The organism is Halochromatium glycolicum (genome assembly GCF_016584085.1).
In the GTDB taxonomy this organism is placed as follows: Bacteria; Pseudomonadota; Gammaproteobacteria; order Chromatiales; family Chromatiaceae; genus Lamprobacter; species Lamprobacter glycolicus.
The window spans coordinates 115,343-173,013 of the sequence record NZ_NRSJ01000006.1 but is presented as its reverse complement, the minus strand read 5'-3'; the positions used below and the strand labels follow the sequence as shown (position 1 = coordinate 173,013).

Annotated in this window: 42 protein-coding genes (2 of these 42 running past the window's edge); 14 read left to right on the top strand and 28 right to left on the bottom strand. The window is 65.8% G+C overall.

The window, feature by feature from the left end:
• From CKO40_RS05640 to CKO40_RS05600, 9 genes are all read left to right on the top strand, one after another.
• Positions 1 to 793, top strand: the 3' portion of a protein-coding gene (locus CKO40_RS05640) for an RnfABCDGE type electron transport complex subunit D (RefSeq protein ID WP_200345214.1). It extends 332 nt beyond the left edge of the window; only the last 793 of its 1,125 coding nucleotides appear in the window; the start codon falls outside the window, past its left edge; the stop codon is at positions 791 to 793.
• Positions 790 to 1,464 carry an RnfABCDGE type electron transport complex subunit G gene (locus tag CKO40_RS05635; RefSeq protein WP_200345213.1) on the top strand — a complete coding sequence of 225 codons (675 nt, stop codon included), beginning with the start codon at positions 790 to 792 and terminating at the stop codon, positions 1,462 to 1,464. The genes CKO40_RS05640 and CKO40_RS05635 overlap by 4 nt, the downstream gene beginning before the upstream one ends.
• Positions 1,461 to 2,198, top strand: coding sequence for an electron transport complex subunit E (locus CKO40_RS05630; protein ID WP_200345212.1), 738 nt, complete (start codon positions 1,461 to 1,463; stop codon positions 2,196 to 2,198). The genes CKO40_RS05635 and CKO40_RS05630 overlap by 4 nt, the downstream gene beginning before the upstream one ends.
• Before the next feature lie 13 nt (positions 2,199 to 2,211).
• Positions 2,212 to 2,472 carry an RnfH family protein gene (locus CKO40_RS05625; protein ID WP_200345211.1) on the top strand — a complete coding sequence of 87 codons (261 nt, stop codon included), beginning with the start codon at positions 2,212 to 2,214 and terminating at the stop codon, positions 2,470 to 2,472.
• A gap of 304 nt (positions 2,473 to 2,776) precedes the next feature.
• Positions 2,777 to 3,502, top strand: coding sequence for a hypothetical protein (locus CKO40_RS05620; RefSeq protein WP_200345210.1), 726 nt, complete (start codon positions 2,777 to 2,779; stop codon positions 3,500 to 3,502).
• Positions 3,499 to 4,086 (top strand): peroxiredoxin family protein, encoded by a 588-nt coding sequence (locus tag CKO40_RS05615; protein ID WP_200345209.1) that lies wholly within the window; start codon positions 3,499 to 3,501, stop codon positions 4,084 to 4,086. The genes CKO40_RS05620 and CKO40_RS05615 overlap by 4 nt, the downstream gene beginning before the upstream one ends.
• Before the next feature lie 38 nt (positions 4,087 to 4,124).
• Positions 4,125 to 5,063 carry a hypothetical protein gene (locus CKO40_RS05610; RefSeq protein ID WP_200345208.1) on the top strand — a complete coding sequence of 313 codons (939 nt, stop codon included), beginning with the start codon at positions 4,125 to 4,127 and terminating at the stop codon, positions 5,061 to 5,063.
• A 104-nt stretch (positions 5,064 to 5,167) separates the two neighbouring features.
• On the top strand, positions 5,168 to 7,819 hold the full coding sequence (locus tag CKO40_RS05605; protein WP_200345207.1) for a hybrid sensor histidine kinase/response regulator: 2,652 nt from the start codon (positions 5,168 to 5,170) through the stop codon (positions 7,817 to 7,819).
• A complete protein-coding gene (locus CKO40_RS05600) occupies positions 7,816 to 8,727 on the top strand; it encodes a diguanylate cyclase domain-containing protein (protein WP_200345206.1) in 912 nt (303 codons plus the stop codon). Before CKO40_RS05605 ends, CKO40_RS05600 begins: the two co-directional genes overlap by 4 nt.
• A 91-nt stretch (positions 8,728 to 8,818) precedes the next feature.
• Here CKO40_RS05600 and nifM read toward each other — a convergent pair whose 3' ends face one another.
• From nifM to nifV, 5 genes are all read right to left on the bottom strand, one after another.
• Positions 8,819 to 9,736: a nitrogen fixation protein NifM gene (gene nifM, locus CKO40_RS05595; RefSeq protein ID WP_200345205.1), complete on the bottom strand. Its 918-nt coding sequence runs from the start codon at positions 9,734 to 9,736 to the stop codon at positions 8,819 to 8,821.
• The gene (locus CKO40_RS05590) at positions 9,733 to 10,335 is read right to left on the bottom strand and encodes a nitrogen fixation protein NifZ (RefSeq protein WP_200345204.1); all 603 of its coding nucleotides are present in this window, start codon (positions 10,333 to 10,335) and stop codon (positions 9,733 to 9,735) included. Before CKO40_RS05590 ends, nifM begins: the two co-directional genes overlap by 4 nt.
• Positions 10,319 to 10,723 (bottom strand): nitrogenase-stabilizing/protective protein NifW, encoded by a 405-nt coding sequence (nifW, locus tag CKO40_RS05585; protein WP_200345203.1) that lies wholly within the window; start codon positions 10,721 to 10,723, stop codon positions 10,319 to 10,321. The genes CKO40_RS05590 and nifW overlap by 17 nt, the downstream gene beginning before the upstream one ends.
• Before the next feature lie 80 nt (positions 10,724 to 10,803).
• Entirely contained in the window at positions 10,804 to 11,394 is a 591-nt protein-coding gene (locus CKO40_RS05580; RefSeq protein WP_200345202.1) for a hypothetical protein, read from the bottom strand.
• Between the two features lie 2 nt (positions 11,395 to 11,396).
• Positions 11,397 to 12,569, bottom strand: a complete 1,173-nt coding sequence (gene nifV, locus CKO40_RS05575; protein ID WP_200345201.1) for a homocitrate synthase — start codon at positions 12,567 to 12,569, stop codon at positions 11,397 to 11,399.
• 540 nt (positions 12,570 to 13,109) lie between these two features.
• Here nifV and CKO40_RS05570 point away from each other — a divergent pair.
• Entirely contained in the window at positions 13,110 to 15,299 is a 2,190-nt protein-coding gene (locus tag CKO40_RS05570; protein WP_200345200.1) for a methyl-accepting chemotaxis protein, read from the top strand.
• A 51-nt stretch (positions 15,300 to 15,350) separates the two neighbouring features.
• Here CKO40_RS05570 and CKO40_RS05565 read toward each other — a convergent pair whose 3' ends face one another.
• From CKO40_RS05565 to nifU, 12 genes are all read right to left on the bottom strand, one after another.
• Positions 15,351 to 15,635 carry a hypothetical protein gene (locus tag CKO40_RS05565; RefSeq protein WP_200345199.1) on the bottom strand — a complete coding sequence of 95 codons (285 nt, stop codon included), beginning with the start codon at positions 15,633 to 15,635 and terminating at the stop codon, positions 15,351 to 15,353.
• Positions 15,636 to 15,713: 78 nt separating this feature from the next.
• Positions 15,714 to 20,966 carry a PAS domain S-box protein gene (locus CKO40_RS05560; protein WP_200345198.1) on the bottom strand — a complete coding sequence of 1,751 codons (5,253 nt, stop codon included), beginning with the start codon at positions 20,964 to 20,966 and terminating at the stop codon, positions 15,714 to 15,716.
• Positions 20,967 to 21,197: 231 nt separating this feature from the next.
• Positions 21,198 to 22,349 carry a protein-glutamate methylesterase/protein-glutamine glutaminase gene (locus tag CKO40_RS05555; RefSeq protein ID WP_338074126.1) on the bottom strand — a complete coding sequence of 384 codons (1,152 nt, stop codon included), beginning with the start codon at positions 22,347 to 22,349 and terminating at the stop codon, positions 21,198 to 21,200.
• Positions 22,350 to 22,489: 140 nt separating this feature from the next.
• A complete protein-coding gene (locus CKO40_RS05550) occupies positions 22,490 to 23,743 on the bottom strand; it encodes an EAL domain-containing response regulator (protein WP_200345196.1) in 1,254 nt (417 codons plus the stop codon).
• 286 nt (positions 23,744 to 24,029) lie between these two features.
• Positions 24,030 to 29,696: a PAS domain S-box protein gene (locus tag CKO40_RS05545; protein WP_200345195.1), complete on the bottom strand. Its 5,667-nt coding sequence runs from the start codon at positions 29,694 to 29,696 to the stop codon at positions 24,030 to 24,032.
• 89 nt (positions 29,697 to 29,785) lie between these two features.
• Positions 29,786 to 32,056, bottom strand: a complete 2,271-nt coding sequence (locus CKO40_RS24855) for a methyl-accepting chemotaxis protein (RefSeq protein ID WP_276570784.1) — start codon at positions 32,054 to 32,056, stop codon at positions 29,786 to 29,788.
• A gap of 350 nt (positions 32,057 to 32,406) precedes the next feature.
• Positions 32,407 to 33,132 (bottom strand): response regulator transcription factor, encoded by a 726-nt coding sequence (locus CKO40_RS05535; RefSeq protein WP_338074125.1) that lies wholly within the window; start codon positions 33,130 to 33,132, stop codon positions 32,407 to 32,409.
• 424 nt (positions 33,133 to 33,556) lie between these two features.
• The gene (locus CKO40_RS05530) at positions 33,557 to 35,473 is read right to left on the bottom strand and encodes an EAL domain-containing protein (protein ID WP_200345193.1); all 1,917 of its coding nucleotides are present in this window, start codon (positions 35,471 to 35,473) and stop codon (positions 33,557 to 33,559) included.
• Between the two features lie 32 nt (positions 35,474 to 35,505).
• Positions 35,506 to 36,351 carry an HDOD domain-containing protein gene (locus CKO40_RS05525; protein WP_200345192.1) on the bottom strand — a complete coding sequence of 282 codons (846 nt, stop codon included), beginning with the start codon at positions 36,349 to 36,351 and terminating at the stop codon, positions 35,506 to 35,508.
• Positions 36,352 to 36,360: 9 nt separating this feature from the next.
• Complete coding sequence (locus CKO40_RS05520) at positions 36,361 to 36,684, bottom strand: hypothetical protein (RefSeq protein ID WP_200345191.1); 324 nt, start codon at positions 36,682 to 36,684, stop codon at positions 36,361 to 36,363.
• Positions 36,685 to 36,907: 223 nt separating this feature from the next.
• A complete protein-coding gene (nifS, locus tag CKO40_RS05515; RefSeq protein ID WP_420827361.1) occupies positions 36,908 to 38,143 on the bottom strand; it encodes a cysteine desulfurase NifS in 1,236 nt (411 codons plus the stop codon).
• 396 nt (positions 38,144 to 38,539) lie between these two features.
• Complete coding sequence (nifU, locus tag CKO40_RS24175; RefSeq protein WP_242476844.1) at positions 38,540 to 39,646, bottom strand: Fe-S cluster assembly protein NifU; 1,107 nt, start codon at positions 39,644 to 39,646, stop codon at positions 38,540 to 38,542.
• Between the two features lie 355 nt (positions 39,647 to 40,001).
• Between nifU and CKO40_RS05500 the strand changes: the two genes are divergently transcribed.
• Both CKO40_RS05500 and CKO40_RS05495 read left to right on the top strand, forming a co-directional pair.
• Positions 40,002 to 40,523 (top strand): PAS domain-containing protein, encoded by a 522-nt coding sequence (locus CKO40_RS05500; protein WP_200345189.1) that lies wholly within the window; start codon positions 40,002 to 40,004, stop codon positions 40,521 to 40,523.
• Positions 40,498 to 42,060, top strand: coding sequence for a methyl-accepting chemotaxis protein (locus CKO40_RS05495; protein ID WP_200345188.1), 1,563 nt, complete (start codon positions 40,498 to 40,500; stop codon positions 42,058 to 42,060). The genes CKO40_RS05500 and CKO40_RS05495 overlap by 26 nt, the downstream gene beginning before the upstream one ends.
• 14 nt (positions 42,061 to 42,074) lie before the next feature.
• Here the strand turns inward: CKO40_RS05495 and CKO40_RS05490 are convergent, their stop codons facing one another.
• The 9 genes from CKO40_RS05490 to nifH all read right to left on the bottom strand — a co-directional run bounded on the left by CKO40_RS05490 (position 42,075) and on the right by nifH (position 53,867).
• A complete protein-coding gene (locus CKO40_RS05490; protein ID WP_200345187.1) occupies positions 42,075 to 43,037 on the bottom strand; it encodes a diguanylate cyclase in 963 nt (320 codons plus the stop codon).
• Positions 43,038 to 47,141, bottom strand: coding sequence for a PAS domain S-box protein (locus tag CKO40_RS05485; protein WP_200345186.1), 4,104 nt, complete (start codon positions 47,139 to 47,141; stop codon positions 43,038 to 43,040). It lies immediately after the preceding gene.
• A 108-nt stretch (positions 47,142 to 47,249) separates the two neighbouring features.
• Positions 47,250 to 47,519, bottom strand: a complete 270-nt coding sequence (locus tag CKO40_RS05480) for a DUF6129 family protein (protein WP_242476843.1) — start codon at positions 47,517 to 47,519, stop codon at positions 47,250 to 47,252.
• 41 nt (positions 47,520 to 47,560) lie between these two features.
• Complete coding sequence (locus tag CKO40_RS05475; protein ID WP_200345184.1) at positions 47,561 to 48,274, bottom strand: dinitrogenase iron-molybdenum cofactor biosynthesis protein; 714 nt, start codon at positions 48,272 to 48,274, stop codon at positions 47,561 to 47,563.
• Between the two features lie 348 nt (positions 48,275 to 48,622).
• On the bottom strand, positions 48,623 to 48,811 hold the full coding sequence (locus CKO40_RS05470) for a DUF362 domain-containing protein (RefSeq protein ID WP_200345183.1): 189 nt from the start codon (positions 48,809 to 48,811) through the stop codon (positions 48,623 to 48,625).
• A gap of 85 nt (positions 48,812 to 48,896) precedes the next feature.
• Positions 48,897 to 49,115 carry a putative nitrogen fixation protein NifT gene (gene nifT / locus CKO40_RS05465; protein WP_200345182.1) on the bottom strand — a complete coding sequence of 73 codons (219 nt, stop codon included), beginning with the start codon at positions 49,113 to 49,115 and terminating at the stop codon, positions 48,897 to 48,899.
• A gap of 427 nt (positions 49,116 to 49,542) precedes the next feature.
• Complete coding sequence (nifK, locus tag CKO40_RS05460) at positions 49,543 to 51,114, bottom strand: nitrogenase molybdenum-iron protein subunit beta (RefSeq protein WP_200345181.1); 1,572 nt, start codon at positions 51,112 to 51,114, stop codon at positions 49,543 to 49,545.
• A 221-nt stretch (positions 51,115 to 51,335) separates the two neighbouring features.
• Positions 51,336 to 52,814: a nitrogenase molybdenum-iron protein alpha chain gene (nifD, locus tag CKO40_RS05455; protein WP_420827360.1), complete on the bottom strand. Its 1,479-nt coding sequence runs from the start codon at positions 52,812 to 52,814 to the stop codon at positions 51,336 to 51,338.
• A gap of 165 nt (positions 52,815 to 52,979) precedes the next feature.
• On the bottom strand, positions 52,980 to 53,867 hold the full coding sequence (nifH, locus tag CKO40_RS05450) for a nitrogenase iron protein (RefSeq protein WP_200345179.1): 888 nt from the start codon (positions 53,865 to 53,867) through the stop codon (positions 52,980 to 52,982).
• Between the two features lie 212 nt (positions 53,868 to 54,079).
• Between nifH and CKO40_RS05445 the strand changes: the two genes are divergently transcribed.
• Both CKO40_RS05445 and CKO40_RS05440 read left to right on the top strand, forming a co-directional pair.
• A complete protein-coding gene (locus tag CKO40_RS05445; protein WP_200345178.1) occupies positions 54,080 to 54,931 on the top strand; it encodes an NAD(+)--dinitrogen-reductase ADP-D-ribosyltransferase in 852 nt (283 codons plus the stop codon).
• Positions 54,932 to 55,422: 491 nt separating this feature from the next.
• Positions 55,423 to 55,875 (top strand): DUF1640 domain-containing protein, encoded by a 453-nt coding sequence (locus CKO40_RS05440; RefSeq protein ID WP_200345177.1) that lies wholly within the window; start codon positions 55,423 to 55,425, stop codon positions 55,873 to 55,875.
• 58 nt (positions 55,876 to 55,933) lie between these two features.
• On the opposite strand, the gene CKO40_RS05435 is transcribed toward CKO40_RS05440, so the two are convergent.
• Positions 55,934 to 56,497, bottom strand: a complete 564-nt coding sequence (locus CKO40_RS05435; RefSeq protein WP_200345176.1) for a class I SAM-dependent methyltransferase — start codon at positions 56,495 to 56,497, stop codon at positions 55,934 to 55,936.
• An 84-nt stretch (positions 56,498 to 56,581) separates the two neighbouring features.
• On the bottom strand, positions 56,582 to 57,671 hold the 3' portion of the coding sequence (locus CKO40_RS05430; protein ID WP_200345175.1) for a hypothetical protein. The gene runs 86 nt beyond the window's last position; the window shows 1,090 of its 1,176 coding nt (coding positions 87-1,176); the start codon falls outside the window, past its right edge — the gene reads right to left on this strand; the stop codon is at positions 56,582 to 56,584.

Here is a 57,671-nt window from a genome sequence, read left to right as displayed (position 1 = left end):
GCAGGTCTTCGGCGGTATCGGCCAGAACCTGTTCAATCCGGCGATGGTCGCCCGCGTCGCGTTGCTGGTGTCCTTCCCGCTCGAGATGACGCAATGGGTGGCGCCGCAGCCCCTGTTCTCGGCGCAGACGCCCGGACTCTTCGAGGCGGTCGGGCTCAGTCTGGCCGGGCTCGCGCCGCCCTGGGATGCGATGACCGGGGCCTCGATCCTCGGCGAGCTTGGCACCGAGCTGCAGCGCGGCGGCGATCTGACCGCGGTCGAGACCGGCTCGTTCACCAGCGTCGAGGCGATGGTCGGCACCATCCCGGGCAGCCTGGGGGAGACCTCGGCGCTGCTGTTGCTGCTCGGCGGGCTGTTCCTGATCCGCAAGGGCGTGATCGGCTGGGTGATCCCGACCGCGGTGCTGCTCGGGGTGCTGGTCCCGGCCAGCCTGCTGCATCTGCTCGATGCGACCCGTTTCGCCGCCCCGCTGGTCCATCTGACGGCCGGTGCGACGCTGTTGACGGCCTTCTTCATCGCGACCGATCCGGTGACCTCGCCGGTCTCGCGCGCCGGGCAGGCCGTCTTCGGCGTCGGGATCGGGCTGCTGATCTACCTGATCCGGACCTTCGGCGCCTATCCCGAGGGCGCCGCGTTCGCGGTGCTGCTGATGAATGCGGCCACACCGATGATCGACCACTATCTGAAGCCACGCATCTTCGGCCGCGATCGGCGCGGCAAGCCGTTGCCGGTGCCCGAGGATGCGCTACCCGCGGATGCGGCCGGCGAGCGAGCCAGCGGGAGCCGCCGATGAATCTACCGTTGTTCATGCGCGATCGTGACGGGATCGGCTATCAGGCGGGGTTGCTCGGCGCCTTCACACTGGTTGCGGCCGCGCTGTTGGTGAGTGGCGATCGGATCACGCGCGGCCCGATCGCCGAGCGCGAAGCCGAGGACCTGCTCGCCTCGCTCTCCGAGGTGATCCCGGCCACGCTCCACGACAACGCGCTGCTGGCCAACAGCATGACCCTGCCGACGGCCGACGCGCCGCTCATCGTCTACCGGGCGTTGGAGGGGCTCGAGGTCACCGGGGTCGCCTTCGAGGTCGTCGGGCAGGGCTACGCCGGACCGATTCGGGTCTTGCTCGGCATCGATGCGAACGGCCGGGTGCTCGGCGCGCGGGTGCTTGCGCATGCCGAGACGCCGGGGCTCGGCGACAAGATCGAGCTCGCGCGTGACGACTGGATCCTGGACTTCGACGGGCGCAGCCTGGCCGATCCGGAGCCCGCACGCTGGGCGGTCAAGAAGGACGGCGGCCTGTTCGATCAGTTCAGCGGCGCGACCATCACGCCGCGGGCCGTGGTCGGCGCGATCAAGGGCGGCCTCGAGACCTTCGCCGCGCATCGCGATACCTTGACCGCCTCGGCGGTGCTCCAGACACAGATAGACGAACAGGTTACAGACGGGCGGGGGACAGCACGATGACAGCCGAGACCGGATCGACGCCCGCGGCTCAAGGCGGCGCCGAGCGCACCGCTGGGGCAAGAACTGATTGGGCGCGCATCGCCCGCGACGGGCTCTGGGACAACAACGTGGTCCTGGCGCAGTCGCTCGCGCTCTGTCCATTGCTGGCGGTCACCGGCACCGCGACCAACGGGCTCGGGCTCGGCCTGGCGTCATTGGTGGTGATGGTCCTGTCCGGGGTCCTGGTCTCGGCCGCGCGCGGGATCATCACGCCGCAGGTGCGCATCCCGGTCTTCGTGCTCATCATCGCGACCCTGGTGACCCTGGTCGATCTGGCGATGAACGCCTGGCTGCATGACCTGCATAAGGTCCTCGGGCTGTTCATCCCGCTGATCGTGACCAACTGCGCGATCCTCGGTCGCGCCGAGGCCTTCGCCTCGCGCAACCGGATCGCCCCGGCGGCCTTCGACGGGCTGATGATGGGGGTCGGCTTCACGCTGGTGCTGGTGGCCCTCGGCGCGGTGCGCGAGGCGATCGGCTCCGGCACCCTGTTCGCGAACGCCTCGCTGCTGCTCGGCGATGCGATGGCCTTCCTCGAAATGACGCTGATCCCTGATTACCGCGGCTTCCTGCTGATGATCCTGCCGCCGGGCGGCTTCCTGGCGCTTGGGTTCTTGCTTGCCGGCCAGCGCCTGCTGAAGCGCCTGCCACTGCCCAAGCGCCGCGCGGGCGCGGCCGCTACGATGTCCAATTAGAGGAGAGCGATCCATGCACATCGGCGTCGCCTATGCAGACAAGTTCAAGCGCACCTGGCTGACCCTCGATGTCCCCGACGGCAGCACCGTGCGCGAGGCGATCGAGCACTCCGGCATCCTGCGTCAGTATCCGGACATCGATCTCGAGACGCAGCGCGTCGGGATCTTCGGCAAGCTCACCAAGCTCGATGCGGCGATCAGCGATGGCGATCGGGTCGAGATCTATCGGCCGATCACGGTCGACCCGGAGACCGTCGAGCGCCGCGACCAGTGAGGTCGCTTTGCTGTTCATTTTCTTCGGCTTCTTTAGTCACGCCGCCGGTGAACGAGATCATCGGTGCTCGGGATGGCATTCCTGAGGATGCACGAAAACCCTGGTCGATCCAGTACCAGCTTTTCCGGCAATCGCCATGAAGCCGCATAGCGGTTAAAGTTGGGGACAATTCCGACCGTGCTTGGCTTGCTCAGGCGGTGCCAATTCCGAGGGACTCAACATCCGGGTGGGTTCGTAAGCCCTGCAATCTCGCATCGGGTCGGCGTTGGTAAGTCGTCAGAGCCTGTGGGTCGCCGTGTCGTCAATGCCCAACAAACGCCCACGCAGCGGTCGAAAACCTCCGTTGCGCGGGGCGCTTGGCGTGCTGCTCTCGCTTGCCGCGATGATCGCCCTGGTGGCTGAGGGGCGCACCGCTGACGAGCTGCTTTGTGAACTCGAGATCGCTGCTGCCCAGGCCGAGCTGCCGGTGGCGCTCGAGACCATTGCGACCGAGCTCGCCGGCCGCTGCCTGTTCCTGGTCAAGCAGCGCGAGGCTGGGAAGGAGCGAGGGGCTGCGTCCAACCTGCGCGTCAATGGCCTCGATCCGCAGGGCGTCGATCTCGCCGATCCCCAATGGCGCTCGCAGCTCGACCGAGCCCTTGCCGATGCCCGCGCCGATCCGGGATGGAGCCTCGATCCTTATTTGGCAAAGACCGCGGCCCGCGATGGCCGTCCGACGGTGGATTTCACGCTCTGCAACATGGAACGGGTACGCCCATTCAAAGGCTCATTTCGGCTCCTGCTCGCTGAGCGCCATGCACTGCCCCTGGGGAGCGGCCAATATTGGCGTGTGCGCAAAGAAGTCGCGCGGGAGCCGATCGCCCGGCTGGCGCCAGCTGCGACGGTAGGCTGCGCGTTGCCCGAGCGGTTTGCCTTGCCGAGCGACAGACTGTTCCTGTCCACGGCGATCATCGCCGTCGTCTACGATGCCATTGGCCATGTCCAGGCCCTGCTGTACGAGACACTGACGCCCGAGGTGGCGCATCCATGAGACGCTGGCTGGGTGGCTGCTTGTTGCTCTGCCTTTCAGTCATGGCGCTGCCGGCCTCAAGTTCTGATCCAAGCAATTTGGTCGGCGCACCGGCACCCGAGATTGAACTGCCCGATGTCAATGGCAAGCCCTTTCGGCTGGCCGATCATAGCGGCGATGAGCAGGCGATTCTGCTCGTCTTTTGGGGGATTTGGTGTCCCTATTGCCGAGAGATCATGGTTAGATTGAGCGATGAATACGCGCAGCTCAAGCAGCATGGGCTCGATGTGATCGCGATCAGCATGCGCGAGAGCAGCAGGAAGGTGGCACTGTTCATCGACAAGCTCGATCCGCCGTTCCCGGTGCTGATCGACGAATGGGCCAGCCTCAAGGATCGCTATCGGATTCATGATGTGCCGCTCGCGGTGATCTTGGATCGGGAGCAGGTGGTTCAGGCCGCCGTGATCACGACCTCGGCCGAAAAGATCGAAGTGATGATCGAGCAAGCGCTTGGGGCCGAGTTGTTCGAGCGCGACCCAGTTCGCGACGAGGCCGGTGGCATCCCTTCCTCGGCTAGCGCCGGAATCAGACGGAGGCAACCATGAGAGCGATGATAAGACGCCCGACCGTGATGCGATGCGTAATGCTGCTGCTGACGCTGATGGGACTCAGCAGCCAGATGGCCCGAGCGGACGGAAGCAACGAGATGGGCTGCCTGCCGAATGGCGAACTCTTCGATCTCTTTGAGCCGGATGCAGTGGGGCTGCGCACGACGGCCTATATGACCCCATTCGGCACCCTGAACACCAACCTGGTGCTGGGGGATCAGCCGAGCGCAGCGGTGGCGGTGGCGGCTATCGACCTGGCCGAGCGCATCGGCGAGTTCCTGCCGGCCTTGGGCTCGACCTCGCCCATTCCGCTGGCGATGCCGGCCGCCGATGCGCCGCAGAAGTATCTGGAGCAGAAGACCACCTTGCTCTGCGGCGGCGCGGATGAGAACGCGCTGGTCCAGCGTCTGGTCGCGACCGGCAAGTCGACTGTCGATTGGGAAGCTGCCGAGGTCGGCTACATCGAGGTGGTCGAGAACGCGTTCGGCGGACCGGGCACCGCGGTGATCCTCGGCGGCGCGACCCCGCAGGCTAGCGCCTATGCGATCAATGCGTTCAGCGAGTTCTTCAAGCACCTCGCCGGTGCAACCCTGGCGCAGGCCAGGATGCTCGAGGCCGACCGGCAGTTGCGACACGGCGAGATCAACGCCGCCGCCGACAGCTTCGCGACTTTGCTGAATGGGCTGCGGGTGGACGGTTCAGCGAACTTCTTCGTTCCAATCGAGAACCCCTCGCCCAAGTTCGAGGAGCAACTGCGCGACGAGGTGCGCCTAGCCCAAGCGTTCGCCCGGCTGCTGCGCACCGATCCCGATCTCGAGCAGGCCGAGGCGCAATTCCAAGAGCTGGCGAGCCGCTGCATGTACTGCCATGAGCGTTATCTGGCGTTCGACTACATGGGCACGAACCGGATGCAATACCTGTTTAGCCAGTATCCCGAGACGCGCCTGCAGACCGAGTGGGCGAAAACGGACTGAGCGCGCATTTGGCCGCAGTGGATGCAGACCCGCCTGCCCCTCATCCGCCCCCGGCACGCCGGAAACTGCTCGGTTCCCTGTACCGCAAGCTGCTGCTTGCGGTCATGCTGTTGTTCATGTTCGGGCTCGTCGTCAGCACCCTGCTGAACGTCCGCGTCACCCGGCAGATCCTCAGTAACGAGCTGGCCAAGCGCGCCGAGACGCTGCTGCGCTCCGTTCAGCAGAAGTGCCAATATGCGGTCACGGTCATCGATCGCGGTAGCGGCGAGGTCTATGTCGACCGCCGCTCGCTCGACGATATTGTGCGTGACATCCGCGAAGACGAGCCGGATGTGGTGCAAGTCCTGATCGTCGATCGCGACGAGCGGGTGCTTAGCAGCCTGGACCCGGCGCGTCGCGATCGGCCGCTGGCGCAATCGCCCTTCATTCCCGGCTGCTGTGCGTCGGGCGGGCCGCAGCAGGTTCTGCGGGAGCGGACTGACAACCTCGAGGTCATGGGGCCGGTGCTGGTCAACGGCTATGATTGGGGCAAGGCTTTCATTAGCTTCTCGCTCGAGCCGATGCGCCATGAGATTGGGCGCCTCAGTCTGCAGTCGTTGGCCATCGGCGCGCTGTTCATGTTGGTTGGGCTCGTGCTGACGATCACGTTGGTGCATGCGCTGCTTCGCCCGATCAAACGGCTGAGCGCGCATGCGGTCGCGATCGGCGACGGCGATCTGGATCAGCACATTGAGGTCAGTGGTCACGACGAGATCGGCCAATTGGCGCTGGCCTTCCGCAGCATGATCGCGCGCTTGAAGGCGACGCTGGTCGATCTCGAGCGGGGCATGCGGGAGCTGCGTCATTCGCAGGCGTGCCTGCAGATCTCGGAGAAGAAGTATCGCGACATCGTCGAGCATGCCTTTGAGGGCATCTTCCAGGTCGCCCCAGATGGCAGCCCGATCGACGTTAACCCGGCGATGGCGAGGATGCTGGGCTACCGAGATGCCGAAGCACTCTGTCAGGCGGTTCCGGACCTGGCCGCGCAGTTCGCTAGCCCGGGCGATCGGCGCGCATTCCAGCGGGGGCTGGCCGAGGACGGGCGGGTGATCGGTTTCGAGACGCGCCTCTCGAGGCCGGATGGCACGCTCGTCGACTGCGTGCTCTCCGCGCGTGCGGTCTGCGATGAGCGGGGGCGAGTGAACCTGATCGAGGGCTCGGTGTTTGATGTGACCGAGCGCATCGAGCGTGAGCGCGCTGAGCGAGAAACTGCCGCGGCGAAGGCCTCGAGCGAGGCGAAGAGCGCCTTCCTGGCGACCATGAGCCACGAGCTGCGCACGCCGATGAACGCGATCATCGGCTTCGCCGATCTTGCGCTGCGGACCGGCCCGGGGCCCCAACAGGCGGGCTATGTGCAGCGCATCCGAGACGCGGCCGAAGCGCTTTTGCATCTGATCAACGACATCCTCGATTTCTCGAAGATCGAGGCCGGCCAGCTCGAGCTAGAGGTGAGCGATTTCGAGCTCGAGGATGTCCTGCACCGCAGCCTCGGCACGATCGCGCTGCAGGCCGAGGATAAGGGGCTCGAGGTGCTGGTGGATCTCGACCCGGCGATGCCGATGCAGTGGCGCGGCGATGCACTGCGCCTGGAGCAGGTCCTCGTCAACCTCCTGAGTAACGCGGTGAAGTTCACCTCGGCGGGTCGGATCGTGCTGCGGGTGCGTGTGCAGCCAGACGATGAAGGCCAGCTTGCGCTGGACGCCAGCGTGACCGATACCGGCATCGGCGTCAGCGATGAGCAGCGGGCGCGGCTGTTTAGCGCGTTCAGTCAGGCGGACAGCTCGACCACGCGGCGTTTCGGCGGCACGGGCCTGGGCCTGGCGATCTGTAAGGAATTGGTCCAGCTGATGCAGGGACGGATCGAGATCAGCAGCAGGCTCGGCGAAGGCAGCCGGGTCCGTTTCAGCGTGCGCTTACAGCGTCCGGCCTCGGCACAGCGCTCGGAGCCGATGGCTCGCTCGATCCAAGTGCCGGTGTCGGTCTGGCTGATCGATGCCGATCCGGACAGCCGGGCGCTGCTGCGCGGTTATCTCGAGCATGTCGGCTACCGTTGTCGTGCTGACGCGGACCTGGAGCCGTTGATGGCTGGGCCGGGTCTCAGCGAACCGGCGGCAGTGCTGATCCATTATCGCGATGATGCGAGTGCGGCACAGCTAATGTCAGAGCAGCTGCGGCGGCTGAGCGCCCGGCCGCAGCAAGACCGGGCGCCTTTGCTGCTGATCTGTGGCGAGCGGGCAAGGAGCCTGTTGTCGCAACAGGAGTTCGCTGCCGGAATCGACGCGTTCATCGCCAAACCGGTCCTGCCGGGCGCCCTCTGCGAGCAGCTTGCGGCCGTGCTCAATGGACCCGATCGGGCGCCGCAGCCAAGCGCTGCCAGGCACGCGGCGGTTGAGCCTCCGCATGAGATGCCGACTGCGATGGCGCCGCGTGGTGACAGCGATCCCGGCTACGCGCCAGCACCGCAGGTGTGCGAGATGAGTGTTTCACCGCTTGAGCGCAATGCGGTGATCCTGCTGTTGCAGCGCCTGCAGCACGAGCTCGATCAGGATCTGCGCTCAGCGTTGCGGACCCTTGATGAGTTGGAGCCTTTGTTCCGCACCAGCGCCTGGCATGGGGCCTTTCAGCGCCTGCAGAGTGCATTGAAGGTGTTCGAGGTCGACTTGGCCCGGGAGCACCTCGCGGATCTGGAAAAGCAGTTTGGAGCGCCTTTGGAATGAGCCCGTCCTTGCCTCAGAGTCGGCTGCTGATCGCCGACGACCACCCCGAGAACATCCTGCTGCTGATGGACAACCTGGACGAAGGCTGCTCGGTGATCGTTGCCAAGGACGGCCACAAGGCGGTCGAGCAGGCGTTCGCGCATCAGCCGGACCTGATCATGCTCGATGTGATGATGCCGGGGATGGACGGCTTCGAGGTCTGCGCAATCCTCAAATCCGACTCGCGCACCAAGGAGATCCCCATCATCTTCATCACCGCCATGCGGGATGCGGCCGATGAGGAGAAGGGGCTGCGGCTCGGTGCGATCGACTACATCCGCAAGCCGATCAATCCAAGCGTGACGCGCGTGCGAATTCGCAATCATCTCGCCTTGCGGCGTAAGACCGGGTTGCTCGAGGAGTTGGCACTACTCGACGGGCTCACCGAGATCAATAACCGGCGCTGGTTCGACGATGCCTTGAGCCGCGAGTGGATGCGCGCGAGGCGCACCGAGAAGCCATTGTCATTGGCGCTCTTGGATATCGATCACTTCAAGACCTACAACGATACCTACGGGCATGCGCAAGGCGATCAGTGCCTGATCCAGGTCGCCGGGGTCTTGCGGCATAGCATGAAGCGCGGTGGCGATTCGGTAGCGCGCTATGGTGGCGAGGAGTTCGTGGTGCTCGCCCCGGATACCCCGCGCGAGGCCGCGTTCAGGCTGTTGCAGGAGATCACGGCCGGTGTCGCGGCGCTGCGAATTCCGCACGCGGCCTCGCCGGTGGCCGATCATGTCACGATCAGCGCCGGTATCGCCTGTTGTCTGCCGGCTGAGCAAGACCCGGCGCTCTGCCTGCTCGAGCAAGCGGACGAGGCGCTCTACCAAGCCAAGGCCTCGGGTCGGAATCGCGTCGTCGCCTTGCCTTGAGAGAGGCTATCGCCTCGCAGGCATCAGGCATCAGGCATCAGGCATCAGGCATCAGGCATCAGGCATCAGGCACTGGCACCTGTCCTCCGTCTCAGGGCTGCAGACCCGCTAGCCATTGGCGCTGCTGTTCCTTGCGGCGGCGCCGCTCGAGGGCTTCGTGGATCTCGGCGCGTACCTGCGAGAACGCCAAGGTCTGGGCCGGCTCCACGGTCTCACAGAGGAGCAGATGGAAGCCGAGCTCGGTCTCGACGATCTCGCTGATGGCGCCAGCGGTCAGGGCGAACAGGGCGGCATCGAGCTCGGGGTAGAGCTGGCCGCGGCGGACCTTCCCGAGCCGGCCGCCCTCGAGCGCGGTCGGACATTCCGACGCGCGCTTGGCCTGCTCGGCGAATCGCTCGACCGCTTTGGCGTCGCCGCCAGCCTCGGCGTCGGCTGCATTCAGCCGGGCGGCGATGGCCTCAAGGCGGGCGCGGGCCGCCTCACGGGTGTTCTCGGCATAGTCGTCGTTGGTGGTGATCAGGATATGACGGGCGCTGCGGGTCTCCGGCGTCGCGAAGCGATCGTGATGCAGCTCGTAGAAGAGCCGCTCGTCGGCCTCGGTGATCGGCGCATGCTGCGCGCCCACCCGCTGCATCACGGCGTCGAAGAGCAATTCCCGGCGCAACGCCCGACGCAGCTGCTCGGGATCGAGGCCGTTGTGGGCGAGGTCTGACTCGAGCTCGGCGCTGTTGGCGTAGCGCTCGGCGACGGCGTCGAAGGCACCCTGGACCTGGGTCTCCGGGATCAGGACGTCGGCCGCCTCCGGGCTGTGCAGGACCAGCTCCTCGAGGGCGAAGCTGCGCTGGGCCAGGGTCTCGGCTTGTCGGTGCTCGTCATCGCTCAGGGCCGGGATGTTGCGCTGGAAGCGCTCGGTCGCGGCGCGCAGCAGGTGATAGCGGTAACCGTCGGGCTCGCGCTCGGCCGGCTGCTCCGTAGCGGTGGTGTCGGCGAGCGCGTGCGATGGGCTCATAGGCTCTGCTCCGTCTGCTCGGGATTGATCGCGTCGGGATTGATCGCGTCGGGGTTGGTCGTGTCGGGGGTGGTCGTGGTCGCGGCGGTTGCGGGATCGCTGACTGTCGGCGTCGCTGGGGCTTGAGCTGGGGCTTGAGCTGGGGCTGGCGCTGGATCGAGCGCCGATTCGGGCACCTGGAGCAGGCTGCAGCCGGGGAACTGCACCTGGTAGGCGACCTCGCCGAAGGGCTCGGTCTCGGCTGGGCTGCGCAGCACCCGGACCACATCGCCGACCCGCCCCTGCTCGACCAGGACCCGACCGCCGCGGCCGAGCGCGAGGCGTGCGGCGACCTTGTCACGGGTCTCGAAGCGGCTCGGTGTCCAGGGATCGGCGGCCGGCTGCAGCTCTTCGTCGCGGCAGCCGACCAGCCGGTCGTCGTCGAGGAAGTGGACGGTGTAGATGATCTGGTCCTGCAGGAAGGTGCCGACATCGCGCACGAAGCCGGTGCGGCCGCGACGGATCAGCAGCGCACCGGTCGGCTCGCCCGGGTAGGTGCCGTCGTTGCGCACATTGCGCAGCAGACGCACCTCGTCGCCATAGTCAAATCGTGGGCGCATCTTGGCTCGGTCCGTTCGCTGGGTTGGTGCGGCTGGCGAGGAGCTGGTCGAGCCCGACGCTCACCTGACGCGGCTGTGCCCTCTGGAAGACGCGGAAGACCTTCTCGGTGCGCGCATCCGAGGTGACGAAGTCCCGGTAGGCGCCGTGCAAGAGGTCCGCATAGAGGCGATAGCGTGTCGGCGCGCTGTCCGGCAGCTCTTCGATCTCATCGAGGTAGTCGTGGAACCGCTGCAGGATGTGCAGCCGGTTCACCTGGACCACGGCGGGCTCGAAGCCGATACCGAAGTAGTTGAGGAAATCCTCGGCGCTCTCGAGCTCGTCGAGCTCGCACTCGAAGTCGTCGAGCGACGCGGGCGGGTGCTGTGGGTCTTGGTCGAGAGGGGTCATACTGGTCTCCCTGGAGCGGGTGGCTGGTGTGTTCACTGGTTGGATCGATCGGTTGCATGGAGGCCTGCGCCGGTACCGGCTCAATCGCCGAGCAGGTGCACGTTGTCACCGGCCGCCTCGACCTGGGCGCGCGTCGCTGCCTTCTCGGCCCAGCCCAGCAGGTCGCGGGCGCCGAGCCGATCCTCGCTGTCGAACGCGACGACCGGCGATAGGCGCTCGCGGGCCGCCTCGGGCCGGTCTTGTCGCAGCAGTAGCCAGCCGGCGCCCTTGAGCGCGAGCAGCAGGAAGCGCGTCGTCGACATCGAGCGCTGCGCGGCGGCCTCGAGTTCGGCCTGGCCGAGCCGGCGCCAGTCATCGTCGAGGGCGAGCTGGCGGCAGCTCAGCACGATCGCGCGCTCGGCCATCAACAGCGCCTCGTCATAGCGATGGCGGTAGTAGAAGAACCGATACAGCGCGACGATCACCGATAGATGCTCGGGCGCGCGCAGATGGGCGCGCAGTAGCGCCCACTCGGCCGCATCGACCCGCGCCGGCTCGATCTCGTCCTCCTCGCGCGCATCGGCGGCGAGCGTCCGATAGTGCGCGCTGCTCTCGGCGATCAACGCCTGGACGTCGGCCGGGAGCGGGTGCTCGAAATAGAGCCCTTCACCGTCGAGTTCGAGTAGGTCCATGGCTAGTCGAGACGATTGACGGCAGCGGGCGCGGGCCGGCTCGGCTCGAGGAAGCGCAACAGGTCGCCGCTCGCCGGCGCGCGCTTGGTCTCGGTCACGAACCGTCGCAGCCGCGGCAGGACCTGCGCAGCCTGGCTCGCGTCGATCTCCAGCTGCAGCATCTGCGCGTAGGCCATCCGCACCGCCTGGCTGCCCGAGTGCTTGCCGAGCACCATCCGGTGGCTGCGGCCGACCTCGGCCGGGTCGATGCCCTGGTAGTTCAGCGGGTCCTTGAGCAGGCCGTCGACATGGATGCCGGCCTCATGGGTGAAGGCGCCGTCGCCGACCAGGCTCTTGTGCCAGCCGACCGGCCGGCCCGATGCCTGGGCGACCAGCTTCGACAAGGACGCGAAGCGGGTCAGGTCGACGCCGGTCGCGATCCGATGGACGTGCTTGAGCCCCATCACGACCTCCTCGAGCGCGGCGTTGCCAGCACGCTCGCCAAGGCCGTGGACGGTGGTGTTGACATGGCTCGCGCCGGCGCGCACTGCGGCCAGGGTGTTCGCGGTTGCGAGCCCGAGGTCGTCGTGCGCGTGCATCTCGATCTCGCAGTCGCAGACGCTGGCCAGATCGCGGATGCGCTCGAAGGTCGCGAACGGGTCGAGCAGGCCGACGGTATCGGCGAAGCGCAGCCGCCGGGCGCCGGCGGCCTGCGCGGTCTCGGCAACCTGCTTGAGCCAGTCCGGCTCGGCGCGCGAGGCATCCTCGCAGCCGACGCCGACCTCGAGCCCCTGGTCGCGGGCGATCCGGACCTCATGCGCGATACAATCGAGCACCCAGGCGCGGTCACGGCCGAGCTTGCGCGCGATCTGCTGATCCGAGACCGGGATCGAGAGATCGACCAGGTCGACGCCGAGTCCGTCGCAGGCGTCGATGTCGGCGCTGCACATCCGCGCCCAGACCATCAGGCGCGCATCGAGCCCGAGCGCGGCGACAGCGCGGATCGACTCGCGCTCGTCGGCGCCCATCGCCGGGATGCCGACCTCGAGCTCGGGCACGCCGAGGGCGTCGAGCCCGCGCGCGATCGCGAGCTTCTCATCGAGCGAGAAGGCAACACCGGCCGACTGCTCGCCGTCGCGCAAGGTGGTGTCGTTGATGTAGACCCGAGGGGTCGTCGCAGCGTTGGGGATCACCATCGGTCGGGACTCCGATACGACTGGTCTGGATGAACCTGCTAGGCAAGACTTGGGCCGAAAACAAAAAACGCTGCGCTTTCGGGATCTTGAACGATGCTCAGGCGATGCTCGCGCATCCGCTGGAGCAGATCCGACACGGGATTTGGCTGCACTGTCGCAACTGTGACGTGGCGGCTTGCAGGACGATGGCGCAGGTTTCAGCGTCGAAACGGGGGGTTGAACGGCCTGCACCGTCGGTCAGATCGATCAGCCGCTCGGGTGAGTCAGGCGGCCGTTTTGATAGGGCCTCTTGGCAATGCATGGCCTGGCCGCTGGGTGGCCTGGTCGCCACTTATCCTGGTCGCCACTTGTCCGGGCTGCTACGTAGCCTGAACGGCCGATCTGTCGTAGCATCCCCAGCCCCAAATCGAGGCGTTATCGGACGGAGCGGCCGTCCTCGGCGGGCGTCTGCAGCGGGGCAGAGCGGCAGCACGCCGGCTGGCCTGCTCCGGCCCACGGCTCGACCCTGTGAACTCCGACAAGAATCGAGCACGATCTGTTATGCCAAAGCCACTGCAGCACTGGATGGGATCACTGGCAATGAAGCTGACCGGGCTGGTCTTCCTCTTCATTGCCGTCCTCTTATTGGCCTTCGCCTGGGGGCTCAGTCAGATCGATGGGCTACAGCTGCAGACACGCTACCTGCTGCTCGCCGGTGCGGGCGGTCTGCTCGTTGTCTGCGGCCTCGGTTTCGCGCTGTTGACGAGCCGGATGGTGACCAGGCCGCTGCGTCGCGTCGTCGCGACGCTGGAGCGCATCGGCCAGGGCGATTTCGACAGCGCTATCGAGCACGGGCGCCGGGACGAGATCGGCTCCCTGCTCGAGACCGTCGAGCGGATGCAGCAAACGCTGGCCGACCGGGCTTCGGCGGATCAGCGGCTTGCCCGGGAGATGCAGCGCATCACCGGCGCGCTGAACCAGACCTCGACCAGCCTGATGATCGCCGACCGCAACGGCCTGCTGGTCTATGCCAATGATGCCTTCAGCCGGATGCTGCGCGAGGCCGAGGCCGATATTCGTCAGGTGCGCCCGGGGTTCAGTGCCGAGCCGCTGATCGGGCGCCACTTCGGCGAGCTCCATGAAGACCCGGACAGGCAGCAGTCGGTGCTGGACGGGCTGATCGGGACCTACGTGCACCAGATGCGGCTCGGCCCGCGCAGCTTCCGGCTGACCGCGAATCCGGTATGGGACACCGACGGAGCGCGTTTGGGCACCGTGATCGAGTGGGTCGATCGCACCGCCGAGGTGGTCGCCGAGGCCGAGCTGGACGAGCTCCTGGACGCCGTCGCGCACGGCGACTTCAGCCGTCGCATCGATCTTGCGGGCAAGGAGGGGCTCTTCCTCGATCTGTTCGAGGGGATGAACCATCTGTGTGAGATCGTCTCCAGTGCGGTCAATGACCTCGCCCGGGTGCTCAAGGCGATGGCCGGAGCCGATCTGACCCAGACCATCGATGCGCGCTACAAGGGCCAGTTCGCCGAGCTCAAGCATGACACCAACGGCACCGTGGCCCAATTGGAGCGGCTGGTCGCGCAGATCCTCGACGCGACCGATGCGATCAATTCGGCCTCGCACGAGATCGCCGCCGGCAATGCCGATCTCTCGGAGCGCACCGAGCAGCAGGCAAGCAGTCTGGAGGAGACCTCGAGCTCGATGGAGCAGTTCAACGCCTCGATCCAACACACGGCCGAGAACGCCGCCAGTGCGCAGCGGCTGGTCAGCGAGGCCAACGACAAGGCGGTCGCCGGCGGGGCACAGGTCGCACGCGCGGTTGAGACCATGAGCAGCATCCAGGCATCCAGCCACCGGATTGCCGACATCATCGGAATGATCGACAGCATCGCCTTCCAGACCAACATCCTGGCGCTCAATGCGGCTGTCGAGGCGGCCCAGGCGGGCGAGCAGGGGCGCGGCTTCGCGGTCGTGGCGACCGAGGTCAGGAAGCTGGCGCAGCGCAGCGCCGATGCAGCGAAGGAGATCAAGGCCCTGATCAGCGAATCCGTCGCTCAGGTCGATGCCGGTGCCGAGCTGGTGCGCGAGGCCGGCACCACGATCGAGGGCATGGTCGGCGGCTTCCAGCAGGTGGTCGGGCTGGTGACCGAGATCGCCGACGCGGCCCGCGAGCAGGGCACAGGCGTGGATCAGATGACGCAAGCGATCCAGCAGATGGATGATGTCGCCCAGCGCAATGCCGCGCTCGTGGAACAGGCGGCCGCGGCCGCGGCAAGCCTAGAGGAACAGGTGCAGCGGCTCCGTGAGACGATCGCGGTGTTCAACCTGATGGAGACGCAAGAACGCAGTGAGCTCGAGCTGGGTGATCGTTGCGAGGACGTCGACTTCGACGAGTTCGTCTACGTTCACAAACAATGGTCCAAGCGCCTAAGACGCGTGGTCGAGGGACGGGCCGAGCCGCAGGACCCGGAGGCGGTCTCCTGCGACGACCGCTGCACCCTCGGGCAATGGATCTATGGTGAAGGGCAGCGCTTCGAGGCGGCAGGCGCCTATCAGGTGCTGCGCGACAAGCACGCGCAATTCCATCGCTGCGCCGGCGACGTCTTGCGTCATGTCATCCAGGGTGAGCGCGAGCAGGCCCTCCATTGGCTCGCAGAAGGCTTCGCTCCACTGTCCGAAGAGACCATTGCCCAGATCCACGCGCTCGCCGAGGAATGCCGCGGCGGGCGACTCGCCTGAGGGTGACGCAAAGGCTTCGGCGCTTCCTGACGGTCAGGAAGCGCCGCCATCCTAGTCGCCGAGCTTCTCGATGACCTGCGCCACCAGCCGCTGATTGGCCGTGAGCTGGTCGCTGAGGATACGCGCCATCTCGAGACTGTTCTCCTGAAAGGTCTTCAGGTTGTCGCTTTGTATGCGTTGGGTTTCCAAGATCCGGTCAGCCATCTGGCCGATGCGATCGGCCATCTCACCGATGCGGTCGGCCATGGTTCCAATGTCCGCGGATAACCTCAGCACGGTCTCCTGGATGCCTTCGACAGAGTCGACGGCGTTTGATTGCGGTTCGCTACCCAGCATGGATTCGCCTCCGGTAGTCGGCCTGGATCAGGCTACGGGAAAAGAGGCTGATAGCCTATCCGTTCCGGGATCATGCGCCTAGGCGTGTTCTTCCAAACCGGGATCGGCCAACGGCAGCAGGAACTGGAACTCGGTGCCGGCGCCGGGCGTCGAGCGCACCGCCAGTCCGGCGCCGGAGCGCACCACGAACTCGCGCACCATGAACATCCCGAGTCCGTGCCCGCGTTGCTTGGTCTTGGTCGAGAACAGGGGCTCGAAGATGCGCGCGAGGGTCGTCTCGCTCATGCCGATGCCGCTGTCGCGCATCCTCAGAACGGCGTAGTCGCCTGCTCGAAGCTCGCCGACCATCAGCGGCGGATCGCCGGACCAGCGCTCACGCTGACCGGAGACCTGGAGCGTGCCGCCCTTGGGCATCGCGTCGCGGCCATTGAGTGCCAGATTGAGCAGCGCTGCCTGCAGGAAACCGGCATTGGTGCTCGCGCTGAGCCCGGGCTCGATCTCCAGATGCCAGTCCACCGTTTCGGGCAGCATCATGCGCAGGATGTCCGCGAGCTCCGCCAGCGGCAGCTCGAGCTCCGTCGTGCGCATGGGCACCCCGCCGGCCCGGCTCAGGGCGAGCATCCCAGAGGTGATCACCTTGGCCTGACCAAGGGCGCTGTTCATCTCGTCGATCACCTGAGCATTGTCCTCGCCGAGCGCATCGGGGCTGATGAAGCTGCGGAGGAAATAGAGGTTGGCATCGAGAACCGCGAGCACGTTGTTGAAGTCGTGGGCAACGCCGCTGGCGAGATGGCCGATGGTCTCGCGCTCCTTGGCGCTGACCAGCTCGCGCGCGAGCTGCGCCTCGTGCTCGATCGCGGCGATCCGTTGGCCGATGAAGCGCAGCAGCTCGCGCTCGGCGCCGCTGAGTCCGGAGCGCGCCTGCTTGCTGTAGAGCTGGGTCAGCAACCAGCAGGGCTGAGGGGCATCGCCTGTGCAGCGCGATGCGAGCGCGACGACGCAGGCGTAACCCTCGCTGCGCAGCGAGTCGGGCAGTGAGGCGCCGGAGATCAACTGCGGTCGGTCAAAGGCCGCAGTGGCGGCGAAGAGGGTCTCGATCGACCCGCGCGCGACCGATTCGGCCGGTCCATCCGCTGCGCTGGGAACACAGGCCAGGCGCTGGTAGGGATGGTTCGATCTGTACCAGCCGGCCTCGCCAACCGCCATCCCGAGCGCATCGGTGGCGATGTCGAGCAGCGCGGCGGTCTCCTTGGTGCTGTCCAGACCGCGGTTGCTCAGATTGACCAACTGCTCGAGCTGCTCGACGTAGCGCTGCAGCGCCTGTTCCGCGACGCGGCGCTCGGACTCGGCGCGCTGAACATCGGTGATGTCCAAGGTGTTGCCGCGATAGCCGACCAGTGCCCCGTCGTCGGCAAAGATCGGCAGGGCATCGGTGCTGGTCCACACCCGTCTGCCGCTGGCATTGAGGTAGGGGCAGACGAAGTCCCGACAGGGTTGATGATGGGCCATCAGCGCGAATGCACGCGCCTTGGTCTCGGTGCGCTCGGGCTCCGGGATGAATTCATAGAAGGCCTTGCGCCCGACCAGTTCCTCGGCCGCATAGCCGAGCAGGGTCTCGGCCACCGGGTTGACATAGGTGTAGGTGCCTTGGAGGTCGACCTCCCAGGTCATCATCCGGCTCTGCTGAGCCAGCACGTCGTAGCGCTCGGTGCTGGCGCGCAGCTCCGTGAGCACGCGCTCACGCTCCAGGGCGCCGACCAGTGCGCCGGCGAGCACGCGCAGGATATGGACATCCGGGCCGGACCAGTCGCGTTCCTCGCGCACCGCATCCAAGCCGATGAAGCCCAGCAGACGGTCCTTCTCGATCAGCGGGACCGTGATCAGGGACTGGACCTGCTGGCGCTCCAGGTCCTGACGGAGCGGGGCCCAGCGCTCGGGCAGGTCGCTGATCTGCGGGACCATCACCAGATCGCTTGCCTCGAGGGCGCTCAACAGCATCTCCAGGTCACTCGCCGGGATCTGCTGCAGGGTCGCGATCATCGGCTCGATGCCCGGCGCGGTCCACTCGTAACGATTGCTGACGCTGTTGGCGTTGCGGTCGATCTGGAACAGGTAGGCGCGGTCGGAGTCGGTCAGGTCCCCGACCTTCGCCAACGCCTCCTGCACCAGGCTGTCGAAGGGCTGGTCCGATGTGTCGACGAAGCGCGTGGTCAGTGCCACCATCTCGCGCTCGAGCCGCTCGCGGTGGATCAGGTCCAGCTCGGCCTGCTTGCGCTCGGTGATCTCCAGGTGGATGCCGATGACCCGCTGCGGCCGACCATCGGGGCTGCGCTCGACGAGCCGGCCGGTGGACTGTATCCAGACCCAATGCCCATCCTTGTGACGCATCCGAAACTCACACTCGAAGAGCGTCCGCTCATCGTTGAAGTGGGCCTCGAGCCGGTGTTCGGCAGCCTCTAGGTCATCCGGATGGACCAGTGCGCGCCAAGTCGCCCTGGTGATCGGCTCGACCTCCTCCAGCCGGTAGCCGAGCATCGCGGCCCAGCGCTCGTTGCAGTGAACGCGGTCGGTGGCGATGCGCCAGTCCCAGGTGCCGACGCGCGTGCCGGCGATGATCTGCTCGAGGCGCTGGCGCTGCTCGCGGAGCGCGAGCTCGGAGTGCTTGCGCTCGGTGATCTCGGCGGCGACACCGACCACCCGGCGCGCACGACCCTGTACGTCGCGGGCCAGGAAGCGGCGGTCGCTGATCCACTTGAGTCGTCCGTCCGGGGTCAGGATGCGGTATTCGAGTGACTTGAGGCTGCCGTCGGCGGGGACCTCGGCCTGGGCGTGGAGCATCCGTTCCCGATCCTCGGGATGCAGGCTCCGACGCCAGACCTCGCTGTCGGCGAGGATGGTCTCGACCGGGCGTTCCCAGACCCTCTCAAAGGCGGGGCTGATATAGCTCAGCCGGTCGCTGCCGATCTCCTGGACCCAGAAGACCTCCTCGATGGTGTCGGTGATCTCGCGCAGCTGCGCCTCGTTGGCGCTGAGCCGCGCCAGCGTGCGCTGACGCTCGGTGTCGTCGCGCTGCACGCCGATGAAATGGGTGATCGCCCCGTTGGAATCGGTCACCGGCGTGAGGCTGAGGGCGTTCCAGAACAGACTGCCGTCCTTGCGGTAGTTACGCAGCGTCACCTGGCAGGGACGGCCCTCATCCAGGGCCTCGCGGATCAGCGCGCGCTCCGGCTGGTCCCGATCGGTGCCTTGCAGGAACCGGCAGTCCTGACCCAGGGCCTCTTCGGCGCGATAGCCGGTCAGGCTCTCGAAGCCCTTGCTCACGAACCGCACCGGGTGATCGCCCCCTTGGGCGTGCTCAGCGACGACGATCCCGGTATCGGCCTGTGAGAGCGCCTCCATCAGGATCTGATGATCGCGCCGCAGTTGCAGATGGGTCAGCGCGATCGCCGCCAGCGAGGCGCCGTGTTCCAGCAACGCCCGCGCGAGGCGGCTCGGCACGGCCGGTTCCGCTCCGGTGAGCGAGAGCACGCCGACGGCACGGCCATCCTGGCCGCGCACCGGCTGGCACCAGCAGGTGCTCGGGGTGCTCGGCACCGGGTCGGGGCTTGGGCGCCGGGCGTCGGGACGCTGTGCCTGCCAGGCATTGGCGCTGAATGCCGCCGATTCGAAGGCCTGGTGATAGGCACAGTCGACGTTCCCCTGGGGGCAATGGTTGGGACGCTCGGCGAGCCGCTCATTGCGCTGCGCGATGCCTTGCGCATCCAGGCCCGGCGCGGCCAAGACCTCCAGGGTGCCGCTCGCGTTCGCAAGCACCAGGCTGCATTGATGGGTCGGCACGAGCTCAGCGATGCGTTGGCAGAGCCGCTCGGCGATCTCTCGTCCATCGGCATCGGTGGCGATCAGCTCGCCCAGGGTCTCGGCCTGGAGCGCGGCGATTGCGCGCTGCTCTTGCTGCAGATCCCGTTCTCTCGCCAGCGCCCCGAAGGTGGTTCGCAGGCGGTTGCCTAGGGCGATCATCGCCCGGCCCGCATCGACCTCCTCCTTGAGCGGGCTCTTGGGGGGCGGCGGCATGGGCCGGCCGGAATCGACCAGGGCCGGTAGCAGATCGGCGAGCCCGATCACTGTCTGCAGCGGCGCCGCGAGCCGGCGGCTCAGCCAGTGCGCGGTGAGGATGGCCAGCGCTGTCCAGCACAGCAGCGCGACGAGCCAGAGCCGAAGGGAGGCGCAGAGCTGCGCCCTGATGAGCCGAGCGCTGAGGTCGACCTGGATGGTGCCTTGGGCCGCCGTCGGCGGCAGGGGCACGCTCAGCCGATAGCGCATCTGGTTCCAGTCTGAACAGGTCGATGGCCGCGCGGTGCGTTCATTGACCAATAGCAACCCGTCTCGACGGGCGATGATCGCGTCGGGCGGGGCCTCGAGCTCGGCGCTTGCTGTCGGCAGGAGCCGAATCTTCGGGTCCGCCGCGGCCGGCAGGTTGTCGGTGAGCAAGGTCTCCAACCGTTGCTCCAGGGTCTTGCTCTGGCTGCTTCCTTGCCGGGGTCCTTGGCCTGCCGCTGGCGCGCCGGTTTGGCCATTGGCTTGGGCATTGGTTTGGCCGTTTGGTTGGTTGCCTCCCGCTGTCAGGGTCTCGGCGGCGAGCGCGGTATAGAGACGCAGCTCCTGCCGCAGGCTCTCCTCGAGCTGGCCCTGGAGGTCGCGGACGCCGAGGACCACGAGGCTGAAGGCCGGAAGCAGCGTTGCCGCGGTGAGCAGCACGAACAAGACATGACGATTGGACAGGCTGGCCTGATGCCGCCGGAGGCTGCCGACGGCAAGCACGATGAGTTCGGCGAGGAGCGCGGCGACCAGGTCGTTGATGGCCTTCTGCATCAGGACCGCCGCCGCGAGTCCAGGCTCGACAGCGATCCAGGAGAGGGCGTATGCGAGCGCCAGCGGGATGCCCAGCAGGAGCCAATAGGCGCTGACGCTGAGCGCGAGGCTCGGCGGACCCTGCCCGCGGCGTCGCGCCCAGGCCAGCCGTGCCCCGACGAAGAGGGTCAGGCTGCCGACCAGCAGGAAGCTGATGGGCTGCCCATAGAGCAGCCATGTCGTGCTGCACTGCACCGCGGCAACGACGAGCGCCGCCGGTAGCCCGAGCCAGACCAGCGCCAGCAAGACCGCAACCAGGCCGAACGAGAAGCGCAGGCCGAAGAACAGCGGGAGTTCGAAGTAGCTGCCGGCGGCGGCCAGGGTCGCCAACAGCAGCAGCAGGGACAGAAAGCGGAGAATCTCGGGGATCGGCTGCGGCTTCCAGCGCACGCGAGACATCAGCGTGCGAGCGGGTCGACTCATCAGGGCGCGTCCTAGGGCTCAGGCAGATCAGGCAGCAGTCAGTCGTTGGCTTCCAGTGCGGCCGAAGGCAACAATGCCTCCAGTCTGCGGGCGAAGCCAATGGTGATGCTGTCGGACGCGAATCGCAAGCCGTCGCGGCCAGCCCGGTCGTCCCGGTCTCGGCTGGCCGCTGCGGCATATTGGGCCGTCAAACGAACCGGCAATCGACCCCTCCGTCTTGATGAGCTGGTCTCAGGGTGGGCACTGGGCGCAGCGCCGCGGCTCGCCCGGGTAACGGCCCCGGATCGCCGCTGCCGGGCGCTGCCAGCCGGGTTGCGGCGGGCGCGTTGCAGCCGGGCTGGCGGTCAGTCGCGCCGGGATCGCGTCCAAGCCGAGCACCTCGGTGGCGGCGCCCAACGCGATCGCCTCGCGCGGCATCCCGAAGATCATCGAGCTGGCCTCGTCCTGAGCGATGGTCGTCGCGCCTTCGTCGCGAAGCGCCAGCATCCCGGCCGCACCGTCCTTACCCATGCCGGTCAGCAGCACGCCCGTCGCGTTGCTGCCCGCACGCTGGGCGGCCGAGCGGAACAGGACGTCCACCGATGGGCGATGGCGATTCACCTCCGGGCCGGCATCGAGTTGTATCCGATAGCCGCGGTCGCTGCAGCCCAACATCAGGTGCCGATCGCCCGGGGCGAGATAGGCATGCCCGGCCAGCAAGGGCTCGCCATCCTGTGCCTCCCGGACGCTGAGCCTGGAGCTGGCGTTGAGCCGCGCCGCGAACGACCGGGTGAACCCGGCGGGCATGTGCTGTGCGATCAGTACCGGCGGTGCCGAACTGGGCAGACGGCTGAGGATCGCGTGGATGGCCTCGGTCCCGCCGGTCGAGGCGCCGATCACGATCAGGTGGTCGCGGCATGCCACGCTCGGTGCCGGGAGCTGGATTGGCTCGGCCTTCGGACGTGGTCTTGGCAGCAGTGGCTGAGAGCGTGCTTGCGAGCGCGCCGCGGTCCGGATGCGCTCGGCGATCTCGGCCCCGCTGCGCTGCAGGCCGTCGCGCAGTCCGAGCTTGGGCTTGGCGATGACGTCGCGCGCGCCGAGCTCGAAGGCACGGCGGGTCTCCTTCGAATCCGGCTGCGTCGAGGATGAGATCATCACGACCGGCATCGGCCGCAGGCGCATCAGCCGATCGAGAAACTCCAGGCCGTCCATGCGCGGCATCTGGATATCCAGGGTCAGCACATCGGGGTCGTGGCGCTTGATCAACTCTCTCCCCTCGATCGGGTTCGCGGCGGACGCGACGAGCTCCATATCGGGCTGGGCCTGGATGATTCGGCCGAGCAGCTCGCGGACCGTGGCCGAGTCATCGATGCAGAGGACCTTTATCTTGGGACTGTTCGACACCGTCGCTCTCCTCGAAACCTGTTCAATCGATTGGTCTGACGCCATTCCGACGCCGTTCGGCGATCCGATGGCGAATAGACTAATCGAGTTCGGTTAAGAGGTTGGTAAAGACTTGTTAACCCGAGCGGCGGCGTCTTGGTCTAGTGCGGCCCGGCCGGGGAGTCGGCCATGGGATTCGGCCTTGCGCCTCGCAGATAGCCCGGCTCAGACCCCGCGCGGGCAGCGGGCTGATCCGGTTGATCGGATGAGCAGACGAGCTGATCGATCGGCATCGGGCGGCCGAACAGGTATCCCTGCAGCCGGTCGACACCCATCGCGATCAGCCGATCCCGCTGGGCCTCGGTCTCGACGCCCTCGGCGACGACGTCCAGGCTCAGGCTGTGCCCCATCCGCAGCATGGAGTCGACCAGATTGGCCGCCTTTTCGGAGTCGAACATCTCGGCGACGAAGGAGAGATCGATCTTGAGGGCGTCATAGGGCAGCTCGGCGAGGGCGCGAATACTCGAATAGCCGACGCCGAAGTCATCGATCGACAGCGAGGCACCGCCAAGCCGGAGATGGCTGGTCAGCGCGCGCATCTGCTGCAGGTCCGAGAGCATCGCGGTCTCGGTCAGCTCGATCACGATCCGGGTCCCGCCGGAGAACGCATCGACCAGCCGTTTGATCAGCACCGCCACGTCCTCGCCCTGCACGTTCGCAGCCGAGAGGTTGACCGAGAGGAAGTCGAACCCGAGCGGCCTCAACTGAGGCGCGAGCTGGATCAAGCGCTCGCTGAGCACGCGGGTCACCTCCATGATCAGGCCGGAGCGCTCCGCGAGCGGGATGAACGCACCGGCGCCGAGGATGGTGCCGTCAGGCAATCGTAACCGGGACAGGACCTCGGCGCCCACCGGCTTCAGGGTGCGCGCCGAGACGATGGGCTGAAAGTAGGGCTCAATGCGGCCCGCGGCCAGGTGGGCGCGCAGCTCATCGACATCGAGCGGGGCCTCGGCCTTCGGCGGCGGTGGTGCCTTCTTCGAGGGTTCGGGCATGCTGCGCCGCGCCAGGACGTCGGGCAGCTCGCGCACCATATTGGCCTTGTTGACGGTGCCGGAGACGGTCAGTCCATTCCCCTGCGCGATGCGGCGCGCGGTGTCCAGCAGTTCGTCACCCTGGCCGGATAGGAACACGATCGGGATCTGCGGGTGATGCTCGACGAGCCATTCCAGAATGTCGAGGCCGGTTTCAGCGCCGAGGCTGAGATCGAGCACGATCAGATCGGGCTGGTTGTGACTCAGGTCGGCCCGCAGCGCATCGCTGCTGGTCTGGAAGCGGACCTCATGACCCAAGGCGCCGGCAAAGCGCCGCAGGGTGCGCTCCATACGTGGATCATCGTCTAAGCAGCTGAGAAGCATTGTATTACTCTATAGCAGTTGCTATCGACCCTCCGCTCGATCGCCGGGCCCCCGCGCCGGAACCCGTGCGCCGGAACCCGTGCGCCCGAGCCAGAGCGTCGGCCGACACCGCCTCGGCGAGCGCTTCCTGGCAGCGGGCTCGAGTTCAGGGCGTCGGAGCGGATGGTCGTCATGGACTATCGGATAGCCTAGACCCCGTCAGCCTAGGCCGGTTGTAAAGAGTTGTTAAGACGTGACCGAGTCGAAAGTTTGGGATCATGATCGGTGGTGGCCGGCGTTGGCAGGCTCAGCTCGAGCCCCGCGCCGAGGCGGTCTCCCGCGCCGAGGCGGTCTTCTCACGTATCGCGGCCTGCAGCGTCTCGAGCTCGATCGGCTTGCGCAGGATCATCGCGGGCTCGCCGCGGCTGCTCACCGGTGGCTCCCAGTGGGTCTGCTGACCGGTCATCAGGATGACCGGCAGGTCCGGGTACTGCTCGGTGAGGCAGGCATAGAGATCGAGCCCATCCATTGCCGGCATCGCGATATCGGACAGGACCAGGTCGACCGGCTGCTCCATCGTCGCCAGCCGCTGCAGCGCATCCTGCCCGTGATCCGCGGTCTCGACCGTAAGCCCCCCGGTCTTCAGCAGTCGCGTGAGGGCGTCGCGGACCCGCCGATCGTCCTCGACGAGCAGGATACGCTGGTTCAGACGCGCGTCCGTGCCCGCCGCCGGCGGGGCCGGCATCTGCTCGGGCGCCGGTGATGTCGACCCCTGACGCGGTTTCGGGACCTGGGTCGGCAGCAGGATGCGGAAGCAGCTCCCTTCGCCGGGCTCGGATTCGACGATCAGCCCGGCTTGGGTCCGGGTGATGAACTCGCGGACCATGAAGAGCCCGAGACCGTGGCCGCGGTTCTTCGCCTTGGTCGAGAACAGCGGCTCGAAGATCTGGCCGAGCAGCCTTGCCGGGATGCCGCTGCCGTTGTCGGTCACCCGGACCTCGATACAGTCGACCGGCGGCAGCTTGCCGACGGTCAGCGGCCCGGTGCCGGTCCAGTGGACGAGCTCGGTGGTGAGGGTCAGCTGCCCCTCTTCGCGGATTGCGTCGCGGGCGTTGAGCGCCAGGTTGAGCAGGGCCGATTGCAGGAACGAGCGATTGGTGAAGGCGCGCGGCTCCCCCGGAACCCTGACATCGAGGTCGATTCTGGGCGGGAGGACCTGCTTCAGGATGCCTTGCAGCTCCCCGATCAACGCGGCCAGGTCGGTCAGCTCCAGCGGGGCAGCCCCGGATCGGCTCATCGTCAGCATCCCGGAGGTGATGACCTTGGCCTGGTTCAACGCGCTGCGGGTCTCGACGAGGACCTGCTCGACCTCCGGGTCCTTGCAGAGGGTGTCACTGAAACCCTCGGCAACGAAGAAGAGATTGGCATCGATGACGCCGAGCAGATTGTTGAAGTCGTGGGCGACGCCGCTGGCGAGATGGCCGATCGTCTCGCGCTCGCGCAGCTGCACCAGGTTCTGCTGCAGTTGATGCTGGTAGCGGACCGCGGCGATGCGCTGGGCGACCAGGCGCAGGAGCTGGCGCTGGGCGACCTCGAGGGTCCGGGCCGGCTTCGCACCGCTTTGTTGCAGCGTCAGCAGGAGCCGCTCATGCACGCGGTCCGGCGTCGTGTTCTCGAGCATCAGCCCGATGGTGGTCACCCGCGTCTCGGTACTCGGCTCGGGGCGGTCCTCCTGCGGGCTCGAGACGATGACCGGGCTGCCGGGCTGGTCTTCGGCCTCGGTGAGTAGGACATCCGGCAGGGGACCCTCGGCCGGGCCCGAGCTGTTGCCGTCAGCGCGAACGGCGAACAGGAGCCGATAGCGCGACTCGGGCTCGCTGTCGTGCCCCAACAAGCCGATTGCGCTGGCATCGGCGGAGAGGGCGCGGCGCGCGAGATGCAGCAGCGCCTGCACCTGTTCGGCATAGGTCTGCGAGGCATTGACCAGGTCGATCAGCGATTCGAGCTGCCCCGAGTATTCGACCAGCTCCTGTTCGGCGGCCCGCTGGCGCTCGAGCGCCGCGTGCAGCTCGGTGGTGTTCTCGATCATCGCGAGCGGAATGGCCTTGCCGCCAGGCGTTTCGGGCAGCAGCGAGACCCTGAGATCACACCAGATCACCTCCCCATCCGCGCGCAGGTAGCGCTTGGTCAGCCGATAGGCGGCGCGCTGGCCCGCGAGCAGTTCGTCGAACGCCTGGATGTCGGCCTGCTGATCGTTGGGGTGGGTGAACTCCTCGAAACGCATCCGGACCAGGGTATCGGCACTGCGTCCGAGGAGCTTCACCATCGCCCGGTTGACCATCAGCGGGCGCCGATCATGTCCGATCAGCGCGATGCCGATGGGGGCGTTGTTGAAGATCGCGCTCATTCGGGCCTCGCTGCGGGCAAGGCGCTTGAGGGTCAATTGCCGATCGGTCACGTCCTTGGTGATGCCGCGATAGCCGATGAACTGGCCGCTCGGTGAGAGGATCGGGGCGCCGTCGGTCGAGAGCCAGACCAGCTCACCGGTACTGGACCGATAGGGGGCCACGAAGTCCTGGAAGGGCTGGTGCTCGGCCAGCACATCGGCAGCACGGGCCGTCCGGCCCGGCTGCTCCTGCTCGACGATCAGGCTGGTGTAGTGGCGCCCCAGGATCGCGTCGGGCGGGAGACCGATCACCGAGCTGCAGACATCACTGATATAGGTGAAGCGGCCGTGGGTATCGAGCTCCCAAGCGATCGTTCGGCTCTGGCGCGCGAGGGCGTCGTAGCGGTCGTTGCTCTGCTTCAGGGCCGCGATCGACCGCGAGCGTTGCTCACTGGCGGCAAAGATGTTCGCGAACAGCTGCAGGAAGTGGGTCTCGACGGTGCTCCACTGGCGCGGCTCCCGGGTGGCCTCGATGCCGACGAACCCGGACAGCTCGTCCTCGAGCCGGACCGGCGCCAACAGCAGCGACTGCACCTGCTGCCCCTCGAGCAGCTGACGCTCTGTGGCCCAGTCGTCGTCGAGCTCGGCGACCTGCTCGATCGAGAGCGGCTCGCCAGCGGCGAGCGCCTTCATCATCATCGGGAGATCGGCGACTGGGACCTCGAGGTTTCGCTCCAACATCGGGTCGATGCCCTCGGCGGTCCATTCATGGCTGTTGGTCACCGTGACCGCCTCGGGGTCGAGGCGGAACAGGTAGGCGCGGTCGGCGTGGACGAACTGGCCGACGCGGGCGAGGGCCTGATCGATGGTCGCATCCAGGGTCTCGTCGGAGACCCGGACGAAGCCCGTGGCCAACGCGAGCAGTTCGCTGACCATGACCTCGCGCTCGGCCAGCGCGAGCTCGGCCTGTTTGCGCTCGGTGATATCGCGGCCGACACCGATCACGCCGACGATCTCGGCGCAGTCGTCCAGCACGGCAGTATTCGACCACTGGAACCAGCGCCAGCCGTGGATGGTCTGGGCGCGCTGCTCGATGGTGCAGCGATACGGGGGCGAGCGCAGGGCCTCCATGGCCGCTGCCGTCGCGGCGCGGTCGTCCGGGTGCACCTGAGGCATGAAGGCGCTACCGAGCAGCTCGTCCTCGGTCTTGCCGAAGGTCTGGCAATAGGAGGGGCTGACGAACTCGAAGCGGCCGTCGGTATCCATCCGGACGATCAGGTCGCCGACATTCTCGATCATCAGCCGATAGCGGGCCTCGGCATCGCGCAGTTGGGCCTCGCTGACGCGGAGCTGCTCCAGGGTCTCGATCGCCTCGGTGATGTCCTGCTGGACGGCGATGTAGTGGGTGAGCTCGCCGTTGCGGTCACGCATCGGCGAGATGTGCAGCGAGTTCCAGAACAGGCTGCCATCCTTGCGATAGTTGCGCAGGATGACGCTGCAGGCATCGCCCTGCTGGGTCGCGGTCCCGAGCTCCACGCGCGCCTCCTGGAACCGATCCTCGGCCTGCAGGAACCGACAATTGCGGCCGATGGCCTCGTCCGGCTGATAACCGGTCATGGCCGTGAAGCCGCTGTTGACATAGCTGATCAGATCGTCGCCGCCGTCGGTGCGCTCGGTGATGACGACGCCGGTTTGCGCTTGCGAGAGCGCCTCGATCAGTACCTGATGCCGGTGGCGCAGCTGCAGCGCTTCGAAGGCGACGCCGGCGAGCCCTGCGGCGGCCTCCAACGCCTGGCGGGCGAAGGCCCTGTCCGGCTCGCCATCGGCGCCTGGGTGCTGCTCGACGGCAATGAGCACGGCGGTATCATTGGCGATCGGCAGCACAAGCCCGAATCCCGGGGTCCTGCCGGCGCTGCCGGGCGTTCCCAAGTCCGCTGCATCCAGGGTGAGCGGTTGGAGCGCCCCGTTCCTCAGTGCCTCGCGACAGGACTGGACCAATCCAGGCTGCTCCAGCAACGACAGTAGGCTGATCCGGGCCTGGTCGGCCTGGTCGGCCTGCTCGGCCTGGCGAGCGGCTGCTCCGAGCGGCTTGAGCCCTTCGTTCGCGGTCTGTCTGACCAGCAGGCAGCCGTAGCCGGGCAGCAGGTCCTTGACCTCGTCGCAGAGGGCATCGGCGAAGGCTGCTTCATCGGTCTCTTGCGCGATGAGCACTGAGAGCAATCTGGCCTGCAGCTCGGCGATCGCCTGCTGCTGGCCCTGACGGCGCTTCTCCTGTTCGAGCTGCTCGAAGCTCGCGCACAGCGACTCCGCCATGCCGGTCATGTTCTTGGCGAGCTCATCGGTCTCGCGCACCGACATCGGCGGCAGCCGAGGCGGGATATGCGAGCCGGCGATCGCGGTCGGCAGCTGCTGGGTTGCCTGGACCAGCTGACGGATCGGTTTCGTCAGCCAGCTGCTGAGCTGGGCCGCGATCGCGAGGCCGAGCAGGGTCAGGCCAAGCAAGACCGCTAGCACGACCAGCGTATGACGTCGGAGCTCGTCGATCAGCGGGTCGGCGCTGAACGAGAGCGTCAGCGTTTGCTCTCCATTCGGCAATGAGGGCAGAGGCAGCCGGATCTGGTAGACGGCCTGGCGCCAGGAACGCAGTGGGGCGGGTCCTGGTTGCGCTGGACGGGTGACGAAGAGCCCGTCGACCTCGGTGGTCCGGGTGAGGCGCGAGCCGATGCCTTCTGCCTCGGAGCCGGTCGGCGCGGTGAGCCTGAGCCTCGGTGCCCAGTTCGCCGGGAGCTGCGCGCGCAGGGTCTGGTCGAGGCCGGTCAGGGCCCTCTCGCGCTCGGCCTCGCCGATGCCGTCGGTGCGGATGCGCTCGGCGAGCGCTTGGATCAGGCTGGTCCCGGCCAGTTTGGCGCGCAGCGCGTACTCGGTCTCCAGTTGCTGCTTGATGATCCTGTCCTGCCAACCGGCGAACAGCAGCGTGGGGACCAACAGGGCCAGCACCAGCACATTGAAGAGGATGCGGCCGAAGGTGATGTTGTGGCGACCGTGGCGGAGGCCGGCGACGGTGAGCGTGATCAGCCCGGCGATCGCCGCATTGAGGATGCCGTTGAGCGCGTGCTTGATCGAGAGCAGCCAGGCCGCGGGCCAGTCCAATCCGAGGACGAACCCGTTGATGACCAAGACCAGTGGAATGCCGATCACCAACCAGTAGAGCGCGGCAAGCACGGCGAGCGGCGGCGGGCGTGGGTCTCGGCGCCGGGCGCGATGACGCAGCCAGCCGATGACGGCGAGCTCGGCGACGAAGGGGAGGATCGCCTCCGGTTGGCCCCAGAACAGCCAGGTCGCGCTGCTGCCGATTGCGGCGATGCCGAGCCCCGTCATCGGCCCTAGCCACATCAGCGCCAACAAGGCCGCGATGGAGCCGAGCACGATGTTGACGCCGAACAGCAGCGGGATCTCGACCGTATAACCGAGAACGGCCAGTGATGCGAGCACCAGCAGCAGGAGGAGGCGCTGGCGCGGGCTGCGCAGTTGGGACTGGAGGGGGGCTATGCCGGAGGGGATGTCGTCAGGTTGGCTCAGTTGATGCAAGATGGCCTCGTCACGGAGCGCGCGCCGCGCCCAGGCGGGCGCGGCAGGGCTCCTCGGTCGCGTTCGCGTCGCGGTTCAGCGATGCGTGATCAGAACTCCACCCATTCGGCCGTTGCGCCCTCGGGCGTCGAGACCTGAACGGCATGGCGATGTGACTCTGTTCGGATCGGGCGGATGTTGGTGCCGGGCTTCGCGTTCTGCTGGGCTGCTTCCGGCCTGGACGTGCTGGAGCTTGCCCGGCCTCTTTGGCCCTCGGCGGACCGATCCGCGGACGCGCCCTGATCGAGCTTGAAGGCCGAGACCGCCGTGACGAGGCGCTGTGCCTGCTCATCCAACGAGGCGGCGGCGGCCGCCGCCTCCTCGACCAGCGCCGCATTCTGCTGTGCGACCGTCTCCATCTCGGTGGTCGCCTGATTGACCTGCTCGATACCGGCTGACTGCTCCTTGCTGGCGGCCGAGATCTCGTTCATCAGGTCGGTCACCCGGGTGATCGAGGTCACGATCTCGTCCATCCGGGTGCCGGCGTCCCCGACCGAGCGGGTACCCGAGTCGACCTTCTCGCCGGCATCGGTGATCAGGCTGGTGATCTCCTTTGCGGCCTCGGCGGTGCGCTGCGCGAGGTTGCGGACCTCGGTGGCGACCACCGCGAAACCGCGGCCCTGCTCGCCGGCCCGAGCGGCCTCGACCGATGCATTCAGCGCCAGGATGTTGGTCTGGAAGGCGATGCCATCGATCACGGTGATGATGTCGGACATCTTCTCGGAGACGTCCGAGATCGCCTGCATCGTCGCCACCGACTGGCGCATGACCTCGCCGCCCTTGTCCGCGGCCTCCGAGGCCATCGTTGAGACCTGATTCGCCTGGTCGGCGTTTTGGGCGTTCTGTTTGACCGTCGTGGTCAGCTCTTCCATGCTCGCGGCCGTCTCCTGCAGGTTCGCGGCCTGTTGCTCGGTCCTGGAGGAGAGGTCTTCATTGCCCGACGCGATCTCCTTCGAGGCGGTCATGATCGACTCGGCGGAGCGTTGGATCTGTCCGACCAGCTCCCGCAGCCGTGCCACCGTCTCATTGATCGTCATCTTGGTCTCGCCAAAGACGCCCGGGTAGTCCTTGGTGATCGTCTGGGTGAGATCGCCTTCGGCGATGGCCTTGGAGACCCGCATCACATCGACGAAGCCGACCTCGCAGTTCTCCATCAGCTGATTCAGGTCATTGAGCATCTCGCGGAACATGAAGTCGTAATCATCGGCCCGGCCGCGCTCAGAGAAATTGCCCTGTGAGCCCGCGCTCGCAACGGTCTTGATCTCCTGGCTGACATTGACCAGCCCCTGCTTGACCGCGCCGATCGCCTCGGTGACCTTGGCCTCGTCACCGGGGAGCTGGGGCATATCGGGAGCGAAGTTCCCGCGTGAGTAATCGGTGATCACGCCGACCATTTGGGTCTTGGTGTCGATATGGCCGCGAAGGAGCTGGTTGACCTTCTCGCCGATCTCGCCGTAGGCACCCGGGTAGCGCGAGGTCTCGATGGTCTCGTTGATCCAGCCTTCCTGATGCCGCTTGGTCAGCGTCAACAGGTCTGAGATGAAGGCATCGAGGACATTCTGCAGACCCTTCAACGATGCCAGCAGGCTCGCCTCATCGCCGTCGCGCAGCGCGATCGGCGTATCGAGGTGCCCGGCCGCAATCTCATTGACCCGGTCCGCCGCATAGGCCGGCTCGCCGCCGAGCTGCCGGATCAGCTTACGGGTGATCCCGAATGCGATCAGGATCGCGACAACGAGTGCCAGGACAGCGACCACGGCGATCATCGTCGTTGTGATGGTCGCGCGCTGACGCGCCTCTGCGCCGGCCTGATTCATCAGCTCTTCCTCATGCTCGATCAGCGCGGCGGTATTGGAGAGGTATTCGCTCTGCAGTTGCTGAATCTCACCGACCAGCAGCGCCTCAGCCTGCTCGATCTCGTTCGCGCGAACCAGCTCGATGAAGCGCTCGTAGTAACGCAGCTTTTCATCCCTGGACGCAGCTAGCGCATCGAGCTTCTCGTTCCCCTCTTCGGTCGTAGTCAATGCCTCGAGGCGTTGCATATTGCTCGATGCCTTGCGCTTTTCTGCTTCAATCGCGTCGAGCTGTTGCAGTCTTTGCCTCGGGTCTTCGAACAAGACAGCGTTGCTCATCGCCATCGAGATCGCGTTGGTCGCATCGACGAGATTATTGGCCCAAACGGTCTTTGGAAACTTATCGTTCGCGATGTCGTCGACGCTGTTCTTCAGGCTATTGACGTTGAGGATGCCGACGGCACCGACTGCTATGATGAATAGGATCATGACGCCGAAGGCGAGGATGAGCCGGGTTTTCATTTTCATTTCTGAGACCATGATGGTGGGACCCTATGATCAATAGGATTGCCAGTTGCAAGAGCAAGACAGATGGTGGGTGTAACGACGCTTGGTCGTTGCCTCTTGACCCCCTTTGCGAAATGTCAACGCATCATGGGCGAAAATCTCAGCAGGCGGGTCCGACGGCTAAGCCGCGCATGATGTAGGCTACACCTGTAGACCAGCGTCCTTGGTAAAGACTTGTTAAGGACGGGGTGCGCTGAAGGGGGCGGCTCGTTAAAACGTCGAGTGGGTCACAGATTGCGCTTGCTCCCTGAAGCCGCTGCGGAAGGTGGCGCCGGAGGCGGGAATCCGTTCTGCTGGCGCGCGGAGGTGGTCTAATCGTCGTGGTCGGCGTCGGGCTCCAGCGGCTCGTAGCGTAAGCGGTAGCCAAAGCCCCGTACGGGCGTGATCACGAGCTCGTCCATCGCTGCTTCACGCAGCTTGCGGCGGATATTGCCGATGTGGACATCGATGCTGCGGTCCGATGCGTCGACGGCGCCGCGGCTGCTGAGCCGATCCCGACTGATGGCGCGGCCGTATTGGCGAAGCAGGATACCGAGTATGCGGGTCTCGGTGCCCGTCAGCGTCAAGCAGGCGTCCTGACCGCCGTTGCGATCGAGGGTCTGGTTGATCGTGTCGAGCTGGAATGGACCGAGCACGATGGTCTCGGCCGGGTCGCTCTCGATCGCGCGCCGACGCAGCACCGCGCGGATGCGGGCGAGGACCTCGTCGATCACGAAGGGCTTGACGATGTAGTCGTCGGCACCGGCGTCGAGCCCGTCGATCCGATCCTGGAGCTCTTGACGACCGGTGATGATGATCACCGCGGCGGAGGTGGTCGCGATCAGCTCGCGCGCGAGGTCGATCCCGTCCTCGGCGCCGAGGTTGAGGTCCAGCAGCACGAGCTGCGCCTGGGTGCGGCGATAGGCGTGGCGCAGCGCCTGGCCGCTGTCGACATGCACGACCTGATAGCCGGCCCGTTTCAGGTTGCGCTGGAGCGCGAGCCCCATGCGCGTGTCATCCTCGACGACGATGATGGTTGCGCCTTCGTCATTGCTCACGTGAGTACCCGGATATGTTGGCAGATCGGATGCTGTCCCGAAGCGACCCGGCGCCGTGAATCCGCCCGCGAGCGGCGAGACGTCGCGCCGAGCAAGCGTAGCCTGCGGCTCGAGTGCGATTCGCGCGACCGCGGCCGAGCCTCGGCGTGTCGAGCCTGACGAGGTGGAGCGTTGCGGGCGCAAGCCTAGTCATGGGCCGTTTGCACGAGGCCCTTCGGTTGGTCCGGAAACCGCACACGACGGTCGGGTCAGGGTCGTTCGGTCGGCTGCAAAGAGTTCGCCTGATCGGCTAAAAGTGTAGCGGATGCTGGCCGAGCGGTCCGGCGGCCCGCGCTCGGAATGTGGAGCGGATCACAGAACAGGGGCCCCATGGTTGACGTCCTGAGCGCGCTGCGATCGCTCGGGCGCCGATCGGCGGTGCCATTCAGGTCGGCGTTGGGTCTTGCTCGGGTCGGGGTTGGGGTTGGGTCTTGCTCAGGTAGAGGCGTTCGAAGTCGCTGGCGCAGACCGGGCGTCCGAGGTGGAACCCTTGCCCGATCTCACAGTGCCGAGCGCGCAGGAATTCGAGCTGCTCCGGCTCCTCGATCCCTTCGGCGACGACCTGAAAGTCGAGGTTGCTGGCCATCGCGATGATGCTCTCGGCGATGACGGCGGTGCTTGTCTGCGCGGTCAGGTCCATCACGAACTCCCGGTCGATCTTGATCCCCGAGAAGGGCAGGTCCTTCACCAGCTTGAGCGACGAATAGCCGGTTCCGAAGTCGTCGAGCCAGACCTCGAAGCCCGCCGTGCGCAGCGCGCTGATATTGTCGCGCGCCTGGGCCTCGTTGCGGGCGATCGCGGTCTCGGTGACCTCCAGGTGCACCCGCGAGGGCGCGATCCCTTCCTGGGACAGGATCTTGTGTAACCGCTGAGCGAGGTCCTCCTGGCTGAGCTCGATCGCTGACAGGTTGAGCGCGAACGGAAGCGAGCTGGGTCCCTGATGGTCCCAAGCGCGGATCTGCTGACAGAGCCGGCGCAGCACCCAGGCGCTGATCTCCGCGATCTGTCCCGTGCTCTCGGCAACCGGGATGAAACTGGAGGGCGGGACCGGCGTTCCATCGCTGGTACTGAGCCGTAGCAGCACCTCAGCGCCGGCGAGCTGCATGTCGGCGATGCGGAAGAGCGGTTGGAAGTGGAGCCGGAACAGGCTGCGCTGGAGCGCTTCGTGCAGCAGGGACTCGGTGCGCAGATGCGGTGAGACGGACTCTCCCCAGGCCGGGTCGTAGAGGATGGCGCGGTTGCGGCCCAGCGACTTCGCGCGCTTGAGTGCTGCATCAGCACGGCGCAGCAGGGTTTCAGCGCCAACCTCTTCGCCGCTTGGTCTGGCCGCGGCCAAGCCGATACTGACCGAGAGGTAGAGTCGGTGAGCCCCTTGATAGAAGCCTTCGGCGAGGTGCTGTTGGAGCTCGGCGGCCGCTTGCAGCAGCCGATCCGGATCACGCAGGTGGCCGATGGCCACTCCCAGCTCATCGGCGCCGGTGCGGGCGAGACAGAGGTCGCTCGAGACGCTGCCGAGCGCCTGCAGGACGTAGGGCGAGCGCAAGGTCGTCTCCAGCCGGTGGGCGAGACTGCGCAGCACCTGATCGCCGACGACGCAGCCCAGCTCACGATTGACGCGGTGGAATCCGTCGATATCAAGCAGCATGACACCGACGCTGTGGCCGATGAAATCCCCCTGGAACGCCTGTTTCAGCGCCTCGAGGAACTGCGCCCGTGGTGCCAATCCAGTGAGCGGATCGGCGGCAGCTGCAGGGAATCCGTTCGCGGCGAATCGCTGCTCGTCCTGATTCGGCTGGGGAGCGAGCACGCTCGCGCCCGGCTCTGCTAAGCGGTCGAGTCTCAGGGCCGCGAGATCGGCGAGCGCACCGAGCGCTTGATGAAGCGATTCCGGGATGCTCGATGCGATCCAGAAGGCGACGCCGTGAACGAAGCGAGGTGAGGCCAATTTGATGAACAGCCAGACCTCGCCCTGCCGATCGGTTCGGTACAGGCCCTGCTTGATCGCGAGGCCGACCCAGCCGGACTCGATTCCCTGCTCGGCGTCTGTGGACAGGGCCTTGGCAGCAGGCTCGGTTGGATCGGCTCGCTCGCAGGCGAGCTCGAGGCAGCCATCGCGCTGTCGCAGCATGACGCCGCAGCGCGCCTGCGGGATCAGCAAGCGGGAGGTCGACTGGAGCTCGCGCAGGGTCTCGGGCGCGGTCGTACAGCTGTCGAAACGGCCGATCGCTTCGCGCAGCACATCGAGCGCAAGCGGCTGGTGATACGGCGTCGCCGTGGGCGCCGCGGTCGGTGTCTCGGTCACGGGATACAACAGCGGATCGGGCAAAGGGGCATTCAGAGCTCGAGAAAGGCAGAGACGACATCCTGGGTCGTCCTCAGTGTCAGCTCGACGACTGGGCGAAGGTCATCGACCTCCAGCCCGGTGCGCCGCCAATGTGTCTCACTGAGGACCGGGACGGCGCGGGTCCCACTGGTCCCGATGCGGAGACTGTTGGCGATGATGTCGGCGACGTGCGTAGCGCTGGTCTCAAGGCGATAGTCGTCCTCGCCGAGATCGTGGTGACGGCCGGCGGCCTCGCAATAGACGGCCGGGATCTGCCACTGTGTCAGCAGCGCTGCGCCGACCTCGGTGTGCGTGGTGCCGAGCATCTGTGTCTCGAGCGTCTGCAGGTCGGCGCGATGCTCGCGATGCGCCTGGAGTGCCTGGCCCATCGTCTCCGGCTCGAGGAGATAGAGCGGGAGTCGGCCGATGTCGTGGAGCAGGCCCGCGAGATAGAAGCGTTCAGCGCCGGTCTGCCCGAGCCGACGAGCAATCGCACGGCTGGCGACGCCGGTTGCGATGCTGTGCTCCCAGAACGACCGCATCGAGACCGCGCCGAGCGGGATATCGCGGAAGACCGAGACGACACTGGTTGCGAGTATGATCCGGTGGACCTCTTCGGTTCCAATCATCGTCAACGCGCGCGGCAGGCTGTCGACCTTGGCGATGAGCCCGTAGAGGGCGCTGTTCGCGACACGGAGGATTCGGGCGCTGAGCGCCGTATCCGTCTCCAGGACGGATGCGACTGCGTCTAATGAGCCGTCGGGTCTTTCGAGCGCATCGCGCGCTTGATGGTAGATCGCCGGGAGTGAAGGCAGCTCGCTGAGCCGCTCGAGCAATCGCTCCCCGCTTGGCTGCATCGCCACGGCCTAGTGCTGCTGCAGGGCGCGCTCGAGACAGATCTCATAGAGTGCTTGAACCGCCGGATGCTCGCGGTTGCTGAGCGCGAACTGGTTGTCAAGCATCTCGCTGAGAGCCTCATGAGAGCGGTGTCTTGCTGCCGTTGCGGTGTCCGGGGCGCCTGAGAGGCTCACCGGCGCTTCGGTAATGCCCCAACACTTGAGCGCCCGAATACTGCGTTCATTGATCAGGGTGCCTGCCCGCAGCAGCACGAGGCCATTGGGGTCGTAGAGGTCGGCCTCGAGCACCATCCCCGGCTGGATTTGATCCAGTTTCTTGGTTGGCAAGCCCATAGGTGGCTGCTCCGGTCGTTGTCCATCGTCGTCGGCCGATCGCCTTGGATACCGGGAGGGCTGCATTGGCAGTGGCCAGGGCGCAGCTCGAAAGCCACTCGGCCGAGGTCGCCTCGCGGCGGCTGAGTGCCGGACATCCGATGCCTTATAACCCGGATGGTAGCAGATTTCATGTTGCGTTCTAGAGACCTCTTGAGATGGACCCCAACGGGGCCCGACGGCCTCATGCATAGACCGGCTGAAAATCGGTTGGCTGACCATCGGTGTCAACCGCGGGCCGGTCCTGCTCCCAGTACGGCGAGAGCTTGCGCAGCTGCGCGACGACGGGCGGCACCGCCGCGACCACCCGCTCGATCTCGGCAGGCGTCGTGTAGCGCGAGAGCGAGAAACGGGTGGTGCCATGCGCGGCGGTGTACGGGATGCCCATCGCACGCATCACATGGCTCGGCTCGAGCGAGCCCGAGGTGCAGGCCGAGCCGCTGGAGGCGGCGATACCGAGCTTGTTCAGCAGCAGCAGGATCGCCTCGCCCTCGATGAACTCGAAGGCGATGTTGCTGGTGTTCGGGAGCCGGTTGCCGGGATCGCCGGTGACGAAGCTGTTCGGGACCGCCTCGAGGAGGCGCTGCTCGAGCTGGTCGCGCAGCGCGGCCACCTGCCTGCGCTCGGTCTCCAGATGGGCTTGCGCGAGTTCACAGGCCTTGCCGAGCGCAACGATCGAGGCGCTGTTCTCGGTGCCGGCGCGGCGGCCACGCTCCTGATGGCCGCCGCGCAGCAGCGGCCGGAAGCGGGTGCCGCGGCGCAGGTAGAGCACGCCGATGCCCTTGGGCGCGTGCAGTTTATGGCCCGAGAGCGAGAGCATGTCGATCGCGGTGGTCTTCAGGTCCATCGGCACCTTGCCGACCGCCTGCACCGCGTCGGTGTGGAACATCACGCCGGCCGCTCTCGCCATCTCGGCCATCGCCTCGACCGGGAACAGGGTGCCGGTCTCGTTGTTGGCCCACATCACCGAGACGATCGCGACGCGCTCGCTCAGCACCGCCCGGTACTGATCGAGATCGAGCCGTCCCTTCTCGTCGACGCTCAGGTAATGGACCTGGTAGCCGTCCTTCTCCAGGTGCTCGCAGAGGCTGAGCACCGCGGGATGCTCGATGACGGTGGTGATGAGCTCGCGCCGATCGGGCTGCGCCTTCAATGCCGAGAGGATCGCGGTCGAATCGGACTCGGTGCCGCAGGAGGTGAAGATGATCTCGGAGTCGAGCTCGGCGCCGAGCAGGGTCTGGACCTGCTGGCGCGCGGTCTTGAGCGCACGCCCGACGCGGTCGCCGAACTGATGCATTGAAGAAGCGTTGCCAAACTGCTCGGTGAAGTAGGGCAGCATCGCGTCGACGACCTCGGGCGCCACCATCGTGGTGGCGTTGTTGTCGAGATAGATGCCTGGGGTCTGATCGCTGGGCATGATGACTGGTCTCTTGTTGGTCTCTTGTTAAGAGCTGCTATCAAAACGGCTGCTTGAATCGCGCAAGCCACGGATTGAAACGTCTGAACGAGCGATTCCGTCAGGGGTCCGAAGGCTCGAGTCACCCGGAACCGGACGCCTGATCCAGAGGCCTGATCCAGATGCCTCCGGTCACCGGGGCCGAGGCGGCGCCGCGACAGCCGCCCCGGGGACGATCGATGGGTCGGGCCGCGCGATGGCAGGTGAGTCGCTGTCATCCTCGCGTCGACACTCCGCCGGCGCAGCAACTCGGGCTGCGGCCGTTGCTCGGCCGCTGTATCGGTGGCACCGGGCGCTCAGACGCTGAGGTGTTCAGGCGCTGAGCTGTTCAGGCGCTGAGCTGTTCAGGCGCTGAGCTGTTTAGGCGCTCTTGGCCATCGCCTGCGCCGGCAGCACCCGGACCAGCTCGCCGAGGTCCTCGCAGATGCGCTCCTGAATCCCGCCGAGGGTGACCGAGGCGAGCTGGCAGCCGGAGCAGGCGCCGGTCATCTTGACGAAGATGTCCTTGCCGTCGATATCGATCAGCTCGACATCGCCGTGGTCGCGCTGCAGATTCGGTCGGATCGCCTCGATGGTCTGCTCGATGCGGCGGATGCGCGCCAGATTGCTGAGCTTGGGCTTGGCCTCTGCCGCATCATCGGAGCTCGACGCTGCGCTCGCCGCCGCCGATGTGGCGGCGGTTGCGCGCCCCGTCGGCTCTGTTGCCGCGCTCGCTGTCGGCTGGGCACTGGATTCGGCAGCCGTCTGCGCGAAGGCTGCAGCAGTCGCCGGGCCGCTCGCTGCCTGGTCGGCCGGCGCCGACGCTTGCTTGCGTGTCGGCATGACCGGCATCCCAACGGCGAGGCGCTGGCGCTCGGGCGCTTGAGCCGGCGCGGCAGTGGGCCGAAACGCGCGCCCCTGCTCGGTGAGGACGCGGGCGAGGACCTCCTCGATGCCCTCGTGGCAGGCCGAGCAGCCGCCGCCGGCCTTGGTGTAGTGGGTCACCTCCTCGACCGAGCTGAGAGCGTTCGCGCGGATGGTCTCTTCGATCAGCACCTCGTCGACGGCGAAGCACTTGCAGACCATCGCGCCCTCTTCGTGATCATCGGTCCAGACCTCGCCGCGGTAGTTGGCCACGGCTGCCTGCAGGGCCTCGCGGCCCATCACCGAGCAGTGCATCTTCTCGGGCGGCAGCCCGTCGAGGTAATCGGCGATGTCCTGGTTGCTGACCCCGAGCGCCTGCTCGAGGGTCATACCCTTGATGAGCTCGGTCAGCGCCGAGCTCGATGCGATCGCCGAGCCGCAGCCGAAGGTCTGGAAGCCGGCATCCTGGATGGTCTCGGTCTCGGGATCGACCTTGAGGGTCAAGCGCAGCGCGTCGCCACAAGAGAGCGAGCCGACCTCACCGATCGCATTGGCCTCGGCGACGGCGCCGGCGTTGCGCGGATTGAAAAAGTGCTCTTTGACGGTCTCCGAGTAGTCCCACATGGTTTGGCTCCGAACAGGTTATCGATTGCGAATCGTCATCGATGCTTCGAAGCAAATCCTGGGCCTGTTGCCAAATCTTTTTAGCTCATTGAAAGAGATATGGTTTTTTTGTTGCTGGAGAGGTCTTGTCGCAGTTGCGACAAGCTCAAGCCGACAAGGGTGGGTCTGAGTCGGTGTCGCTGTCCTGCTTGCTCCGGTGCGCTGGGCTAAGCTGTGCATGCCCTGCGTCAGTCGGGCGCGATGCGAGTGAGGGGGTAAGCTGCACGATGGCGGGCGCTGCGCTGGTTGCACCGAGGCTGGTTGCACCGAGGCTGGGGTGCACCGATGATCAATGTCAAATCGAGCGGGGGAACCGATGGCGAAAGAACTCTATCTCTCCGGTAAGGAAAGGGTGATGACCGATGATGAGATCATCGTCAGCAAGACCAATCTCAAAGGCCATATCACCTATGGTAACGATGTATTCTGCAATATCGCCGACTACAGCACGAAAGAGATCATCGGCGCGCCGCACAGCATCCTGCGGCATCCCGAGATGCCGAGATGTGTCTTCAAGCTGTTTTGGGAACGGATCGAGTCGGGGCGAGAGATCTTCGCTTATGTTGTGAATCGCGGAAAAGAGGGGGATCATTATTGGGTCTTGGCGCATGTGACGCCGAGCTTCGATGCCAACGGTAAGATCACCGGCTATCACTCCAACCGGCGAAAGCCGACGGACGCCGCTGTCAAAGCGATCAAGGCACTCTATGCGACCTTGTTAGCCGAGGAGCGCAAAGCGAGCGACCGCAAGACCGGCTTGCAGAATAGCGATCAACGGCTGCACGCAATACTACAAGAGAAGGGTGTCGATTATGACGAGTTTGTCCTCGCTCTCTAGGCTCAAACTGACGCTGGCTCTGCTCTGGGGGGTGCTCGCGCTCTTTGCGTTGTACACGGCGGTCGCTCACGGCCTGATCTACGCGCCGATCGGTTTCGTGGCCCTGGCGACCGGGGTGCTCGTGTTCGCGCTGCGGGCGCACGCCCGCCTCAGTGGATTCTTACGCGAGACCACTGAGGTGTGCGCGCGGATCAGGTCGGGCGATTTCGAGGCGCGCGTCATCAATCTCGATGAAGAGGACGCATTGCGCCGGCTCTCGGATAATGTCAATGGCGCGATCGACATCTGCGATGCGTTCGTGCGCGAATCGCTCTTGGCGATGCAGGCGGCGAGCGAAGGCCGCTATTATCGCAAGATCCGTCAAGAGGGGATGCTCGGCATGTTTTCTCACAGCGTCGACGGCATCAATCGGGCGATCGATTTCTTGAAAGAAAAGGATGAGGCCGATGCGCGCAACAAGAGGATGGTCGCGCTGACGATCGAGCGGATCAGGATGCTGGTCGAGAGCGCCTCGCACGGCAATCTCGATGAGCGCATCGAGAGCGATGGCTTCGAGGGCGAGTACCAAGAGCTGGTCACCAATATGAATGGGTTGATGGAGACGATCAGCGATCCGTTGAAGGAATCGATCCGCGTCCTCGAGAAGCTGTCCGAGGGCGACCTGACCGACGAGGTCAGGGAGCGGTACGAGGGCGTTTTCGATGACATCAAACAGGCGGTCAACAATACCATTGCCCGGCTCGAGCGCATCGTTGCCGAGATCCAGCTGGCCTCGACCTCGGTGAAGGATTCCGCGGACGGCATCTCGTCTGCGAGCCTCGATCTGTCACGGCGGACCGAGAATCAGTCGTCGAGTCTGGCGCAGACGGCCTCGGCGATGGAGCAGATCACCGCGACCGTCGAGCAGAATACGAGCAGCGCGCGCATGGTGAACGAGGTCTCGCTCAAGGCGAAGGAGGTCGCGCTGCAGGGGCGGCAGGTCATGAAGGAGGCGGTCGAGTCGATGACGCTGATCAGCGCCTCGTCCGAAAAGATCGCGCACATCAGCCATCTGATCGATGAGATCGCGTCGCAGACCAACCTGCTCGCGATCAACGCGGCGGTCGAGGCCTCGCGCGCAGGCGAGGCGGGCCGGGGATTTGCGGTCGTTGCCGAGGAGGTGCGCTCGCTGGCGCGTCGCTCGTCGGAGGCGTCGAAGGAGATCAGGGCCCTGAATCAGGAGAGCATGGCGCAGGTCAAGGCCGGAAACGAACATGTCGAGAACGCCGGCGACCTGCTCGACAAGATCGTCGGGTCGGTCGCGGCACTCACCGAGCGGATCACCGAGATCACGTCAGCGAGCGAAGAGCAGACCATTGGCATCAACGAGATCAACGCGGCGATCGCGAACATGGATCAGGTGACCCAAGAGAACGTCACGATGGTGAAGCAGAACAGCGATGCCGCAGGGTCGCTCACTGAGCTCGCCGACGATCTCAACCAACTGATCACCTTCTTCCAACTCGATACCGCGAGGGCGAGCGCGGCGACCGCCTAGCCGGCGGCTGCGCATCAGGGCTCCAGCTCGGGCTCGACGCCATCTGTCTGAACGGGCGTGCTCGGCACGCCCGCGCAGCGGGCCTGGCGGCAACGGTTGCGTCCGTCGCGCTTGGCTTGATAAAGGGCCTGATCGGCGGCCTCGAGTAACCGCGCGCGGTCACCGATTGGGGCCGCGGCAGCCGCAACCCCAATGCTGACGGTGACATGGTCCGCGGTCTGCGAATAGGCGTGGGGTAACGCGGCCTCAGCGACCGCGTGCCGTGCGCGCTCGGCGATGGTGCAGCCGCCTTGGGCGTCGGTATTGGGCAGCATCAATACGAATTCCTCCCCCCCATAGCGGGCGACCAGATCGGCGGGTCGGTGCAACGCCCGTCGCAAGACTGCGGCGACCTGGCGGAGGCAATTGTCGCCGGCGCCATGGCCGTAATGGTCGTTATAGGCCTTGAAGTGATCGACGTCGATCATCGCCAGGGCGAGGGGTTGCTGATCGCGGCCTAGACGCGCCCATTCTTGCTCGAACAACAGGTCGAATCGGCGTCGGTTCGGGATATTGGTCAGGCCGTCCAGTTGAGCCAGGTTCTCGAGCAGGTCGGTTTTCAGCTTCAGGCTGAGGTGCGTCTTGACCCGTGCGCGCACGACCGGAATGTGGAATGGTTTGTTGATGTAGTCGACCGCGCCGACATCGAGGCCAAAGGCCTCATCCTCGATGCTGCTCTTGGCGGTGACGAAGATCACCGGGATACTGCTCGTGGCCAGATCGGCCTTGAGCTGTTGGCAGACCTGATAGCCATCCATGCCGGGCATCATCACATCGAGCAGGATCAGATCCGGGGGGTCGACGGAGCGTGCGATCTCGAGCGCCTTGGTCCCTTGGGTGGCGACGCGCACCCGATAGTCCGCTTTGAGCGCCTCGGCAAGCAATTGGATGTTTGCCGGGGTGTTATCGACGATGAGCACAGAGGCCGTGGTAGACATCTAGTTCTGGTTCGCTGGCGGCACATCCGATTGTGGCGTGGTGACTGGAATCGGTGAGGCTGCGGCGGGCAGCTCGTCAAGGACCCGAGCGGCTGCATCATAATCGAAGCGGGCAAGGGCCTCCTCGATGCGGGACAGTCGGGCTTGCGCCGCGGGGTCGGTTTGCGGGCGCAGGCGGGCGAGCAACTCGGGCGCAACATAGTCATTGTGCCTGATCGCGCGGCGCAGCTCGGAAAGCGCTTGCGGGTCGAGCGCGGGCGTTTGCGCGGTTGCGGTATCCTGAGCCGCCTCGGCCCGCGCGGGTGCAGGGCGGACCCAAGGTTGCAGTGTCGCGAGGAGCTGCGCCGGGGAGGCGGGCTTGGCGAGGTGGGCGTTCATGCCCGCGGCCAGGCAGCGCGCCTGATCGCGCTCGAGGGCGGCGGCGGTCAAGGCGATGATCGGCAGCCTCGGGTGTTGGGCGCGGATGCGGGTCGTCGCCTCGAGGCCGTCCATCTCTGGCATCTGCAGATCCATCAGCACCGCATCGGGCGCATGCTGCAACGCAAGCTCGACCGCTTCGCGGCCGTTCTCCGCGATGAGCACTTGGGCGCCGAAGCGCTGCAGCAATGCCTGGATCACGATCTGATTGATCGCGTTGTCCTCGGCGACGAGGATGCGCAGCCCCCGCAGGGCGGTCTCGTCGAGCGGGTGCTCGGGCTCGGCTGCGTTCGGGGCAGGGCAGGAAGCAGGATTGGGGGCAGAGCTGCTGGCGGCAGGCTGCACGGGGGCCGTCCGGGGCAGGCTGGCGATGGCCTCGAACAGCGCGGCCGGCGTGACCGGTTTGGTCAGGAAGGGCGGCAGCTCGCTGGCGGGGGCACGCGCGAGCAGTTGGGTCTGCTCGAGGTTGGTCACCATCAGCACCAGCGGTGTCGCGAGATGGCCGAAGGTGCGTGGCGGTTGCGCGCCACCACTGGGAATCGGCGCGGTTGCGGTCGGACAGGTATGGCAATTCAGGCAATGCTTGGCGTCGAGCAGCACCAGCTCGATCGGCGAGCCGGCCGCCGCGGCGCTGGCGATGCGCTGATGGGCCTCGGCGCAACCGTCGGCCACGACCAACGGAATCTGCCAAGAGTCAAGCAACGCGCTGAGCATATCGCGGGTGAGCGGCTCCTTGTCGATCAGCAGGATACGCGCTTGGGCGAGCTCGGGCGGAGGCGCGCCGATACGGGGCGTCGTCCCCTGGGGGAGCGGGAACCAGGCGTCGAAATGGAAGCGGCTGCCTTGGCCCTCGCGGCTCTCGACCTCGATGCGCCCGCCCATCATCGAGACCAGCCGCTGGCTGATGCTGAGTCCCAGGCCGGTGCCGCCATAGCGGCGGGTGATCGAGCCGTCGGCCTGGGTGAAGGCGTTGAACAGGTCTTCGGCGGTGCCGGGGGCGATGCCGATGCCGGTATCTTGCACGGCGAAGCGCAGCCTGACTTGGCCTTCGCGCTCGTCTTCGACCGCGATGACGAGCGCGACATGACCCTGCTCGGTGAACTTGACGGCATTGCCGACGAGGTTGTTCAGCACCTGTCCCAAGCGCATCGGGTCGCCGATGAGCTCCCGCGGCACCTCCGGCGCGATGCGATAGACCAGCTCCAGGCCTTTCGCCTCGACCGCGGCCTGGAACAGCGCGGTGAGCTGATCGAGCAGGTCGCGGAGCCGAAACGGTCGCGGATCGAGCTCGACCTGACCCGCTTCGATCTTGGAGTAGTCGAGGATATCGTTGAGGATGCTCAGCAGCGCGCCCGAGCTTTGGCGGACCTTCTCCAGGTAATCGCGCTGCTGGGCGTCGAGCGCGGTGCCGAGGGTCAGGTCCGTCAGCCCGATCATCGCATTGAGCGGGGTGCGGATCTCATGGCTCATGTTGGCCAGGAATTCGCTCTTGGCGCGGTTGGCCGCCTCGGCGGCCTCCTTGGTGGCCAGCATCGCGGCCTCGCTGGCGCGCCGCTCGGTCAGGTCGAGCACATGCGCGACCGTGAACGAGAGCTCGCCCTGCTCGTCGCGCACCGCCGAGGCGCTCAGCAGCACGGGGATGCGATGGCCATCCTTGTGGATATAGTATTTCTCGAAGCGGACCTCGTCGGTTCGGCCCGAGAGCAGCGCGTCCAGATAGCCCAGGTCCTCGTTCAACCCCTCCGGGTCGGAGATCGACTGAAAGTCGAGCGCGAGCAGTTCCTCGGCGGTGTAGCCGAGGATCGTGCAGAGGGCTTGATTGACCTGAAGCCAGTGGCCGCTCGCATCGACCAGGGCCATGCCGTTGGGGGCGATCTCGAAGGCGCCGCGGAACTGCGCCTCGCTGCGGGCGATGCGCTCCCGTGCCCGGCGCGCATCGGTGATGTCCCAGTTCACGCCGACCATCTTGGTCGGCTGGCCGTGGGGATCGCGGACGATGCGGGCGGCGGCGCGCAGCCAGCGGGTCTCGTCACCGCGCAGGATGCGGAATTCGGCATCGAACTCGATGTTGGCGTTCAGCGCCTGGGCGACCTGCTGTTCGATACGTGGACGGTCCGCCGGATGCAGGGCCCGCAGCCAGCGCGAATACGCCTGCTGATCGCCCTCCAGCGGCATGCCATAGAGCGCCTCCATCTGCTCGTTCGTGGCCAAGCTATTGCTGCCGATCGTCCATTCCCAGATGCCGATGCCGCCGATGCGGGTCGCGAGCAGCAGGCGCTCGTTCAGGGCGCGCAGCTCGGTGACATCGCGCGACATCGCGTACAGGACCTCACGGCCCTCCCAGACGGCGGTCTGCACGGAGACGATGATGTTCAGCAGCCGGCCATCGCGGCAGCGGTGGCGGGTCTCGAAATCGTCCCGCCCGTGGCGACGGACCCGCTCGATATGGCGCTCAGCCGCTTCCGGGTCTTCGTAGGCGTCATAATCACTGACGCGCAGGGTCGCGAACTCCTCGGCGCTGTAGCCGAGCCGCTCATGGGCGACGCGGTTGAAGTGCAGCGGCAGGGTGGTCAGCGGATCGATGATCATGATGCTCTCGGGGGAGAGCTCGAACACCGTGCGCAGGAACTGTTCCGATGCGCGAAGGGCGTCGTGGGCCTGCTTTTGCGCGGTGATGTCGCGGTTGAGGCCGCGGTAGCCGAGGATCGCGTCATGCTCATCGCGGATCGGGAACCCATTGAAGGCGAAGCAGCGCCGCTTGCCATCCTTGCCGATCAGGTCGTTCTCCTGGTTGCCGAACGGTGTCCCTTGCGCGCGGGCCTGCTCAAAGAGGGCGGCGACGCGCTCGGCCTCAACAGGCTCCATCAGCATAAAGGGGGTCTGGCCGATGAGCTCGTCCTCGCGATAACCGAGCAAGGGTTCGAGCTGGCCGGAGAGGTAGGTGAAGCGGCCTTCCAGGTCGACTTCCCAGATGAAGTCGGCGGTGCAGGCGATGAGGTCGCGCAGCCGGGCCTCGCTCTGCGCGAGCTGATGTAACGCGGCCTTTCGCTCGGTCACATCACGCTGGACGCCAAAGTGACCAATGATGCGTCCCTGGGCCGCATAGAGGCAGCGATAGTCGCCTTCGATCGAGATCGGCGTGCCGTCGAAACGCCGCTCTTCGCTCTCTGTATGCAGGCGGCCGGTATCGAACAGCTGCCGCCACAGGCGGCGGCCTTCGGCGAGATCGTGCCCGAAGAATTCGGCCGGGCTCAGGCCGAGCAGCTGTTCCGGCCGGGCGGCGTATTGCCTGCACATCGCCTCGTTGACCTGCGTCACCCGCTGGCGCTGGAAGGCGTGATCGAGGGCCTGCTCCTTGTCGATGTCCTCGTCCCAGCGCAGTGGCTCGTCGAGCAGCATGAAGAACATCCCGTCGAGGGACTGCTCGAACAGCAGGCTGAGCGGGGCTGTCGTGTCATGCAGCGTTAGCGACGCAGGGGTGTCGTGCTCGATGCCGGAACGCGCCCACCAGCCTGCGTTGTCGTCCTGCCGGAGCCAGTCGGCCGCATCCAGGTTGGCGCAAAGCTCAGCACAGCACGTCTCTGGTAGGCCATAGGCGGCGGCGAGTGCAGCGAGGGGGAGCCCTGGATGCGTCAGAATGAATCCATGCAGCGCGCGTTCGGCAGGGGAGAGGCTAGACGACGACACATGAGCACCGAATCAGACCTGATCCGGTCGATTGAACCATAGATAGCAGTGAGGTGCGAATCAGCGCCTTCGCGGCTTGGCGGGCTCAGCGTCGCCTAGGTGGCTGGCTCAGTCGTCGTCGCTGAGCTCGGCCAGCACCAGGCCGGTCGCGCTGTCGAGATCGCGGGTGAAGCGCAGGCAGTGCTCGCTGGCGTCGATCAGATAGAGGTTGAAGCCCTCGCATTGACGCACCGGCTCGATGCCGGCACTGATGTCGTCATCCAGGCAATAGGTGAAGTGATGCTCGGGCAGGGCCTCGCGCAATGCCGCGACCGCGTCGTTGCTGAGGCCGGCCCGGCGGATGATGGCCTCGATCCGGTCGAGGAAGTCGGTCGTCATCATGCTGTCGACTCGGTTTCGTCTTGCGATCTGCAGCGGGATCAGCTCTCCTCGGCCGTGCGCTCGAAGCGGACGCGCGCGTCGGTTGCGGCGCCCATGATCTTCGCGAGCCAGGGCGGTGTCTTATCGGCCAGGGTCGCGGCCAGCTCCGCGATGTGCTCGCGGGCGTTGCCCATCTGCGGCCGCTTGATCGGGTGCACGTCCTGCTTGACGACCTTGGCCGCGGCGGGGCCGCCGATCGAGGCGACGTAGAGGATCTGGCAGTCGGCGATCAAGGAGGCGCGATAGGCGTTCTTGTCATCCTGCATCGCGCCTGACGTGGGATCGATTTCGCGGCAGTCGATGAGCTTGAAGCCGTGCGCGGCGACTTGATAGACGAGAAAGCGCCGGCAGGAGCCGAAGTGCCCATCGAGAAGCTCGCCGCCGTTCGAGGCGCAGGCGACCCGAATGGAGTCCGGCAGCTCGCCGTCGGTGTATGACTCGGGCGCGGGGGCCGGCTCGATCTCGCTCGCGCCCTGGCCTTTGAGATGGGCGAGTGCGTCCTTGAGCGAGGCGTTGTCGACATCTGCGAGCTCGCCGTCGGCGGCCTGCTTCAGGGCCTTGACGGTCAGGCCGTCGAGCTTGGCCGCGGTCGGTGGCAGTCCGACTGCATCGGCGAGCACGCGCAGGAGCCTGGCGGCGTCGGTGTCCGGCAGACAGCGTGCGGCAAGCCCGATGCGTAGCGCGATCTCGTCGGATAAGGTCGTTTGGGTCATCGGGTGCTCCTGATCGGGGTCCGGCCGGGTTGGCACGGACGATTGGGGCCGGGGGCGGCGGAGGATTCTGCTCTGTGCCGGCAGAGCTAAGTGGCCTGGGGTTTTGGAGGCTTCGGCTTGAGTGGTGCGAAGGTTTCGGCCTTGGGGGTGGCCGATGCTTCGGCTTGAGCGGTGGTGCGGAGGCTTCGGCTCGCGGGGTGGCCGAGGCTGCCGGGTAGCGCCCGCCGGGGGACGCCGTGAATCCGTCCTTGGAGGCTCGAGCGCAGCATCCTTGCTGCGCACGCCCCCGGCAGGCGCCACCCGACAACCTCGGCTTCGAGCGCCGGCTGTTCATCGACGTCCTGATGGTCAGGCCGGGACGATGCAGTCGTCTTCCATGCAGACGTCCAGGCACTGCGGATCGGCATCGTCGCATTCGGTGCAGGTATTGGTGTCAATCTTGTAGACGCCCTTGAACGGCGTGATGCTGTCGGTCGGGCAGACGGATTCGCAGTCGCCGCAGGCGGTGCAGAGGTCGCGGATGATTTGAAAGGCCATGTCTAACCTCCGGAGTCGGGGTTTGGGTTGGCTCGCACCCCAGCGATCGCATGGGGCGCAGGGACTGGCTGCTGGCGCGCCCGCATCAGCTGTCGGCGCGCTTGAAACGGAGCGTGGTCGGAAAGCTTGGCGGCGGGCTGACCGGATCGATATACCAGCGCGAGCCGTCGGTCAGCTCGACGGAGCCACCCCAGGCGTCGCTGGTATCGGTCTCGACGCTGGCGATGGTCTCTTCCATGTCCTTCTTGGCGACGTAGAACAGCAGGCCGCCGTCGTCCTTCTTGCGGATCATCACGTTGGGCATCTTGTTATGTCTCGTTTTCGTCGTCGGTAGATGTCGTGAGCGGCAGGGTGTCAGGGCTCGTCGGACTGAGGCGGTCATCACCGCCTGATGCCGCTGTCAGCGGTGTCTATCGGTAGAACGCGGATCGCTGCGCTACCGGAATCTACAGCCAGGTTTCTGCCGGCCAAGTTCTCTCGAGCGGTAGTCGTGGCCCTGGTGCCCCGGTCAGCGGCGTCGATCGCCCGGATGGCGATCGCAGAGCCTCCAGGGATGGATTCACGGCGGCCGCTGACCGGGGCACCAGGGCCGCGACGGGACCGTTGGCACCGTTGGCACCCAGCGCGCGTTGCATGTCGCCTGAGCGTGCGATCCCCTGAGCTCGCGATCCTAGGTCCTGACCCGACGGGACGATGCAACCGCTCCGTCGGGCCGGGACCCACCTTCGCCCTTACCGGACCAGGTCGTAACCGAAGTCGGTCACGCCCATCTCGTTGGTCTCGCGGTCGAGCTGCTCGAGCACGGCATTGACCAGCGTGGTCAGGATGTACATCGCACCCTCATAGCCCATCGTGGTCATCCGGTGCAGGTGGTGCCGGTCAAAGATCGGGAAGCCGATCCGGATCAGCGGCACCTCGTGCGCCTTGCCCTTCTTCAGCGTGTCGCGCTGGATGAACTTGCCGTAGCTGTTGCCGATCAGGAAATCGGGCTTGTCGGTGAAGCACAGCGAGCGCAGATGCCAGAGATCCTTGCTGACATAGACCGTTGCGTTCTGGCCGTAAGGGGAGTCGGCCAACATCGCGTCCATCGCCTTCTTCCAGCGCTTGTTGGCGTGGTGACAGAGGACGTGGGTCGGCTCGGCACCGAGCTCGAGCAGGAACTTGGTCAGGCCCATCACGAAATCGGCATCGCCGTAGAGCGCGAACTTCTTGCCGTGCAGCCACTGATGGCTGTCGGTCATCATGTCGACCAGCCGGCCGCGCTCCTTGGCCAGCGAGTCCGGGATCGCCTTGCCGGTCAGCTCGGAGACCTTCATCAGGAAGTCGTCGGTCCACTCCAGGCCCATCGGGATGTCGACCTTGGAGACCGGCTGGTGCCAGGTGGTGTCGATGAACTTCTTGGTCTTCGGCAGCTGCCAGGGCTGCAGCAGCAGCGTATCGATCGCGTTCGGGGCGTCCTTGATCTCGTCGATCTTGGTGCCGCCATCGTACATCCGGTACTCGCCGTCGGCCGGGGTGTCGAGGACATCGGTCGGGTCGCTGAGCAATGTGTAGCCGACGCCCATCTCCTGCATCATCCGGTGCAGCACGCGGAAGTTGCCGAGGTAGGTCTCGAAGCCCGGCACCAGGTTGATCTTGCCGTTGCTGCCGACGGCCTTACCCTCCATCTCGTTGAGGGTGAAGTAGCGCATCGTGCCTTCGAACATGTTGTCCCAGCCGGTGGTGTGGCTGCCGACGAAGCTCGGGGTGTGCGCGAACGGGGTCGGGAACTCGGCCGGGATGTGGCCTTCCTTCTTGGCGTTGCCGATGAAGGCGTTGAGGTCGTCACCGATGACCTCGGCCATGCAGGTGGTCGAGACCGCGATCATCTCCGGCTTGTACAGGGCCTTGGCGTTCTCGAGGCCGTCGAACATGTTCTTCTGACCGCCGAACACCGCCGCGTCCTCGGTCATCGAGTCGGAGACGCAGGCGATGGGCTCCTTGAAGTGGCGGTTGAAGTAGGTCCGGAAGTAGGCGACGCAGCCTTGGGAGCCGTGCACATAGGGCAGGGTCTTCTCGAAGCCGAGCGCGCAGAGCACCGCGCCGAGCGGCTGGCAGGCCTTGGCCGGGTTGATGGTCAGGGCCTCGCGGGCGAAGTTGAGCTCTTGGTATTCCTTGGTGGTGGTCCACTCGAAGGTCTCGTCGAGCTTGGCCTGGTCGGCACGTTCTTCGGAGAGCTCGCGCTTGTTGGTGATGGTGGCCTGATAGTCCTCGTCGAGGAAGAGGGGATAGCCGGGCTTGATTTGGTCGACGGTCTGGGTCATCGGTGTGCTCCTGCCGCGCCGCTTATCTGCGGACTGACGGCGAGTGAAGGGTTACGACGGTTCGGTGATTGCCCTGTGGCGGCTGGGTGGCGGGTGGCGCACTCACGTCCGGCGGCGTCGATCGCCCGGATGGCGATCGCCGAGCCTCCAGGGATGGATTCACGGCGTCCGCCGGACGTGAGTGCGCCACCCGCCTTCGCACTGAGCCTAAGGTCTTGCGATCACGCGCTGGCGGCCATCGGCGCCTCGCCCTCACCCGCGGCGGGCTTGAGCCAAGGTGCCTGCATGCTGTTCCAGCAGGGGTTGTTGATGGTCATGTCCATGTCGCGCGCGAAGATCGCGAAGCCGTCGTAGCCGTGGTAGGGACCCGAGTAGTCCCAGGAGTGCATCTGGCGGAAGGGCACACCCATCTTCTGGAAGATGTACTTCTCCTTGATGCCGGAGCCGACCAGATCGGGCTTGACGCGCTTGGTGAATTCCTCGAACTCGTAGCCGGTGACGTCGTCGTAGAGCAGCGTCGAGTCGGCCATCTCCTTCATCGTGCGGTCGTAGTCGTCGTTGTGCGCGAACTCGTAGCCGGTGCCGACGACCTCCATGCCGAGGTCTTCGTAGGCGCCGACGATGTGGCGCGGACGCAGGCCGCCGACGTAGAGCATCACCTTCTTGCCTTCCAGGCGCGGGCGGTACTTGGCGATCACGGCATCGTATTCGGCCTGGTACTTGGCGATGACCTGCTCGGCATTGGCCTGGATGGTCTCGTCGAAGAACTCGGCGATCTTGCGCAGCGATTCGGCGATCTTGGTCGGCCCGAACAGGTTGTATTCCATCCACGGCACGCCGTAGCGCTCTTCCATGTGGCGGCTGATGTAGTTCATCGAGCGGTAGCAATGGATCAGGTTGAGCTTGACCTTCGGGGTGAGCTCCATCTCCGAGAGGGTGCCGTCACCGGACCACTGGGCAACGACGCGCAGGCCCATCTCCTCGAGCAGGATGCGCGAGGACCAGGCGTCACCGCCGATGTTGTAGTCGCCGATGATCGCGACGTCGTACGGGCCGACCTCGAAGCTGTTGTCGTTGTCGCGGTTGTGCACGACGTGGTCACGGATCGCGTCGTTGGCGATGTGGTGGCCGAGCGACTGGGAGACGCCGCGGAAGCCTTCGCAGCGGACCGGGATCACCGGCTTGTCGAGATCCTTGGTCTTCTTCTTCGAGACCGATTCGATGTCGTCGCCGATCAGGCCGATCGGGCACTCGGACTGGACCGTGACGCCCTTCGCGAGCGGGAACAGCTGCTCGATCTCGTCGAGCATCTTGTCGAGCTTCTTGTCGCCGCCGAAGACGATGTCCTTCTCCTGGAAGTCGGAGGTGAAGTTCATCGTGCCGAAGGTGTTCACACCGGTCATGCCGGTGTAGTAGTTGCGCCGGCCGGCGCGCGAGTACTGACCGCAGCCGACCGGACCGTGCGAGATGTGCACCATGTCCTTGACCGGGCCCCAGACCACGCCCTTGGAGCCGGCGTAGGCACAGCCGCGGATGGTCATCACGCCGGGCTGGGATTTGCGGTTGGAGGTGATGCACTTCTTCGATTGCTCGACGCTCGGGTCGTTGACGGCCAAGTGCTTGGCCCGGTCCTTCTTTGCCTTCTCGGGGTAGACCTCCAGGACCTCCTGGATGAGGGCTTGGGTCTCTTCGCGGGTCATTGCCATGTCGGCTGTCCTCTTGACGTCGCCGCTAATCTGCGGACGCACGCAGGGTTGGGAACGGGGTTCGAGGCCTGATGACCGGGTGACCTCCTGGCTTCGCCGCGCCCCCTCGCGCGAGGGGGCGGGAAGCAAGGCTTCAACACCGGGATCGTCTCTCGAGGCTTAGGCGGCACAGACCTCTTCTTCGGTCGCGGTCTTGCCGACGATGCTCTCGTCTTCCTCTTCGAGGATGCCGAACTCCATCAGCAGGTCCTCGAGCTCGTCCATGCTCACTGGTGTCGGCACGACGAACTTCTGGTTGTCGACGATCTTCTGCGCCAGCGCGCGATACTCATCGGCCTGCTTCGAACTCGGGTCGTACTCGATGACCGTCATGCGGCGGATCTCGGCGCGCTGCACGACGTTGTCACGTGGCACGAAGTGGATCATCTGGGTGCCGAGCTTCTCGGCGAGGTTCTCGATCAGCTCGTCCTCGCGGTCGGTGTTACGGCTGTTGCAGATCAGGCCGGCGAGGCGCACGCCACCGGAGCTGGCATACTTGACGATGCCCTTGGAGATGTTGTTGGCCGCATACATGGCCATCATCTCGCCGGAGACGACGATGTAAATCTCTTGCGCCTTGTTCTCGCGGATCGGCATCGCAAAGCCGCCGCAGACGACGTCGCCGAGGACGTCATAGAAGACGAAGTCGAGGTCCTCGTCATAGGCGCCTTCTTCCTCGAGGAAGTTGATCGCGGTGATGACGCCGCGGCCGGCGCAGCCGACGCCCGGCTCCGGTCCGCCTGACTCGACACACTTGATATCGGCATAGCCGAAGCGCAGCACATCTTCGAGCTCAAGGTCCTCGACCGATCCGGCTTCAGCGGCCAGATGCATGATGGTTTCCTGCGCCTTGGCGTGCAGGATCAGGCGGGTCGAGTCCGCTTTGGGGTCGCAGCCGACGATCATGACCTTCTTGCCGATCTCCGCGAGGCCGGCTACGAGGTTCTGGGTCGTCGTCGACTTGCCGATTCCGCCTTTGCCGTAGATGGCGCATTGACGCAGTGCCATGAGATTCTCCCGGTTGGATGCCCTGTCGGGCGGTGAACAGTGTTGTCGCTCGACAGGGTAGAAGCACTGCGCGTGCCAGAATCCTGAAAACTGATTAGAGGTCTGAAATAGAACGATAAATTGGGGAAGCGCCGGAGCCGGGATGTTGGTAGCATAGATAACAAGGCCCCGGTCTTTGTGTGTCTACCGACAGCTTGCGTACCAACTGCGACATGCCCCAGTCACCCCCCTCCCTTCCGGCAGGCGCACGCTTGTCGCTGAACCGCTGCAATCTCCCGGCCGTGATCCTTGGCGGGCTCACCTATCAGGCGCACCCGGTCGCGCTGGAGATCGACGGCATCCGCGCCTTCCACAAGGACCTGTTCGAGCTATTGGCGCCGATCGACGATGCGCGCGAGCGGGCCGAGCGCTTCGTCGATTACATCGCCGCCCACTTCTGCCTGGACGACCTCGAGGCGGCCGGCCTGTCACCGGAGCGGGTCAAGAAGTATCGGCGCAACGCCAACTATCTCCGGATGGTGCGCGGCTGGTCCTTCGACGCCGACGGGCGCGAGGGCGCCGTGCTCAAGCACTGGGTCGAGACCCGGTTCGGGCTGCTCGCCCGCTACCATGCCGGTGCGCTCGATGACAGCGATGGGGATGCCTACCACCACTATCTGGCCCAGGGCGCGAAGGGGCTCTATGCGACCAACGCCCTCGAGGCCCAGCTCGATCTGCTCTATACCTATTGTCAGTACGAGCTGGGCCGCCAGCATCCGAACCGGACCCATCTGACGCTCTACCGCGGCATCAACCGGATCGGCGAGCATGATCTGTTCGACGACCTCGAAGGCGTTTCGACCAGCCCGTTCAACGGCCACCCGCGGCGGGTGCTGCTGAACAACCTGAACAGCTTCACGAGCGATCGCGAGCGGGCCTGTGAGTTCGGCGACTACATCCTCGAGACCCGCATCCCGCTGCCGAAGGTCTTCTTCTACAACAGCCTGCTGCCAGGGATGCTCAAGGGCGAGGACGAGTGGGTCGTGATCGGAGGGGTCTACGAGGTGACGATCAGCTGTTTGTGAGACAGCACCCTGGTCGATGCGCGCGCTGTCTCGGATCGGATCGATCGCTATGAGGTACGAGCGTTCCCTACCAACACGGGTGGCACCTGATCCTCGCCGACGTTATCCAAGACCTTGATCATCGCTTCACCGAAAGTCCAGTGACTTGGTCAACCAATGCGCTCTTTTCCTAATAAAATCATAAACTTGTGTTGCCACACAGAAGAGCAGCGAGTCAGGTGGATGAACCGATGATCAAGGCCGACATGGGGAGGGAGCCAGAGCTTGCCCTGCGGTCCGTGCTGCGTCGAATCCTTATCCACCTGCTGAAATTCCAGTATTCTCCTGCCGAGGGGCCCCGGGACCGAGTGGGCTGAAGAGATCATCGAGTTTCGCGACCAACCCAACCGCGTCTCGAGACAGCGTCGAGTCTAGGGCACCATGCCGACGCCCTTGATGAAGACATCTCCCTTGTGCCTGATGCCTCAAGCCCGTGACCGGAGCAACCGCTAATGAGCGCCGCCTTTGACCTGTACACCAAGCTCAAACACACCTCGACTGATGAGGAACGTGCCGAGGTGATTGCCCAGGCCTTTGATGCGCTTGAGGCGCGCTTCCCGCAGATCAATGATCTGGCTACGCAGGGCCATGTGCGCGAAACTGAACTGCACTTGCAGAAGGAGATCAAAGGCGTCGAGCTACAGATCCAGGAGGTGGAGGCGCGATTGCAGAAGGAGATCAAAGGTGTCGAGCTGCAGATCAGGGAGGTGGAGGCGCGATTGCAGAAGGAGATCAAAGGCGTCGAGCTGCAGATCAGGGAGGTGGACGCCCGCCTTCAGGAGCGCATCAGTCAGCTGGAGGTCAGCTTGCACCAGGCCCTGGCCGCACAAACCCGGTGGCTGATCGGGGGCTTGGCCATCCTGGGCGTCGTGCTGAAGCTAGCGGACTTGATGATCGGGACCTAAGAAGAAGCCGACCGGGAGGCCGCGATACGGTCCCGTGGATGGCAACAGTGTGATCGAGTCAAGGCGTCTTGAAGAACGCGATCACGAACATCGGCGGGAGGTTCCAGAGACAGTATTTGGATTCATGGCGCGGGAACATCGCTGCATGATCGCGTAGCTCCGGCGTGACCTGGTAGATCACGAACGCGCTATGCGCCTCCGGTTTGAGTGCTGCGTAGATCGATTCGATCAGGGGCTTCTTCTTGTCGGCAGGCAGGATGCTGAATGGGATCCCGGAGAGCACATAGTCGCAGTGCTCCCAACCCCGCTTCTGCATCTCAGCGGCGAGCTCATTCGCCTCAGCCTGCACGACCTCGACGCGTTCATCGTCCGCGAAGGCGGCCTTGAGATGGGCGGCGAGATCAGCGTCGATCTCGATGAGCAGGAGGCTTGATCCTGCCGGCAGACGTTCTAGCAGCGCGCGGGTGTGGACACCCTCGCCCGGGCCGAGCTCGATGATTCGGCGGGGCTCGGAGAAATCGAAGTGGCGCGCAACGCGTTCGACGAGCATCGGAAAGCTCGGAATCACGGATGCGACCTGGTGTGGTCGTTTGAAGAAGCTCTTCAGGAAAAGCAGACTCATCGCTCTTGGGCTTAACGGATTGCACTCAGTGATTGTCCGGAGATGAACTCCCGACCTAGGCGCGACCGGTCGCGGCCTGGTTCCTCAACGGCGGTTCCTATTGCGCGATAGGTCGCGCGACAGGTCGACGACCGGGACCTTCAGGGGTGAACCTGGCCTGAAGGGCGGTTGTTGCGGCCGCTGTCGAAACGGGGCGGCGAGCTGGTCGGCGAGCCACAGGCCGAGCAGGGCGAGCGGAAGCGGCGCCAGGAGCCAGACCGGAAGCGGCAGCTGAAGGAGCATCGGGCCGCCGAGCAGCGGCAGCGCATAGACCCAGACCTTGCCGAGCAGCAGATTGAGTAGCTGCGTCAGCGCGATGATCAGCAGCGCGGCGAGCGCCGAGAGCAGCGGTCGGCTCCAGTCGCCCCGCTGGATGCCGGCGAGGCCGGTGGATTGTCCGCGCAGGATCTGGGTGCCGAGTGCGAGCAGCACCGGTGCGGCGATCATCAGCCAGTACAGGCCATCGGGCCAGACCGGGTAAGCGCTGAGGCCGATGCCGGCGAGCCCGATCAGCAACCACCCGTCCGCTGGAGCGGCGGTGCTGGGGTCGCTCGCGATGCGCAGGCCTCGGTTGGTTGCAGCGATCAGCGAGGGGAACGAGGCCAGCCATTGGCGTAGGCTCAGCAGTGCGGGGAGCAGCGTTGCATAATCGAGCGACTTCCCGAGTGCGAACGGGACGGCCTCCTCGGCATTGGGGTAGCGCCAGAGCCCGACGAAGAGGTTGAGCCAGTAGAAGAACAGCCAGCCCGCGGTCAGGCTGAGCGGGAACAGCAGCAGGAAATAGCCGCGCCGCTGGCTCAGTAGGCTGCTGCCGGTGCGCCGCTCAGTATCGGCGTTGACGACGAGAAGCAGCGCGAGCGTGAAGAGCCCGACCGCGGCATTGCCGGCCCCACCATCGATTGCGATGATCATTGCGAGCAGGCAGAGCGGGGCGAGCCAGACGAATCTCGGCCAGCGGTCCTGTTGCATGGGGCGATCAGCCGAACCGGCCCCCGGTTGACGGGGCCGGCTGAGCCAAACGAGGGCGATCAGCGCCAGCAGGCTCAGTCCGTACACAGACAAGGTGAAGGCCCAATCGGCCGGGGCAGCGTCGAAACCGCGTGCTTGGAGCGGAAATCGCAGCAGGTCTCCGACT

Bases quoted from the DNA above. Each gene is read 5' to 3' on its own strand.
- nifT (WP_200345182.1), bottom strand. From the start codon at position 49,115: ATGCCCAACGTGATGATCCGCAAGAAGGACGACGGCGGCCTGCTGTTC.
- nifV (WP_200345201.1), bottom strand. From the start codon at position 12,569: ATGGTGATCCCCAACGCTGCGACGACCCCTCGGGTCTACATCAACGAC.
- CKO40_RS05600 (WP_200345206.1), top strand. From the start codon at position 7,816: ATGAGCCCGTCCTTGCCTCAGAGTCGGCTGCTGATCGCCGACGACCAC.
- CKO40_RS05445 (WP_200345178.1), top strand. From the start codon at position 54,080: ATGCCCCAGTCACCCCCCTCCCTTCCGGCAGGCGCACGCTTGTCGCTG.
- CKO40_RS05550 (WP_200345196.1), bottom strand. From the start codon at position 23,743: ATGCTTCTCAGCTGCTTAGACGATGATCCACGTATGGAGCGCACCCTG.
- CKO40_RS05525 (WP_200345192.1), bottom strand. From the start codon at position 36,351: ATGCAGCCAAGCGGGGAGCGATTGCTCGAGCGGCTCAGCGAGCTGCCT.
- CKO40_RS05490 (WP_200345187.1), bottom strand. From the start codon at position 43,037: ATGTCTACCACGGCCTCTGTGCTCATCGTCGATAACACCCCGGCAAAC.
- CKO40_RS05440 (WP_200345177.1), top strand. From the start codon at position 55,423: ATGAGCGCCGCCTTTGACCTGTACACCAAGCTCAAACACACCTCGACT.
- CKO40_RS24855 (WP_276570784.1), bottom strand. From the start codon at position 32,056: ATGAAAATGAAAACCCGGCTCATCCTCGCCTTCGGCGTCATGATCCTA.
- CKO40_RS05495 (WP_200345188.1), top strand. From the start codon at position 40,498: ATGACGAGTTTGTCCTCGCTCTCTAGGCTCAAACTGACGCTGGCTCTG.
- nifU (WP_242476844.1), bottom strand. From the start codon at position 39,646: ATGTGGGACTACTCGGAGACCGTCAAAGAGCACTTTTTCAATCCGCGC.
- CKO40_RS05605 (WP_200345207.1), top strand. From the start codon at position 5,168: ATGCTGTTGTTCATGTTCGGGCTCGTCGTCAGCACCCTGCTGAACGTC.
- CKO40_RS05435 (WP_200345176.1), bottom strand. From the start codon at position 56,497: ATGAGTCTGCTTTTCCTGAAGAGCTTCTTCAAACGACCACACCAGGTC.
- CKO40_RS05620 (WP_200345210.1), top strand. From the start codon at position 2,777: ATGCCCAACAAACGCCCACGCAGCGGTCGAAAACCTCCGTTGCGCGGG.
- nifD (WP_420827360.1), bottom strand. From the start codon at position 52,814: ATGACCCGCGAAGAGACCCAAGCCCTCATCCAGGAGGTCCTGGAGGTC.
- CKO40_RS05480 (WP_242476843.1), bottom strand. From the start codon at position 47,519: ATGACGACCGACTTCCTCGACCGGATCGAGGCCATCATCCGCCGGGCC.
- CKO40_RS05520 (WP_200345191.1), bottom strand. From the start codon at position 36,684: ATGGGCTTGCCAACCAAGAAACTGGATCAAATCCAGCCGGGGATGGTG.
- CKO40_RS05625 (WP_200345211.1), top strand. From the start codon at position 2,212: ATGCACATCGGCGTCGCCTATGCAGACAAGTTCAAGCGCACCTGGCTG.
- CKO40_RS05615 (WP_200345209.1), top strand. From the start codon at position 3,499: ATGAGACGCTGGCTGGGTGGCTGCTTGTTGCTCTGCCTTTCAGTCATG.
- nifK (WP_200345181.1), bottom strand. From the start codon at position 51,114: ATGACCCAGACCGTCGACCAAATCAAGCCCGGCTATCCCCTCTTCCTC.
- CKO40_RS05470 (WP_200345183.1), bottom strand. From the start codon at position 48,811: ATGGCCTTTCAAATCATCCGCGACCTCTGCACCGCCTGCGGCGACTGC.
- CKO40_RS05565 (WP_200345199.1), bottom strand. From the start codon at position 15,635: ATGCTGGGTAGCGAACCGCAATCAAACGCCGTCGACTCTGTCGAAGGC.
- CKO40_RS05570 (WP_200345200.1), top strand. From the start codon at position 13,110: ATGCCAAAGCCACTGCAGCACTGGATGGGATCACTGGCAATGAAGCTG.
- CKO40_RS05630 (WP_200345212.1), top strand. From the start codon at position 1,461: ATGACAGCCGAGACCGGATCGACGCCCGCGGCTCAAGGCGGCGCCGAG.
- CKO40_RS05475 (WP_200345184.1), bottom strand. From the start codon at position 48,274: ATGACCCAAACGACCTTATCCGACGAGATCGCGCTACGCATCGGGCTT.
- CKO40_RS05560 (WP_200345198.1), bottom strand. From the start codon at position 20,966: ATGAGTCGACCCGCTCGCACGCTGATGTCTCGCGTGCGCTGGAAGCCG.
- nifM (WP_200345205.1), bottom strand. From the start codon at position 9,736: ATGAGCCCATCGCACGCGCTCGCCGACACCACCGCTACGGAGCAGCCG.
- nifH (WP_200345179.1), bottom strand. From the start codon at position 53,867: ATGGCACTGCGTCAATGCGCCATCTACGGCAAAGGCGGAATCGGCAAG.
- CKO40_RS05580 (WP_200345202.1), bottom strand. From the start codon at position 11,394: ATGGACCTACTCGAACTCGACGGTGAAGGGCTCTATTTCGAGCACCCG.
- CKO40_RS05635 (WP_200345213.1), top strand. From the start codon at position 790: ATGAATCTACCGTTGTTCATGCGCGATCGTGACGGGATCGGCTATCAG.
- CKO40_RS05610 (WP_200345208.1), top strand. From the start codon at position 4,125: ATGCTGCTGCTGACGCTGATGGGACTCAGCAGCCAGATGGCCCGAGCG.
- CKO40_RS05590 (WP_200345204.1), bottom strand. From the start codon at position 10,335: ATGCGCCCACGATTTGACTATGGCGACGAGGTGCGTCTGCTGCGCAAT.
- CKO40_RS05500 (WP_200345189.1), top strand. From the start codon at position 40,002: ATGGCGAAAGAACTCTATCTCTCCGGTAAGGAAAGGGTGATGACCGAT.
- nifW (WP_200345203.1), bottom strand. From the start codon at position 10,723: ATGACCCCTCTCGACCAAGACCCACAGCACCCGCCCGCGTCGCTCGAC.